The following is a 57,671-nucleotide window of genomic DNA, read 5'->3' on the forward strand; positions in this document are numbered from 1 at the left end:
TCATCGTCTTGCTTTGTTATTTCTTGTGAACACTTGCTATATTATTTAAGCATTCCAACTAACCTAAGTTAATTGGTGCGCTTCACCAAGTGCCCACATTTATTGACTGTTAATTGTTAAAGAACCAGAATCTTTTCTACCCTGCCAGACCGTCTTCCGATCCAGCTTTGCGTCGCAGCGTTGTGTGCGTCAGCAGCAGAGAAACGAGATTATGAAGCACTTATTTGCCGCTGTCAACACCCTGTTTTTATTTCGTTTAGATTAAATCTTTTTAGAATCAATCTCGACTACTTCAGGATATTTCCAGGCCTTGGCTTTCCGCGTCATTTCTTTCGCTCAAACCAGGAATTGCTTCACTTTCTACACCCGCTCTTCAGCGGGAGGCGAACTATAGCAAATCCCCCACCTGTTTTGCAAGAGAAATTTTCTTTATCTGCCGAATTTTCAAAAAATGAATTACGCTTATATATGAGATGAGCAAACTGAAGTAAGCCAATGAATTATTCACTCTTTGATGACGCTGGCAATATACAGCCCTGGACAGAAGCTATCTGCGAAGGTGCTGTGATACTCAGGCACTTTTCAGTGAATCACGAGGCAGCATTGCTGGATGGCATACAGCAAATATTAAGCAAGCACCCTTTCCGGCAAATGCGCACACCTAATGGTCACCGTATGTCAGTCGCGATGACTTGCTGCGGAGAGGTGGGCTGGGTATCTAATAGTGATGGCTATCGGTACAGCGCTTATGATCCGGAAAATGGAGAGCACTGGCCTGCCATGCCAGATAGTTTTTATTCACTTGCTGTACAAGCAGCACAAGAAGCTGGTTTTTCTGGCTTTACACCAGACAGCTGCCTGATCAATCAATATCAGGCGGGATCACGCCTTAGTCTCCATCAGGATAAAGACGAAAAGAAATTTGGCGCACCTATCGTGTCTTTCTCACTGGGCATACCGGCGACATTTCTTTTTGGTGGCATGCAACGCAGTGATGCTGTCCAGCGCTATCATCTGGCACATGGTGATGTTGTAGTCTGGGGCGGTCCGGCCAGATTGCGTTACCATGGCGTAGCACCCATCAAGGAAGCGGCGCATCCACTCCTGGGAACACAAAGAATCAATCTGACCTTCCGTGAGGCTATATAGTCAGGCTGCATAAACAGGGCAGCACTTTATCTCACCGTCCAATAACAAAACAAACAATCTCATATGCCATTTTCGCTAGATAATCTCTTAGTCATCGGAATTTCTTCCCGCGCCCTGTTTGATCTGGAAGCGGAAGAAACCATTTTTCAGGAACAAGGATTAGATACTTATCGCCAGCACCAACTCAAAGAAGAAAACAGCATACTAAAGCCAGGGGCCGGTTTTGCTCTGGTAAAAGCTCTATTGAAACTCAATGAACTGACACCTGGCCACAGACTGGTGGAAGTGGTCATCATGTCGCGCAATTCGTCCGAGACTTCTTTGCGGATATTTAATTCCATCGCCCACTATGGCCTGGACATCACACGCGCAGCCTTATCAGGTGGTTCACCACTGGCCCCCTACTTACTGGCTTTTAATGTCAGCCTGTTTTTATCCCTGCATGAAGATGATGTGCAAGCGGCTATCAATTCAGGCGTAGCGTCGGCGATGTTATATCGACTACCGGAAAATGCTGCTGACCCTGAGCAAATCCGTATTGCCTTTGATGGCGATGCCGTCATTTTTTCAGATGAATCTGAACGCATCTATCAGGAACAAGGCGTGGAAGCCTTTGAGCAGCATGAAAGAGAAAATGCCTTGAAGCCTTTGCCGGAAGGGCCTTTCGCCAGGTTGCTGCTGGCCTTATCGTACCTACAGAATAATTTCAAGACACCAGATGGCCGCGCCTTCCCACTACGCACTGCCCTTGTGACAGCGCGTGCCTCCCCTGCACATGAAAGAGTTATACGCACATTGCGCGCCTGGAATATCGCGATTGATGAAACCTTCTTCATGGGAGGCGTCAATAAATCTGCCGTATTGGCCGCCTTCAAGCCGCATATGTTCTTTGATGACCAGCATGGTCATTGCCTGCATGCGTCGAACGTTGTGCCAACTGGCCGGGTACCGGTCAAACAAGAAAAGTAAATCGCCTCAAAAAAACAAAAAAGCCAGCCTAATTTACCAGGCTGGCTTTTTTATATCTGAAGACAGATTAACGCTGTGCTAGCACATCTACCACACACAAAGCTGTCATATTGACGATGCGGCGTACTGTCGCAGATGGCGTCAATATGTGCACAGGCTTGGCACAACCCAGCAAGATCGGGCCTATCGCTACGTTATTACCGGCGGTTGTTTTCAACAGGTTGTAGGCAATATTTGCTGCATCGATATTTGGCATGACGAGCAAATTGGCGTCACTCTTCAAAGTCGAATCAGGCATCATTTTTTTGCGATAGCTGGTATCGAGTGCAGTATCACCATGCATTTCGCCATCTACTTCAAGATCAGGCGCATCACGCTGGATAATCGCCAATGCAGTGCGCATTTTTTGTGCAGATTCGCTATTGCTGGAACCAAAATTTGAATGCGACAGCAAGGCCGCTTTAGGCAACAGGCCAAAGCGACGCATTTCTTCTGCCGCCAGAATCGTGATCTCCGCAATTTGTTCTGCTGTCGGGTTTTCATTGACATGCGTATCAACCAGCACCAACTGACGGTCTGGCAAAACCAGGCCATTCATGGCAGCATAGACATTCACGCCTTCACGCTTGCCCAATACCTGATTGATGTAATTCAAATGCAAGCCTGTCGTACCAAAGGTACCGCAGATCATGCCATCTGCATCGCCCTTATGGATCATCATGGCACCGATCAATGAATGACGGCGTCGCATTTCCAGCTTGGCATATTGCTCAGTTACGCCTTTGCGGGCAGTCATCTGCAAATAGGTCTGCCAGTAGTCGCGATAACGGTCATCCTGCTCAGGGTTGATGACTTCAAAATCCACGCCAGCCTTGAGGCGCAGACCAAATTTTTCTATGCGCTGATCAAGGATATGCGGACGGCCCACCAAAATAGGCGCTGCCAGTTTCTCATCAACGATAACCTGCACTGCGCGCAAGACTTTTTCTTCTTCACCTTCGGCATAGACGATACGTTTGCGGTCAGCAGGTGCTTTTTTGGCGATCTGGAACAATGGCTTCATGAAAGTGCCGCTGTGGTAGACGAATTGCTGCAACTTCTCTACATAAGCCTGCATATCCTGGATAGGACGCACAGCCACGCCGCATTCTTCTGCTGCACGGGCAACAGCGGGGGCAATCTTGATCATCAAACGGGGATCAAACGGCTTGGGTATCAGGTATTCCGGGCCAAAGGACAGGTTGCTGATGCCATATGCAGAAGCGACGACATCTGATTGCTCAGCCTGAGCCAGCTCAGCAATCGCATGCACGACCGCGATTTCCATTTCACGCGTGATGGTGGTCGCACCACAATCCAGGGCGCCACGGAAAATATACGGGAAGCACAGAACATTATTCACCTGATTCGGGAAATCAGAGCGCCCGGTCGCCATGATGGCATCATCACGTACAGCCTTGACTTCATCAGGCAGGATTTCTGGCGTAGGGTTAGCCAAAGCCAGGATCAAAGGATTCGGCGCCATCAGCTTGACCATGTCCTGCTTCAACACACCGGCAGCGGACAAGCCAAGGAAGATATCTGCATCAGGGATCACGTCACGCAAGCTACGTGCCGATGTCTCTTGCGCAAAACGTTCTTTGTCCGGGTCCATCAACTCGACACGGCCTTTATAAACCACGCCAGCCAGATCAGTAACGAATATATTTTCCAGCGGGAAGCCCAGATCAACGATCAAATCCAGACAGGCCAGCGCTGCTGCACCGGCACCAGAGACCACCAGCTTGGTATTTTTGATGGTTTTACCAACAACCTTCAAGCCATTCAGAATAGCCGCGCCAACAATGATCGCTGTGCCGTGCTGGTCATCATGGAAGACTGGTATCTTCATGCGTTCACGCAGTTTGCGCTCTATGTAAAAGCATTCCGGCGCTTTGATATCTTCGAGATTAATGCCACCAAATGTAGGCTCAAGTGAAGCAATGATGTCGACCAGTTTGTCAGGGTCAGATTCATTGATTTCGATATCGAATACATCAATACCGGCAAATTTCTTGAATAGTACGCCCTTTCCTTCCATGACAGGCTTGGATGCCAGCGGGCCGATATTACCCAGGCCCAGCACTGCAGTACCGTTAGTAATGACACCCACCAGGTTACCACGTGCGGTGTATTTGAATGCAGCAGTTGGATCTGCGACGATTTCTTCACAAGGCGCAGCAACACCTGGGGAATACGCTAAAGCCAGATCACGTTGATTCGTCAGTTGCTTGGTAGCAGTGACACTGATTTTGCCAGGAGTCGGAAATTCATGATATTCCAGCGCTGCCTGACGCAATTGTTGACGTATTTGCTCTTTTTGATCTGACGAATCCATGTGCTTGACCTTCTTTCTATTTTTTTGCTTACGGAAATCTTACTAGTAGAGATTCTAGCAGAGGGAACCCTCTAACTTTATACGTATTTGTACGACTCTTATGCTTTTCAAGCATAACCAAATGCAATTTATTCTGTTAAGCAAAAATACATAGCCCTTAACTATCGAATCGATAAAATCAATTATCTTTTCAAATCAATTATTAAAATCTATGATCTATCTCACGTTGATAGCAAATGCAAACGACATCCGCAAATAACCAAGGAGAGCATTATGAGCACCCAGGCAAACCCATCCGTCACCATCCAAAACCTTGAATCCGCTTTTGCTGGCGAATCCATGGCCCATATCAAATATCGCTATTTCGCCAAACTGGCCCGTGAGGCGGGTGCGATAGAAATTGCAGAAGCATTTGAAGCAACCGCTGATCAAGAAGTCATGCATGCCTTTGGTCATCTGGATTTGCTGTATCCCAAAAGCCAGCTGACGCCGCAACGTGCTTTGGAAATTGCCATTGAAGGTGAGACTTATGAATACACAGAAATGTACCCAAAATTCCGTCATCTCGCTGTGGAAGAAGGCAATCAGGCTGCCGTCGCTGAATACGATGAGCAAATCGCAGAATCTAAGGAACACGCTGAAAACTTTAAGCGGACTTTAGAAATCGCTGCCAAGCGTTTTGCTGCACTGGCCAAGGTAGAAGAGCGCCACGCCAATCACTACCGCGCTGTGCTGGAAGCCAATCAGGCCTGAGCCCCAAAAACACTCCATCAAACACAGAGGACATTATGAAAACTTACCAATGCATCGTATGCGGCTTTATCTATGAAGAATCCAAAGGCTTGCCAGAAGAAGGCATCGCCGCCGGCACACGTTGGGATGATATTCCAGCCGACTGGGAATGCCCTGATTGCGGCGTTGCCAAAGCTGATTTTGACATGATAGAAATCTGAGGTAGTCATGAAACCCATCGCCATCATCGGTTCGGGCCTGGCTGGTTATACAGTCGCCAGAGAATTTCGCAAGCTCGATAAAACTACGCCCTTGCTGATCATCACTGGCGATGATGGCGGCTTTTATTCCAAGCCCATGCTGTCGAATGCTTTTGCCATGGGCAAGCAACCACAGCAATTGCAAAGCAAAACGGTAGATCAGATGGCAGCCGAGCTGACTGCCACTATCCTGACAAAGACCGTGGTGAACGGCATTAATACAAAGGCGCAGACCATACAAACCAAAGTGGGTGATTTTGATTATGCCCAACTGGTGCTGGCGCTTGGTGCGCAAGCCATACGCCTGCCTATCGCTGGCAATGCGGCTGACCAGGTTTTGTCGGTCAATAACCTGGCTGACTATGCCGTGTTTCGCGACAAGCTGGCGCAAGCTGGTGACAAGGCCAGGGTCACCATACTGGGCGCAGGTTTGATAGGCTGTGAATTCAGCGATGATTTGGCCAGCGCGGGACATGAAGTTACCTTGATAGACCCAAACGCACTGCCGCTCGCTGCACTGGCACCGACAGCTATTTCACAAGGCTTGCATGCCGCACTGAATGCAAAAGGTGTACAACTCAAACTGGGCACCACAGCCAGTCAGATTGATGTGCTGAATAATGCCCTACAGGTGACGCTGACCAATGGAGAGAGCTTTAACACTGATGTCGTCTTGTCGGCAGTTGGCTTGCGTGCCGACATACGTCTGGCGCAAGCGGCGCAATTGCAAACGGATCGCGGCATTATCATCAATGAATATGGCCAGACCAGTGTGCCCGAGATATTCGCGCTTGGAGATTGTGCGCAGTACAAGCAAGCGGATGGCAGCCAAAGTCTGATGCCCTACGTCGCCCCCATCATGACCGCAGCGCGGGCAATTGCGCTAAGCCTGACAGGTCAGTTGAGCAACATAGACATGAAACCAGCCGCCGTGCTTGTCAAAACACCCAGCTACCCGGTTGCACTGATCCCGCCTGCATTTGCGGCCAGCAAATCAGGCGCGTGGGAATCAGATCATGCAGATGGCGTTACCACCAGCCGCTATTTTGACGAGAGCAAAAAATTGCACGGCTTTGCAGTTGCCCCGCAAGATGCCAAATCGAGAAATGCACTGATTGCAGAATTAACAGAAGCACAAGCAAGACGGCTGAACTGAAGCGGCCAAGCGAATGGCACCGAAGGTGCCTGGGGATTATCTTGAATCCTGGGTCAGCTTAGGTACAATGCGCGCATGCTTTCCGAATTTGATCTCATCAAGCGCTACTTTGCGCAGCACAGTATTCAAGACAGCCGCATCGCCCTCGGCATAGGGGATGATTGCGCCCTGCTCAACCCCAGCCCCGGCATGCAGATGGCTATTTCCAGCGACATGCTGGTATCTGGCCGCCACTTTTTCCCGGACGCTGACCCGTACAAGCTAGGGCATAAATGCCTGGCAGTGAATTTGTCTGACCTGGCTGCCATGGGCGCTGCGCCACTGGGTTTTACTTTGGCACTGTCGCTGCCAGAAGCAAACCAGGACTGGCTGGCAGAGTTTTCACGCGGCTTGCTGGCACTGGCTGATGAACATCATTGCCACCTGATAGGCGGCGACACCACCAAGGGGCCGCTGAATATCTGCATTACGATTTTTGGTGAGCTGCCACCCGGCACCGCCCTGCGCCGCGATGCCGCCAAGGTTGGCGATGACATCTGGGTATCTGGCACACTGGGCGATGCCCGCCTGGCTTTGGCAGGCTACTGGAATGAAGTCACTCTCAGTGAGTCTGATCATCAATTGGCGGCAACACGCATGCACCAACCCAGCCCACGCATTGCACTGGGCATGGCCTTGCGTGGCATAGCGCATGCAGCGCTGGATATTTCTGATGGTCTGGCTGGTGATCTTGGCCACATACTGGAAAAATCAGCGGTAGGCGCCAGCCTGTTTATTGATCAATTGCCTGCTGGCCCGGTCTTGCAAACGCAGCCTCAGGAATTGCGCAGGCAATTTACCCTGAATGGTGGTGATGATTATGAGCTATGTTTTACGGCTCCCGCCAGCAACAGACAACACGTCATCGCCGCAGCAGCAAAATCGCACACTGCGGTCACACGCATAGGCCAGATAGAAGCAAATGCTGGCTTGCGTCTGGTTGATGAAGATGGCAAACCAGTAAAGCTGCAATATAAATCCTTCGATCACTTCGTAAATCCATGAGCACTTTAGAACACGGCCAGACAGCCATCGTCACCCACCCTGGCTGGCGCTTCATGCTGCGTCACCCGGCCCATATTCTGGCTCAGGGTTTTGGCAGCGGCTTGTCACCCATCATGCCCGGCACCTCAGGTACCCTGTTTGCGTGGCTGAGTTTTTATGTTTTATCCAGCCGCTGGCCAGAGGTCTTCACGACCATTAACTGGCTTGCCATCATTGTCATTGGCTTTGCTGTTGGAGTCTGGGCTTGCCATGTCACAGGAAAAAACATGGGGGTTGCGGATCATGGCAGCATGGTATGGGATGAAATCATTGCCTTCTGGCTCGTGTTGCTCTTCATCGTACCTGCAGATTGGCAAACCCAGTTGTGGGCGTTTATCGGCTTCCGCTTTTTTGACATGGTCAAGCCACCACCGATAGGTTATTTTGACCGCCGCTTCAAAGGGGGTTTTGGGGTCATGTGGGATGATATTGTGGCGGCTTTCTTTTGTCTGCTGAGTTTTGCACTATGGCGTAACTTCTAAAAATAATGGCTGCAAATTGCAGCCATTATTTTTTTACTGTTCCATATTGAAGAATACTTACTCGTCCTTAACCCCATCTATCCCCAGTTCCTGAATCTTGCGGGTGATGGTATTTCTGCCTATGCCCAGACGTATCGCAGCATCATTTTTGCGACCATGGGTATGGCGCAATGCGGCCTTGATGACGACGGATTCAAAGCAACGTCCCAGTTTGTCGATGACTTCAGACTGACCTTCTGCCAGCATCGCTGTTGCTTCTGCTTCCAGCAAAGAAACCCAGCTTTCACCGCTACGATATACTGGCTTTTCTGGATAGGCGCTGCCATTGATTTGTGAAGCTTGCGCCTGCAAATGTTCACCTCCCCTGCCATGCGTTTCATGAACACTGCCGCCAACGGGAGCCTGAGCAGGACTCGCCGCGCCCATGGCAATTGGCACCAGATCTTGCGGTAAATCAGGCACTTCCACCGTCTGGCCAGGCGCCATGACTGTGATCCAGTTGCATAGGTTTTCCAACTGGCGCACATTACCTGGAAAATCCAGGCTGGACAAAAATTGCAATGCCGGCTCCGACATGCGTTTGACATCTACACCCAATTGCTTGGCACTTTGGTTCAAGAAGTATTTGGTCAGCAAGGGGATATCTTCACGACGCTCGCGCAAGCTCGGCAGGCGCAGGCGGATCACGTTCAGGCGATGATACAAGTCTTCGCGGAACAAGCCATCTTTAACCCGGGTTTCCAGATTTTGGTGGGTTGCGGCGATCACGCGCACATTCGCCTTCATGGGCTGGTGGCCGCCAACGCGATAAAAATGGCCGTCTGACAAAACCCGCAACAAGCGAGTTTGTAAATCAAAAGGCATGTCACCAATTTCATCAAGGAACAGTGTGCCACCCTCGGCCTGCTCGAAGCGACCACGACGTGTGGTTTGCGCGCCAGTAAAGGCGCCGCGCTCGTGACCAAATAATTCAGACTCCAGCAAATCCTTGGGGATCGCTGCAGTATTCAAAGCAATGAAAGGTTGAGAAGAACGCGGGCTATGCTTGTGCAATGCACGTGCCACCAATTCTTTACCGCTGCCCGATTCGCCAGTAATGAGCACCGTCACATTCGATTGTGACAACCGGCCTATGGCGCGAAACACATCTTGCATGGCAGGTGCCTGACCAAGTATCTCAGGCGTTTCAGACATGCTTTGCTCTACGCTGGATTCGCGCAGGCTCTCATCCATGGCGCGGCGTATCAGCTCTACGGCCTTGTCCAGGTCAAACGGCTTGGCAAGGTATTCAAACGCACCGCCCTGAAAAGCCGCAACTGCTGATTCCAGATCAGAAAACGCCGTCATGATAATTACAGGCAAGCCAGGATATTTGGCTTTGACGGTTTGCAAGAGTTCAAGGCCGGATGCGCCGTGCATGCGTATGTCAGACACCAGCACTTGTGGCGTATCGCTTTGCAAGGCATTCATTGCATCTCTTGCATTGGTGAAGCTGCGGGTTGCCAGATTTTCTCTCGCCAGTGCTTTTTCCAGCACCCAGCGAATTGAATCGTCGTCGTCCACTATCCAGATTGGTTTCATATTGTCGTTTTGCAGTCTGTGTTAAGCATATCGATAGAAGGAGCACTTTTGGTGCCGCCGCTTTGCCACACCCTTATTTAAGGTAGTGGTATCAGTATCCGGAAATCCGTACATCCTGGCCGGCTCTCACATTCGATGACACCCAAATGTTGTTCAACGAAAGTTTGTGCCAGCGTCAATCCCAAACCGCTACCGCCTTCCTTGCCTGACACCAGGGGATAGAAAATACGGTTGCGAATCTCGGGTGGGATGCCCGGACCGTTATCGATGATATGCAAGTCTAATGCCAGCCTGTAACGAACCTTGGCCAAAGTGATCTGGCGCACCACGCGCGACTTGAAAGTCAGCACCGCATCACCCTGCCTGATACGCTCACTCAATGCCTGCGCGGCATTATGGGCAATGTTTAACACTGTCTGGATAAGCTGTTCTTTGTCACCACGAAATTCAGGTATCGATAAATCATAGTCACGACTGATCGTCAGCCCTTGCGGGAACTCAGCAACGATCAGGCTGCGCACACGTTCACACACTTCATGGATATTCACGTCGCCAACGATATGTGGCAAACGATGCGGTGCCAGCAAGCGATCTACCAGGGTCTGCAACCTGTCGGCCTCCTTGATGATGACCTGGGTATATTCACGCAATTCGCGCAGGTGGCGCTCGGGCAATTCCAGCTCCAGCAATTGCGCTGCACCACGTATGCCACCTAGTGGGTTCTTGATCTCATGCGCCAGATTGCGTATCAACTCCTTGTTCGCTTTGCTCTGGTCGAGCATGCGCTCTTCCCTGTCAAGCTTGAGTTGCTGTACGTTTTCACGCAGCTCTATCAGCACTGGCGTATCAGGATTATCGAGTGCAGTGACGATGCTGTGCACATGCAAGGGGTCACGCCCTGCCCGCTCCAAAGTCAGGTCCTGGCGCTTGTCAGCAAACTGGTGAGCTACTGCCTGATGAAAGACCGCAGTCAATTCCTGCCCATTAAGGAACAGGTCTGTCAGCTTTAAATGTGTCAGTGACTTGAAAGAAGAATCAAGCAAGTTTTCAGCAGCAGCATTGGCAAATAAAATGCTGCCTTCAGCATCCAGCACAATGACCGCGGATGTCAGCAGGTCAAGTCCGGCAAATGAGGTAAGTGGAGTTTTCAAAACTTGTCCATAAAAAAAGGCCGCACAGAGCGACCTTTACGCAAGCATCATGCCCGGAAGCACTTTTGCCGTTCACACTGGCAACTTATTTTGCATTGGCAATTTCACGTTTTAGTGCTTCTATGTTTTTTTCGGTGCGACTGATGTCTTCTTTCATCAAATTGGTGCGTTCCTGATATTTGGCGAAATTTCTTTCATCACCACGACGCTCAGGCTCACCATTATTGTATTCTTTCTTGATATTCGCCAGTTTTTGCTCTTCTGTCTTCAATTCGTCCTGCAAAATCTGTTTGCGGTCAGAATCCCTGGCTTTTTGCGTACTGTCATCTACCTTGGGGAAATCACTGGGGCTGCTGGCAGGCTTGCCTTGCGGTTTCTTGGCAGGGGCCGGCAATACAGGCGCTGGCAGAACAGTCAGGCCTTGCAAATCCACTTTCTTGCAGCCTTTGACAGCACCTGTGTTCTTGTATTCTTTTTTGCCATTATCATCGACGCATAGATATACCTCGGCCTGTGCATGGGCATACGCCTGCACGCCAATAAAAAGAAGTAATCCTGACAAGAGTCGGTTCATAGGAAGGCAATATTCATGGATAGACTGTAAGTGTATGTCATGCAGCCGTGCAACACAATTACGAACAAATTAGCATTTGTAACAAAAAAAGCGGGGTTACCCCCGCTTTTTTGCGTTTTTACCCTGATTGCAGAGGGTAATTACAGAGAATAGTACATGTCAAATTCAACAGGGTGAGTTGTCATGCGGAAGCGTTGTACTTCTTGCATTTTCAAATCAATGTAAGCATCAATCATGCTGTCGCTGAATACGCCACCGCGTGTCAGGAACTCGCGGTCTTTGTTCAATGCATCCAGTGCTTCTTCCAAAGATGCGCACACTGTTGGGATCAATGCATCTTCTTCTGGTGGCAAATGGTACAGATCTTTGCTGGCTGCTTCGCCAGGATGTATCTTGTTCTGCACGCCGTCCAGACCTGCCATCATCAGTGCAGAGAAGCACAGGTATGGGTTCGCCAGTGGATCAGGGAAACGTGTTTCGATACGGCGGCCCTTAGGATTGGCAACGTAAGGAATACGGATGGAAGCAGAACGGTTACGGGCAGAGTAAGCCAGTTTCACCGGAGCTTCATAACCTGGAACCAGACGCTTGTAAGAGTTGGTACCTGGGTTAGTGATCGCATTCAGTGCTTTAGCGTGCTTGATGATACCGCCGATGTAGTACAGGGCGAAATCAGACAAACCAGCATAGCCGTCGCCAGCAAACAGGTTTTTGCCATCTTTCCAGATGGATTGATGCACGTGCATGCCAGAACCGTTGTCGCCAACGATAGGTTTAGGCATGAAAGTCGCTGTCTTGCCATACGTGTGGGCAACATTCCAGACTACGTATTTCAGGTTTTGTGTCCAGTCAGCGCGCTCTACCAGAGTAGAGAACTTGGTACCGATCTCATTTTGACCAGCGCCAGCCACTTCATGGTGATGCACTTCAACCGGGATACCCAGGGATTCCAGGATCAGACACATTTCAGAACGCATGTCCTGGAAGCTGTCGACTGGAGGAACCGGGAAGTAACCGCCTTTAACCGTTGGACGGTGGCCAGTATTACCGCCTTCCAGTTTTTCGCCTGTCGTCCAGGAAGCTTCGTCAGAATCAATCTTAACGAAACAGCCAGACATATCTACTTTCCAGCGTACGCTGTCAAAAATGAAGAATTCTGGTTCTGGGCCAAAGTAAGCTGTATCACCAATGCCTGAGGATTTCAGATACGCCTCAGCACGTTTCGCGATGGAACGTGGGTCACGGTCATAACCTTTGCCATCAGATGGCTCGATCACGTCACATTGCATGAACAATGTGGTTTCTTCGAAGAATGGATCAATGTTGGCAGTAGATGGATCAGGCATCAACAACATGTCGGATGCTTCAATGCCTTTCCAGCCAGCGATGGACGAGCCGTCGAATGCGTGGCCAGATTCGAATTTATCGATGTCGAACTGGGAAATTGGAACAGTTACGTGCTGTTCTTTGCCTCGGGTATCAGCAAAGCGAAAATCAACGAATTTGACTTCGTTATCTTTCGCCATTTTCAAGACTTCTGCGGCTGTCATTGCCATGTGAAACTCCTCTGAGAGCTAAAAATAAATTCGGAAATTGCCGAGCACTGCGCCTGCCAGTTATGTGCAATTTTGACCAACAGACAAACCTTGCCTTATTGCTCTTACAACAGCATTTTCGCCTGGCGGCTAAACTCAGTGGGGATAATAGCAGAAACCGTGCCATCATCCAGATCAGTCATATATAAAATCGAAATTTGTTAAATGCTTGTTTTTGTGGCGTTTTCCTGACCAAAAGGGAAACTGCTTAACAAACAGATAAAATACAATTCGCACCAAAACAATGCATACAAAATTAAATGTTCATTTTTGGTGCATTATTGATTTAAAACTGCTGTTGCGCATTTTTTTGGTGCAATTTTTCAAATGATCAAAATCGTATTGAATGAAGCGCCGCCACCCCTTGAGCAATGTTTCATAAAAAGCAAATATGCTTGATCAAAATCAACTTTCCTTTGTATAAGCTCGTGTCGCATTCGCGCTCATTTAGACTGTCACCACCTTTGCCAGTCTGGCCGCATGCCAGTAACAAAGATCCAGCACAGAACTGCCGGCCGGCTGGCAATGTTTTTCAGCCGGTAGTGATTTTTCAGCCGGTAGTGATTTTTCAGCCTATATATTATGTTGCCCCACCCCTGCCCGCGAAAGCCTTTTTTGCTTGCCGCCGTGACCTTTGTCCTCACCATGCTGGCAAGCACCTCTGTCACCTTGAAACTGATCAAACTGCTGCAAGAAGCAGGTGAACAAAAAAAACGACTCAAAAAAATCATCTGTAAACAGCGGGCAAAGCGCAAACACATAGAAGAAGACTTGCGTATCGCTGCCATTGCCTTTGAAGCCCAGGAAGGCATGGTCATCACCGACCAGCACCGTACTATTTTGCGTGTCAACAATGCGTTCACTCACGTCACTGGCTATAGCCGCGAAGAAGCGCTGGGCAAGCAAACCAGTCTGCTCAAATCCGGGTTGCATGGCACCAGCTATTATGAAGACATGGGTAGGCAACTGGATGTCAATGCCTATTGGCAGGGTGAAATCTGGAACCGCAGAAAAAATGGCGAAGTCTATCCAGAATGGCTGACCATCACTGCCGTCAAAAACCAGAGCGGCCAGGTCATCAACTATGTCGCCACCATGCTCGACATCACCCAAAGAAAAGCAGCAGAAGCAAAACTGGAACACCTTGCCTACCACGACCCGCTGACAGGACTGGCCAACCGCAGACTATTGATAGACCGCCTGCAACACAGCCTGCTGGCAAAGAGCCGCAGCAATCTGTATGGCGCAGTACTGTTTCTTGATCTCGATAATTTCAAAACCATCAATGACAGCAGTGGCCACGGCAAAGGTGACATGCTCTTGCAGGTTGCCGCAAAACGCCTGACCCACAGCATACGCAAAGGCGACACCCTGGCACGATACGGTGGCGATGAATTTGTATTACTGCTCGAAGAACTCAGCGACAACATCCGCGAAACCGCCATAGAAGCACAAATGATCGCCACCAAAATCCTGGCAGACCTGCTCGCCCCGTATGATTTAGAACACACTGAATATCACAGCAGCGCCAGCATAGGCATCACCCTGTTTGACAGTCAAAGCACCTCAGCCGAAGAACTGCTCAAACAGGTAGAAGTCGCCATGTATGAGGCCAAGTCCAGCGGCGGCAATAGTTTCCGCTTCTTCGACAAGGACATGCTCGACATCGTCAACACCCGTGCAGCACTGGAAGCAGACATGCGCCTGGGTCTGCAGAAAGAACAATTTGTCCTGCATTACCAGCCGCAAGTCAGCAGCACAGGCCAGATCACCGGCGCAGAAGCCCTGGTGCGCTGGCAACACCCACAAAAGGGCTTGATACCACCATCCGACTTTATCCCGCTCGCAGAAGAATCAGGTCTCATCCTCAGCCTGGGCGCATGGATATTAAAAACTGCCTGCATCAAACTGGCCGATTGGAAAAAAACAGAAGACAAACAGCACATGAGCCTGGCAGTGAATGTCAGCGCCCGTCAGTTCAGGCAATATGATTTTGTTGCGCAGGTGCTGGATAATATCGCCCGCTTTGAGATTGACGCCAGCAAACTCAAACTCGAACTGACAGAAAGTCTGCTCATCGATAATATAGAAGAAACCATAGACAAGATGAATCAGCTTAAAGCCAGAGGCGTAGGTTTTTCACTCGATGACTTTGGCACCGGCTACTCATCCCTGTCTTATCTTAAGCGCCTGCCGCTGGACCAGCTCAAGATAGACCAGTCCTTCGTACGCGACATCCTCAATAACAATGATGCCGTCATCACCAGAACCATCATCGCACTCGGCCAGAGCCTGGGCCTGGCCGTGATTGCAGAAGGTGTGGAAACCGCAGCCCAGCGCGATTTCCTGCTACAGCAGGGCTGTCTTTCCTATCAAGGTTATCTGTACGGCAAACCCAGTGCCGATTTAATATAAACTAGCAGGCACATTAGCACTACCTTTTTTGCAATTGCTATTTTCAATCAAGGAATCATCATGTCAACAGATCAAACCCTGCAAGCAGCACGCCAGCGCGGCCACGAACAAGCCCTACCCTACGCCGGCGCAGTCAGCCCACAAGAAGCCTTTGCACTGCTGCAAAATGACAGCAGGATATTACTCGTCGATGTACGCACCAATGCAGAACGCGACTGGGTAGGTAGAGTCAACATCAGCGAAGCCCAACACCTGGCCGTGCAATGGAGCCTCTACCCAGGCGGCACACCCAACCCCGACTTTCTCGCACAACTGCAAGCCAGCGTGCCTGACAAAGCCAGCACCATCCTCTTCCTCTGCCGCTCCGGCGTACGCTCACGCCACGGCGCCAAACTAGCAACTGAAAACGGCTACACCAACTGCTACGACATCCTGCAAGGTTTTGAAGGCGACAAGGACGAACAAGGCCACAGAAAAACCGTAGGCGGCTGGTGCCAAAACAACCTGCCATGGCTGGGCGCCTGACTTAATCCATAGCAAGATTTACAAAAAACAAGAAAAAAGCTTCCATAATGAAGTTTGCTTTGCTAGAATAGCGGACTTCGCTGTTACGGCAAGTTTTAGCGAATGCAGGAGAGGTGGATGAGTGGTTTAAGTCACACGCCTGGAAAGCGTGCGTAGGTTTATCCCTACCGGGGGTTCGAATCCCCCCTTCTCCGCCAAGATAAATGAATAAGCCCTTGATTTTCAAGGGCTTTTTTATTTTTTAGCTATTTCAGTGTGCCATTTGGTGTACCAACGCCGCTTGGAAGCTATTGGAACGCATTGGCAATGTGTCCCTCTAAAAAGCTCAACGAAAGCAAACCTGTGCCGCCGCTGAATTCCGCGATGAATTACTAAACTTCCTGATGCAGGCTTGTGGCGATTCTTAAGCAACAGGCTCAAAGAGGTGTTGACTTGTTCGTTTGCTAGCTGAATTGACCCTGTCAGTTTGATCCACCTTCCACTTCCTGGCGAAGGCGGCCACCCGGTCATACGACCCCTCAAATCCCAGTTCTTTCAGATCCAGATGAAGCTGTTTTAAGCTGCGTCTCTGCTTGCGATTTTTACCCGCTTCGGTTTTAAGCCAGCTTGAAAGCTGCAATGCATATTTGTCGATGGCTCTGTTTGTTTGTCGCTCCGCATAGGCTGGCTCTGTGACTTCAGAGCGCAGATAGCGCCGGACAGTGTTGCGGGAGATGCCCAGTCGTCTGGCAATCTCCCGTAATGGAATCTGGTCACGAATGTGCCAGCGTCGAATAATACCTAGTAATGCCACGTCAATCACTCCTGTCCCCTACTCATCAAGATAAGTAGGATTGTGTGCTAAACGTGGGTCAATTTTAGATGCAATTTATCCAGCAAAGTGGGTCAATTTTCAGTGCAAATCAACAGGTTGGGGGCTTACGAACTGTCTGAGAAGGTATTGACAAGTTACTTGCGTCGAGTAGAAGCGCATATTGACACTCATGGTCGTGTTGCCACTGCCCACGGTTTCAGGTCGAGCTTTCAGGACTGGTGCAGTGAGAAAGGTCATTCCAGAGATTTAGCAGAACGCTCGTTGGCACACCAAGTAGAGAATAAGGTAGAGGCGGCTTATCATAGGATAGACTTGTTGGAGCAACGCCGTCCCTTAATGCAAACTTGGGCGGATTTTCTGAGTAGTGCAACTATTTTGGGTCGAGCGGATTGAGGATCCTTGTGTCGTTGTTAGATTCTGCAGTGGTCCGGCAAGACCAGATCTCACGCAACGCCCGCTCATGCAAGTAGGCGTTTTAGTTTGTGGGTTCGTTATTCTCATGTGTGTCTATTTCCGGTGCCTGATCAATTGGTATAGAGAAATACCGGCGACACTCATGGAACGAGACGTTGTGCAGACTTATTTGGCACCTTTCGATCAACAGATTTGCAATAATTCTGTCAGGAGTAGTCAAATCGCTCTACTTGCTTTCTACTATGCCACGTACAGCAATACCGCGCCAAAATGGCATATGCTCCCGCCAAGCACGAACAGGTGCCAAACCCCGTGTCCGTGACGCCATTTGTGATCTGTGGCATAAAACGCGATTCCTCCGGTGTAGAACGCACCGCCTGCTGCAAGCCACCGGAAGCCGTCTATCGTGAGCGCATTGATGAGCGGCTTAGCAGCGATCACGCCAACCCAGCCCATCACCACATAGATTAGCAACGACATTAGCCGTGCTCCTTTGGCGTACCACAATTCTTGCAGGACACCAATAACGGCAAGCCCCCACACCACGCCGAACAGCGACCATCCCCACGTCCCCCTTAGGCTGACCAGTGTGAATGGCGTATAGGTACCAGCAATTAGCAAGTAGATTGCGCAATGGTCGAGCCGACGCAATACGTCTTTGGCAGGCCCTTGGGTGCTGTGATACAGGGCAGATGTAAAATAAAGGGCAACTAGCGTGACAGCGTAGATGCTGAAACTAACAATCTTCCAATAGTCTCCACTGCGAACTGCTATCGTGATCAGCGATACACCGCCCACTGTCGCCAATGCAGCACCCACCGCGTGGGTAATGCCATTGAAGCGCTCTCCATAATACATGCGTATTCCCTTACAAATTTTCCACTATTGAAAGCTGCGGCCCAGACATTGTATTTGCGTGGGCGCGCTGTGCACTTCCTGACGAACGCCATCACCCGGTTACGCAACCTATCAAATCCCAATTCTTTCCGATCGAAGTGAAGTTGTTGCAAGCTACGCCGTTAATTGTCATTTCAATAAATTTTTATTTTAAGCCTGCTTAAAAGTTACAGTGCATATTTATCGATGGCACTTGTTGTCTGTCGCTCCGCATAGGCTGGTTCTATGATCTCAAAGCGCAGATACAAGCGGCGTAAAGCAAAAACAAGGACATTGTCCTTAAACATTTGTGTTTTGTTTGTTATCTTTACTTAAATCACACTTGGTCAACTACGATTGAACAATTTTTGCAATTCATCCATATCCGGTGGTTTGACTAGATGCGCATTAAATCCTGCAGCAAGCGATTTCCGTATGTCCTCATCCTGTCCATAGCCCGTCACGGCGATCAACAGCGAGGTCGCAGTCTCTGGTAGTTCACGCAGGCGGTTCGCTAATGCCATGCCATCCATATCAGGCAATCCGATATCCAGTAGACTTACTTGCGGTTTTAGGCGGCGTGCAATATCAAGGGCAGCACTAGCGTCATAAGCAACAACGACCTCATGACCAAATTCGCGTAATACTGTACAGAGCATATCGGCCGCATCTTGATTGTCGTCTACTACCAATATCCGCTGGGTTGGAACTTTCGGTATTGGTTCTCTACAGGCTACCGATTCTCGCATCACCTCATCAGCAGGCAGGCAAGGTAACCTGAGAGTGAATGTACTGCCCTGCCCAAGGCCTTCACTACACAGATGAACGCTACCGCCGTGGGCATTGGCTATCAATTTCACAAGTGCCAAGCCTAAGCCCAGACCACCTTGAGTGCGGTCTGGTGTGCGTTTAGCTTGAGTAAACAAGTCAAAAATGTAGGGGGCCAGATCAGGCTCTATGCCCATACCATCGTCACTGACCTCCAGTACCACTGAATCTTTTTCAACTGCGAGAATCACTTCAATGCTTCCTCCAGTCAATGTGTACTTGACTGCGTTGTTGAGAAGATTGGCGATCACTTGAACCAGTCGATTCGGGTCACCTTTCACCCACACAGGGCGAATAGGCAAGCGAAGGTTTAGCCGGTGTTGCTTTGCTTGCATAGCAGATTCAAGTTGCTCAACGGCTTCTGATGCTGCATTTCGCATATCAACCTGCTCACTCGCGAATGCTACCAGATTGCGTGTGAGCCTGGCCATGTCCAGCAAGTCGTCAATGAGATGTGACATATGCCTGACTTGACGCGCAATAGTCTGGCTGGTCTTCAGCACCATCGTTGCGTCTTGTGGTCGCAGGCTAAGCAATTGCGCAGCGGCCCCGATCGGAGCCAGTGGATTGCGCAACTCATGCGCCAACATAGCCAAAAACTCATCTTTGTGCTGGTATGCTTCACAAATTTGGTATTGCCGCTGCCTGCCCCGTAGCGCAGAACGCACTGCGCTCGTTAAGGTTGGAACGCGCATAGGACGCTCCAACAAAGTCAGATTACCCAAAACATCATAAGCGTGCTGTACCCAATCAGGATTGCTACCCGGCTTAGTTAGAACGAGAATAGGAAAATCAGACCAGTCAGGCTGATGGGCAATAAATGTATATAACGCGTCAAACCATTCACGGTTCAATGCCTCTTCCACTGTTACTAGCGCTCCAGCACCCTCCTCCAGTGCCTTTAGCAATGACGGCAGGCACGAACAATGCTCGCAAAGCACACCAGCGCTATGTAGCGCATTGGCGACGAGCGTAGCGTCCTTACCGTAGGGTGCGTAAATCAGGACACGATTTTTGATATGCAACTCGCTCATAGTTGAACCTCTGCGCCCTTAATAACAGGCAAATGCAGTGTCCGACTTAAAAAATCTCTGGCGTTTGCAAGTATGGTATCGATAGGTATCACTTCGACGATAAATTGTAGTGTCATAGCAAGTATTCTGGACTCGGCCAATCCAAATCAGGCGATGCCAATGGACAACGAACTTTATGGTATCAATGCTTTTGTCGGCCATAACCATCTGCTAACATTGTCAGGAAATATTGCTGGCACACTACATTATTCGTTACAAAAAAACAATAGTAATCGCCATCAATATAGGCTTTCGAAGCCGTTTTATGCCATCAATAGTTATTCTACCTTTATCTCTCATTTGTAAATAACTTAACTACAAAGCTAAATTGTCAGCGATAGACTAAATCAGGGATTAATAAGCAACCGTGCGTTGCCGCACAAAGAAGGAGATATCACCCATCAAGCTTGTCGGGATGATCGCGTCACTGAGATTCAAAAGAGGTAAAAGGTATATGTTGCTCAGCACTTTCAATCTCGAATTATTATGCACTTAGCCGTTTGTCAGCCTATATTCTTGTATCATTTCTTTCACTCGGTTATGAGTTAAAGAACAGTTTTAAATATTAGGAAATTTTCAATTTCTTGCGTCTTAGAATGCGCGATTTGTTTGACTCGCACTTCCCTCAAAACATCTTAGAGGAAGAGAGTTTAAACAGCTTACAAAGTACAAAAGCATTGTCTACTTGATATGTAGTAATATTAATCAAGCATTCTCGCATCCTTCTCAAGACACACTTTCTCCTCACCACGTTCAAACTATGAATATCGCTAAATTCATTAATCAAAATATGGAGCTGATCCTTGTTGAATGGGATGCATTCGCGGCGACCTTTGGTACTGTTGCGGATAAGATGTCTACTCAGGAACTACGGGATCACGCTAAACAAATACTACAGTTCGTGGCCGAAGATATTCAAACAGCAGAGACCCCGGAACAAAAGGAGGCAAAATCACAAGATCTCAGCTCACCTCCAGCCAATGATGAGAGTGCTTCATCAATTCATGGGAGATTGCGTTACGCGAGCGGATTTACTCTACGTCAATTAATTGCCGAGTACCGTGCATTGCGAGCAAGCGTACTTAAGCTATGGCAGCAAAGTTGTTCTGATGTTTGGGTAGAAAATGCGCAAGACATGATGCGGTTTAATGAAGCAATAGATCAATCACTTGCCGAGGCTGCTATAGCGTATTCGGACAAAGTGAATGAAACCCGGGATATTTTTTTGGCCATATTAGGTCATGACTTGCGTAGCCCCCTGGCAGTTACAGCATTGGCCGGCACATATCTATCCAGAGCGGGCGCATTTGACAATCAAATTCAGCAGATAGGATTTCGTGTCAAGCGTAGTGCTGCCACAATGAACGCGATGGTCAACGATCTATTGATATTGGCCCGCACTCAATTGGGTGATGGCATTCCAATCGAACGACTTGAATGTGATCTCAACGACATAGGCCGTTGGGCTATTGAAGACTCTACTGCTGTACATCCAAAATCTCTGTTCGAACTGAACACCAAAGGTGAGTTGAAAGGTGCTTTTGACCAGCAACGGCTTCAGCAAGTGTTAATAAATCTAATTAACAATGCCGCACAGTATGGTGCGCCGGATAGGCCGATCATCATCGATATAGTGGGAGAAAAAGATCGCATACTTCTTCAGGTCTGCAATGAAGGGCCTCCAATTCCAGAAGAGCTATTACCAACATTATTCAGCTCATTGGTGCAATTGCCAGAGCAGGATGGCAACGACAGGCCGCGTAGCAGTCTAGGCTTAGGCTTGTTTATAGCAAAAGAAATCGTTGTAGCACACGGCGGCGATATTAATGTAAGTTCTGATCAAGATGCGGGCACTGTATTTTCAGTTTATCTACCCCGACAATAATATAGGATATTTTTAATCTACCTAAAAATTAGCAATCCTGCTTTCCTGAGCCGCAAAGCGTATTAAATACCAAGATCTATTGGGACTGCCTTTGTGTGACAACGCACAGACCTACTTCAAGCCATTGGAGTAGCGTGCAGGTCATGCAAAACATCAACGTCCAGGCGCTACCTGTCACCGTGTCGCCGCAGGGTACACCTCTTTTTGTTGCCAAAGGACTTGCCAAAACCTACCAGATGGGCGAGATAACGGTCACTGCCCTGGTTGATGTTGATCTAACTATCTACAAGGGCGAGTTCATAGTGTTGTTGGGACCGTCAGGCAGCGGCAAATCGACTTTATTGAATATTCTGGGCGGCCTGGATCGCCCTAGTAGCGGCAGTGCCCTTTTTGCTGAACAAGATTTAACCGCAGCCAACGAGAAGGAACTCACCACCTACCGGCGTGAGCATGTAGGCTTTGTGTTTCAGTTCTATAACCTCATCCCCAGTCTGACGGTGCGGGAAAACGTGGAGCTGGTGACTGACATTGCCATTAATCCCATGCCTGCGCTGGAAGCGTTGACGCTGGTGGGGCTGGCAGACAGGGTAGATCACTTTCCATCGCAATTATCTGGCGGTGAGCAGCAGCGGGTGGCGATTGCCCGCGCCATCGTAAAGCGGCCAGACGTGTTGCTATGCGACGAACCCACAGGAGCACTGGACTATGTAACCGGCAAGCTGGTGCTGGAGGTCATTGCCAACATCAACCGAGGCATCGGTACTACGACAATCGTCATCACTCATAACGCCGCCATTGCAGGCATGGCGGATCGGGTGCTGTTTTTGGGTGAGGGGCGAATTCAGCGCATCGAAGTCAACACTAACAAGCTGCAACCGTCCCAACTGACCTGGTAATGCTCTGGCCCCTTGATTTAATAAAGGCCAGTAAGCGCAAAGATACGCAACAAAGCCAGCTTTATTTGCATTAGCTTCCACATAAGGGTGCGGGTTACTACAGTCCGCTGAGTCGAGATAAGACCACCATGAAAACGCTGAACAAGAAGCTACTGCGCGGCATAACTTTGATGTGGAGTCAGGCCTTGACAATTGCGCTAGTGGTCGCTAGTGCCGTCGCTGGTTTCATCACCAGCTTCAGTGCTTACGACGCGCTATCGTGGTCGCGCGATTTGTATTACGCCGATTCACGTTTTGCAGATGTGTTTGCCACACTCAAGCGAGCACCACTGACTCTGGAGCGACAATTGCAGGAAATTGTTGGTGCCGCGCATGTTGAAACATCCCAAGCCCAAGTCGTCCCAGTGAATATTCCCAATGTAGTGGACCCAATTGTCGGTCTGTTGTTGGGGATGGACCCACTGCTGCCGCAGCGGCTCAATAAGGTCAATCTTCGCCTGGGGCGTATGATTGCTACACGCCATACAGGCGCAATGGAAGCACTGGTATCGGAAGGTTTTGCCGTGGCGCGCAAGCTTGCGCCTGGTGACAGGGTCAACGCGCTCATCAATGGCAAACGAGAAGAACTGCTAATCGTAGGCATTGCTCTCTCGCCTGAGTATATTTTTGCGGGTTTGGGGGGCTCGCCCGACCAGCGCGGTTTTGGCGTCTTTTGGGTGGATAAGCGTGCTCTGGCGTCAGCCTACAATATGGAAGGTGCGTTCAACCAGGTTGCCGTGCGGCTTAGCCCTGGTGCCAGCGAGGGGGCTGTGATAGATCAGCTAGACCGCCTGCTGAAGCGTTACGGCGGGAACACCGCTCATGGCCGCGATTTGCAGATGTCGCACGCCATGCTCAGCTCTGAAATTACTCAGCAGCGGGTGATGGGTACAGTCTTGCCGACGATCTTTTTGGGTGTTGCTGCCTTTTTGCTTAACGTGGTGCTAGGTCGGCAAATTGCCACTCAGCGCGGACAGATCGCTGCACTCAAGGCACTGGGCTACGACAACCTTGCAATTGGCTGGCATTACTTAAAGCTGGTGTTGATTATCGTGGCCTTAGGGCTGGCATTGGGTCTGGCTCTGGGCACAGTGATGGGCAAGTTTTTTGTCGGCATGTATGAGGAAAGCTTTCGCTTCCCTGACATGCATTTTCGTTTGCGCCCCGATCTTGTGCTGGTGGCCGTCGGCGTGGCATTAACCGCAGCTGTGTTGGCCACGGTCAACGCGATTTATGCGGTCGTCATCCTGGCACCAGCAGAAGCTATGCGGGCCCCGTCCCCAGGCATCTTCAAACCTATGCTCATTGAGCGCTGGGGTTGGCAAAAATGGTTTTCGCCGGCGCTACGCATGGTCTTGCGTACGATGACGCGAAGACCACTGCGTACCAGCCTGACGGTGTTTGGTATTGCCATGTCGATGGCAATTGTGGTTACCGGCTCTTTTATGCGCGATTCGGTGGCGGTGTTGATGGAAACCCAGTTTCGGCAAGTGTTGCGCGGCGACGTGGTCGTGGCCCTGTTGGAAGCAACGCCTGCCAACGTATTATACGCAGCAGGCAAGTTGCCCTATGTCACTGCGGTGGAAGGGGCACGCAGCGTGTCGGTTCGGCTGGTACATGATAACCACAACTGGCACGGCATCATCATGGGCAAAGCGCCGCAACCTGAACTGCAACGCATCGTGAATCTGGAAAGGCAATTCTTCACTGCCCCACAGGACGGTCTGTTGCTGACCGATCGTCTCGCTACCAAGTTGCATCTTCACGTGGGCGATAGAGTACGAGTAGAGGTACAGGAAGGCGAACGCGCAGTGCTGGAATTGCCGGTAACTGGCACGGTACAAGAAATGCTGGGCATGAATGCCTACATCGAGCGAGCCAGCCTGAACAATCTATTGCGCGAAGGTGATCTGGTAAACAGCTTCACCCTGGCGGTTGAACCCGGCTTTGAACCCGAGCTGCTACAACGTCTACAAGGATTATCCCGTGTTGGCGTGGTCATCAGCAAATCAACCATGGCCAAGAACATAGAGGATGTGACCGTCGGCAACCTGCTGATGGTCAGTTCTGTGTTGACAGCCTTTGCTATCGTGATTGCCGTGGGGGTGGTGTATAACAACGCCCGCATCGCACTGGCCGAGCGCGCCTGGGAATTGGCCAGTCTGCGCGTTCTGGGCTTTACCCGCACCGAAGTGTCTGCCATTTTGCTGGGCGAGCTTGCAATTGAAATCACACTTGCCATGCCGCTGGGCATGTTGCTGGGATATCTGCTCGCGGCAGGCATCGTCAGCGGGATACAAACCGACGATTTTTACTTCCCATTTGTGATCACGCCCGCCACCTATGCCTTTGCTGCCATCTGCGTGGCACTGGCAGGCATGGTCAGCGCCTTTATCGTGCGCCAGCGTGTAGATGGGCTGGACATGGTCAGCGTGCTCAAGACGCGTGAATAAAATGCACATCAGCCAACACCATATCCCTCCAATGATTTCGTCTCAACAATAACCTGGAATTAATATGACTGATAGCCCGCCCCCAACAAGCGCACAAGAGCCGAGCGCGGTACCGCTGGCACCTCCTTCTCCGACGCAAGTCGCACCTGCGACTCTGCCAGTGACACCCGTTGCGCCGACGTCCGGCACGTCACCTGTTCCGCCCGCCACCGCCCCACCAGCACCAGCAACTAAGCCCAAGACCAAACTGAAACGCTATCTGATCATCGCGGGCGTGAACTTGGTAGTTATCGCGCTGCTGGTGTGGGCATTCAAACCCAAGCCGCTGAGCGTGGAAGTAGCCAAGGTGACCCAGGGCCGGTTTGAACGTGCCATACAGGAATATGGCAAAACTCGTGTGCGCAACCGCTACATTGTCTCTACTCCACTGGCAGGCCGCGTGGGGCGGGTACTACTAAATCAAGGCGACAGCGTCACACAAGGTGATACCGTGGCACTGTTGTGGCCAATGGCACCTGCCTTACTGGACGAGCGCGCCCGCGACGAGCAAAGTGCGCGCATTGCTAGTGTGGCAGCATCGCTGGCGCGCACCCAGGCCAACGTGGGGCATGCGAACGCGGCATTGGTTCAGGCCCAGGCAGACTTAAGGCGCAGTGAAGCCTTGGCGAGACAAGGTTTTGTATCACCCAATCAGAATGAAACCGGACGGCTCAATCTGAGCCTGCGCATCCACGAACTGGAAACTGCGCGACAGGAAGAAAATGCAGCAAGGCATGATCTGGAACAGTCTCGCGCTGCACTAAAACAGTTTGCGCAAGCGCCGTTGGGTGGTTCGCAGCCCAGCTTTGCTATCAAGGCACCAGTCAGCGGCAAAGTGTTGAAAATCTTGCAGCAAAGCGAAACAAGTGTAGCGGCAGGCGCAGGCTTGCTGGAACTAGGTGACCCGACCAAGCTGGAAGTGGTGGTTGATCTCCTGACCGAAGACGCCACTCAAGTGCGCCCAGGTACTGCCGTACAATTACTGAACTGGGGCGGTGCAGAAGTGCTCAGTAGCAAGGTGCGCTGGGTTGAGCCAGCCGCATTTACTAAAGTGTCGGCGCTGGGCGTAGAAGAACAGCGCGTCTATGTGGTCATCGACATAATAGCCCCGGCTGCGCAATGGCAGGCATTGGGCGACGCCTTCAAGGTCGACGTGCGGGTATTGGTGCAAGTGGTGGAAAATGCCATCATTGTACCGGTGAGCGCCCTGTTCCCCATAGGCTCTCGCTCTGGCGTATTTGTCGTTGAAAAGAACCACGCTGTCCTTAAAGAAGTCAGCGTAGAAGCACGCAATGGCGTCAGTGCCTGGGTGAAAGAGGGGCTACCCGTAGGCACCCAAGTGATTGTGTACCCAGATAGCAAGCTCAAGGACAAGGCAGCAGTCAAGGTGCGGTGAGTATTAGATCGAACACAGAATTAACTCTTGGTTTTGGAGGGAATAAAAAGGAATCTGGAATCTTTGCCAGAACCGATGAAAATCCATTAAGACAATATATGGCATTGCTTTAGGATGTTCAAATTCTGCATGTACCAACAACACCACCTGATGATAAAACAAAAAGATTGCTACTGAAATACGTTTGCAAAAGGAGGCGCGAAACATGAATCGACCTAAAAATACCTTGACTGCAAAAATCACTCGAAGTATTTCAGGCTCAGATTCAATCGCACTAAGATCAAGTTGCACTTCGAACTTGAATCCACCATGGCAACAAAGGCCGGCACTATCAGATTATTATTTTCACTTAATTGAATGTGCACGAAGCTGTTGTAACTCACTTTGCAAGTCATCTATGCGCTGCATCAGGGTGAGTGCCAGTATCATGCCATGACTATCCAATTCAAAGTCGTCACGCAGCCTGCGGGCACTGCTCACTGTAACAATGGAATGCATAGGAAATATCTTTGCCATCGCATTGTCGTCAATCGGAGTAATTAGACCATTTTCAATCAACTCATTGACTTCCCCTTCTGATAAGCCTGATACGTCACACAGGTAAGTGATGGAGCAGGCATTTTGATCATTGAGCAAAGTCCATTCTGCAATTTGAACGTTCATTTAGCCTCCAAGTTGAAGTGGGCACGGGGCTGGAAGGTGGATAGTCCAGAAAGCTGTTGGTAGATATCTTGTTCGGCCTTGCTAATTTCTTTTGGAACCTGAATTTGCGCAACTGCATACAGATCGCCGATTTGTCCGTCTACTTTTGGTAACCCGCGTTTTGACAAGCGCAGACGCTGTCCCGAAGATGTGCCTGACTTTACCTTGAGTTCTACATTGCCGCCAGGAGTCGGAATCTGCATGCTCGCGCCAAGTGCTGCTTCCCAAGGAGACAGTGGCAAGTCAAAATACAGGTCACTGCCACTGACCCTGAACAAAGGATGCGGAGAAATTGTCAGAACCGCATAGAGATCACCCGATTGACCGCCATTGAGGCCAGGGCCACCTTTGCCAGCAAGCCGCATGCGCTGACCTTCTTGCGCTCCTTTTGGGATGGTGATCCGAAAAGTATGAGGCTTGCGATGAGGCAAGCCATGTTGGTCATATTCTGGCATTTCGACAGATACATTGACTGGTCCCCCGTGAAAGATTGTTTCGAGTGGCACGGAAACGGAAACCGAATAATCCTCACCTCGCACTGGTGAATGTGCTCTTTTTTGCCCGCCTGACCTGAATGCACTGAAGAAATCGGAAATATCAACATCATCAAAACTTGAAGCACCTGCTCCGTATTGCGCTTGCCATTCAGGAGGTGGCGTGAAATTTTCACCGTTTTTATGGCTGCCTATTTTGTCGTAGTCTGCGCGTTTATCTGTGTTCTTCAAAGTAGCATAAGCTTCAGCAATTTCTTTGAATTTCTCCTCGCCTTTTGGGTCTTTTGATATATCGGGATGATACAGGTGAGCCAACTTGCGATAGGCTTTCTTGACATCATCTAATGTCGCCGTCCTGTCTACACCCAGAACTTCGTAATAATCTTTATATTTCATGGGAATCCCGTCTTTAATTTATCCAGCGCCAATTAATTACCTCGGGCAAATCTTCTCCATGTTCACATATAAAGCGTTTATGACGCTCCATCGTTGTCCAGTATCGTGCCTGGGCAATTGGTCTCTGATCGCTAAAGCGTGGTATATGCATAATCGCGTCAAGTGCCAACTGGTAGCGATCAAGATTATTCAATACGACCATATCAAACGGTGTTGTGGTAGTGCCCTCTTCCCGATAACCACGAACATGAAAATTGCTATGGTTATGTCGCCGGTAAGTCAGTTTATGTACCAATGCCGGGTAACCATGAAATGCAAATATGACTGGCTTGTCAGTCGAAAATAAGTTATCAAATTCGTTATCATCCAGACCATGGGGATGTTCAGACTGAGGCTGCAACACCATCAGATCAACGACATTGACTACACGGATACGAATTCCCGGTACATAGCTGCGCAATAAGCTAACTGCTGCAATGGTTTCTAGTGTAGGTACATCGCCTGCGCAAGCCATAACTACATCTGGGCTTCCGATATCATTGCTCGCCCACTGCCAAATACCCGCACCAACAGTACAATGTCGAATTGCTGCTGCCATATCCAGCCATTGCCATTCTGGCTGTTTACCAGCAACAATGACATTCACATAGTTGCGGCTGCGCAGGCAATGGTCGGTGACTGATAATAGACAATTGGCATCAGGAGGAAGATAAATACGAACCACCTCAGATTTTTTGTTGGCGACATGATCAATGAACCCTGGGTCCTGGTGTGAGAAGCCATTGTGATCCTGGCGCCAGACATGCGAAGTCAGCAAATAATTGAGTGACGCAATCGGTGCGCGCCACGGGATGTCATTGCAGACTTTAAGCCATTTTGCATGTTGATTCATCATTGAATCAACAATATGTATGAACGCTTCATAGCAAGAAAATAGGCCATGCCGCCCAGTGAGCAAGTAACCCTCCAGCCAGCCCTGACAAAGATGTTCGCTTAACACTTCCATGACCCGACCATTGACACTAAGGTGAAGGTCAATGTCCTTGATGTCTGCCATCCAGGCTTTGCCGGTCACCTTAAAGACGGCATCAAGGCGGTTCGACGCGGTCTCATCAGGACCAAAGAGGCGAAAATTCTTTGCATCAAGACTATTGAGCATCACCTGCCGCAAGAAATCTCCAAGTACGCGCGTTGCCTCAGCTTTAACCAAGCCGGGCATAGGAACAGCAACCGCATAATCATGCATGTGAGGCATTTGCAAAGCTTGTAATATGCGCCCACCATTGGCATGCGGATTAGCCCCCATACGTCGATGTCCGGTCGGAGCCAGGTCCGCCAACTCTTCCAATAATCTGCCATTTTCATCAAAAAGCTTATTAGCCTGATAGCTTTGCAGCCACGCTTCAAGTTGAGCCAGATGTTGTGGATTTTTGAAGTCAGCAATCGGCACCTGGTGTGCCCGCCACGTATTCTCGACCGCCAATTGATCAACGAATTTGGGTCCTGTCCAGCCTTTGGGACTACAAAATACGATCATCGGCCAACGGGGACGTTGCAATTCATCTTTCGCAATGGCATTGCGTGCAAGATGTTGAATGTCTCTGATTTTCTGCAACACAGCGTCAAGTGTCGCTGCCAAGGCTTGATGCATCAACGCTGGATCATCACCCTCGACAAAGTAAGGTTCATGACCATAGCCTCGCAGCAATTCACACAACTCTTCACGACTAATGCGCGCAAGAACTGTAGGATTAGCAATTTTATATCCATTCAAATGAAGAATGGGGAGCACCGCGCCATCCAGTGCGGGGTTGAGAAATTTATTCGAATGCCAGCTCGCCGCCAAAGCACCAGTTTCGGCTTCACCATCACCAATGACACATGCAACGATCAGGTCGGGATTATCAAATGCTGCGCCATAAGCGTGTACCAGGGAGTAGCCTAATTCACCGCCTTCATGAATAGAGCCTGGGATGTCTGGCGAGACATGACTAGGAATGCCGTTTGGCCACGAAAATTGACGGAACAATCGCAACATGCCGTTTTGATTCCGTTCTATGGCAGGATAGTGTTCTGTGTACGAACCTTCAAGATAGGTATGCGCAACGATACCTGGCCCACCGTGGCCGGGACCAATCACATAGATCATATTGAGGTCGTTCTCTTTGATCAGCCTGTTTAAATGTACATAGATAAAATTCAAACCGGGAGTTGTACCCCAATGCCCTAAAAGGCGAGGTTTAATGTGCTCCAGTTTCAATGGTTCTTTGAGAAGAGGATTCGCCTGAAGATAGATTTGCCCCACGGTGAGATAGTTTGCCGCCCGCCAGTAGCCATGCATTTTTTCTAGCAGCTCGGCAGAAAGAGGATGCGAAGTATAGGGATTAAATGTGTCCATGATCTACCCTTCTTCCAATGATAAAATTGCATTACCAACAACGGCCTGCGCTTCATGAAGAACCTGCTGCAGATGCGCTTCGCCAATAAAACTCTCTGCGTATATTTTGTAAGTGTCTTCTGTGCCAGAGGGGCGTGCAGCAAACCAGGCATTGGCAGTCACAACCTTGATCCCACCGATCGCATTGTTATTGCCAGGAGCACGAGTAAGTATCTGTTCTATCTTGTCACCACCAAGGTCGCCTACGCTGATCTGTTTTTCAGATAAAGCTGCGAGTTTTCGTTTTTGCTGACTTGTTGCCGGGGCATCTATGCGTTCAAAAAAGGGTTCGCCTAATTCGTTTGCCAGTTTGCGGTACAAAACACCAGGGTCATAGCCTGTTTTTGCTGTCATTTCTGCTGCCAGCAGGGCGGTGGAAATACCGTCTTTTTCTGTCGTCCACACCGAACCATCTATGCGCAGAAAACTCGCCCCTGCGCTTTCTTCTCCACAAAAACCAAGGGCACCACTTTGCAAGCCATCAACGAACCATTTAAACCCCACCGGCACTTCGTACAGGCCACGTTCCAGTTTTTTTGCCAGCCTGTCTATCAGTTGTGTACTGACGACTGTTTTGCCAATTCCAGCAGAACCAGCCCACTGTGGCCTGTGGGTAAAGAGGTAGTCAATGGCAACTGCGAGGTAATGGTTGGGTGGCAGCAAGCCCGCCGACCTGCTGACAATGCCGTGCCTGTCATGGTCGGTGTCGCAGGCGAAGGCAATATCAAACTTGTCTTGCATGCTGATCAGGCCCTGCATGGCATATTTTGAAGACGGGTCCATGCGGATCTGACCATCCCAGTCTAGCGGCATAAAAGCAAATCTGGGGTCGATCACGTTATTGACCACTGTCAGGTCTAACTGATAGCGGTCTGCGATGGCTGACCAATAATGGACGCCAGCACCGCCAAGCGGGTCTACACCGATGTGTATCTGTCCGTCACGAATGGCATTCATATTGACGACACTGCCAATTTCATCGACATAAAAATCCATGAAGTTGTAACGATGCGTGGTCTTTGCCTGCATGGCTTTGCTGCTGGTGATGCGGCGTACACCTGCCAGATTATTCTCCAGATATTGATTTGCTGCGTTTTCTATCCATTCGGTAATTTGCTGATTGGCCGGACCACCGTTAGTTGGATTGTATTTAAACCCGCCGTCACGCGGTGGATTGTGGGACGGAGTAAGAACGATGCCGTCTGCCAGGCCTGTGAGATGATCGCGCCGTTTGTTGTAACTCAATATAGCAAGGGAGATGGCCGGAGTAGGTGTGTATTCATCATTGCTCGCCAGCATGACCTCGACGCGATTGGCCGCCAGTACTTCCATGGCGCTGGCGCATGCCGGTTCGGATAAGGCATGCGTATCCATACCCAGAAAAAGTGGGCCATTGATGTCATTTAAGCTGCGAAAATCACAAATTGCCTGTGTGATTGCCAGCACGTGGGCTTCATTGAATGCACTGTCGTAAGCTGATCCACGATGCCCGGATGTACCAAACTTGACTCTTTGTTCCAGAACGGATGGATCCGGCTTTAAAGTGAAATAAGCTGTGACCAATTTTGAAATGTTGATCAGTGAAGACAATGGTGTCAGTTTGCCTGCCAGTGGATGAATAGATGTTGTCATGGTTTTTACCCGATAGATGAACGATGACGTAATGCCTGCGCCCTGGCTGCCGCGACGACATGGGAGACATCGAAACCAAAATGTGTTTCGACTACTTTGCCCGGGGCGGAAAGGCCAAACGACTGCATGGATATCATCGTGCCGTGCTGGCCGGTATAACGTTCCCAGCCAAATGCCGATGCTGCTTCAACCGATACCCGGGCCAGCACGTCTGGTGGCAATACGTGATCACGATAAGCTTCGCTCTGGCTTTCAAATAAATCCCAGGATGGCATGCTGACGACGCGGGCACGAATGCCTTCTGCGCTCAGTTGCTCGTAAGCGGCAATACAGAGTGCTACTTCGCTTCCCGTTCCCAGCAGCAGTACTTCTGGTCTTTCATCGACCGCATCGGCGATTATATAAGCACCCTTTGCGACTCCACTGGCGCCGGCGTATTTTTGTCGGTCTATCGTAGGCAATGCCTGCCGCGACAAGACCAGGCTGGAAGGGCGATCACTGATTTTCATGATCACCCGCCAGGCTTCCAGCACTTCATTCGCGTCCGCCGGGCGCAGTAAAACCATGCCGGGCATGGCACGAAATGACGCGAGCTGCTCTACAGGCTGGTGAGTAGGACCGTCTTCGCCCATGCTAATCGAGTCATGCGTCCAAAGATAAATGACCGGCATGCCCATCATTGCTGACAAGCGGATCGCCGCACGCGCATAGTCGGTAAATACAAAGAAACTGGCTGCAAAAGGCCGTAACCTGGATAATGCCATGCCATTGGCGATAGCACACATGGCATGTTCACGTATGCCGAAATGAAAATTTCGTCCTGCATAACTGGCAGATGCATTCCCCAGTTCAGCACTGAAGTAGGCATTGTCAATGGCGACAACGGCTTCAAAATCACCTGCCGCGTCAAAATTCAAATTTGTCTTGGTGGATGGTGCCAGATCGGCTGCGCCGCCAAGTAACCATGGCATGTGTGCCGCGATGGCATTCAAGACTTTGCCCGAGGCTTCTCGCGTGGAGAGCCCTTTTTCGTCTGGTGAAAAGTCAGGTAAGGCGAGATCCCAGCCGTCTGGCAATTCACCGGCCTGCATGCAATCAATTTGTTTTGCTAGTTGGGGATGCTGCTGGCAATAGTCGGCAAACAAGCTGTTCCACGAGGTATGGGCGTCTTTGCCACGTTGACCAAATTGCGCACTGAAGTGTGCCTGCACGCCGTCAGGTACGGCAAATTGCGCATCCGGGTCCATGTGATAAGACTGTTTGGCCAGCCTCGCTTCGTCAATGCCAAGCGGTTCGCCATGTGCTTCCCGGCTGTCTTGCTTGTGGGGTGCACCATAGCCTATATGGCTTTGTACGACGATCAGCGTTGGCCTGTCCTGGGTGTCAACAAAACGCTGTAAGGCACTGGTCTGTTGATCCAGGTTATTCGCATCAGCTACGCTGATGACTTGCCAGCCATAGGCGCGAAATCTTGCTACGACATCTTCTGTAAAGGTGATTGCAGTCGTACCTTCAATGCTGACGTGATTGCTGTCGTAAATCCAGCAAAGATTGGCCAATTCCAAATGGCCTGCCAGGGAGGCCGCTTCAGCACTAATACCTTCCATCATGTCGCCATCACCACAAAAGGCGTAAACATTGTACTCAAACAGGGCATAGCCAGGTCTGTTGTAGGTGGCGGCCAACCAGCGTTGGGCAATTGCCATGCCAACACTGTTTGCCAAACCTTGACCAAGTGGCCCTGTGGTAGCTTCTACCCCCGCAGTCCAGCCGTGTTCTGGATGGCCTGTGCAGCGGCTGCCAGCCTGACGAAAGCTTTGCAGATCTGCCATGCTGACGGCGAGATTGTCAGAAAAATCGTCGGCTTTCGACTTGACACCACATAAATAAAGCATGCTGTATAACAAAGCTGATGCATGACCGACAGACAACACAAAACGATCTCGATTGAGCCACCCAGGGTCATCGATATCAAATCGCAGATAACGTTGCCAAACACAATACGCAGTTGGAGCTGCACCCATCGGGGTGCCAGGGTGACCCGATTTTGCCTTTTCTACCATGTCAATGGAAAGCGTACGCAAGGTATTGATACAAAGCACATCGAGCGCGGCAAGCGAATCTTGCCTGGCTGTACCACTACTCTCTTTGAGAGTATGGTCGGCATTCATGAAAAGGAGCTAATTGTTAGCGCGGCGGTGTTTGTCGAATTTGCAGCCAGGTCAATTTGTTTACACTTATCCTCGATGACGGACATCATTTCATTCCATGAAGCTGTGAATGCGAGAACACCTTGGTCTTGCAAACGGGATGCAAGCGCTTCGACATCAACACCCTCACGCCTGAATTCTTCCACCACCTCGCTTGCATAGCCTCCATCCTTTGGCAATACTGTAGCCACCTTGCCATGGTCTGCAAATGCCAATAGTGTTTTCTCAGGAACGGTATTGATTGTATTTGCAGCCACTAAGGCTTCAACATACATCGTGTCCGATACATTTGTATCTTTAGTCCCGGTGCTGGCCCATAGCAACCGCTGGGGCATTGCACCATTAACCGCCAGGTTTTGCCAGCGCTCAGAGTTTAACAGCTCGCAATAGGCTTGATAACATTGCATAGCAATGGCTATACCAAGGCGGTTATGAAATTCAGGAGATATTTCCTCTTTCACGGCAACATCCCAGCGACTCACGAACAAAGAGGCAACTGAATGGACGTGTAAATGTAAACCCGCAAGCTGACGTCGTTCCATACCTCTTAAATAAGCATTTGCCGCTGCCAGATACTGTTCACGCGAAAACAATAAAGTAACGTTGATGGGAATGCCATCGAAGGTGGCTTGCTCAATCGTCAGCATCCCCGCTGGTGTGGCTGGGATTTTGATGTACAGGTTAGGTAATGCCGCTTGATTGTGTAAGTGCGTAGCGGCTCTTAGCATATTGAGCGTGTCATGTGCTAATAGCGGCGACACTTCGAGCGACACCCAGCCATCAACGCCATCACTTGCTTCAAATATAGGGCCAAGCAAATGCGCTGCCTGCGTCAAATCCTCTAGAGCCAACGTAAAAAATAGTTCTTGGCAAGTCAAGCCCTCTTTAGTGAGTTGGACAATGGCTGAGTCATAGCTAGTCCCTGATCCTATGGCATGTTGGAAAATGGTAGGATTTGAAGTCAAACCACTCACATTCAAATCGACGATGTAGCTTTGCAATGTGCCACTTGTGAGTAGATCACGATGAATATTATCCAGCCACACACTTTGACCCAGGTCGCGCAATTGGCTGGTATGAGCATTCATATTGGTTCCATTTAATATTTCTAACTAGAGAATGGCCACGACTTAACAGCAATTGGGCTGTCAAAGTTGACAAATGCGTTGTACTTATAGTCCATCAAGTCCCCCAGGCAATCAACACTGATGTCTGCAGGTGGATACATAGCCAATGTGTCTGCATCTAAAGCAAAATGACCTTGGCGGACGAATACGGTTGTAAGTCGGTTTTGCATAAGTTTCTTCATTGCGGTAAGCACCCGCAATTTATCGTCTATCATCACATAGTGCTGCCCAGGGTATTGATGAACGATGGCCGCAATCATTTTTTCTTTGTGAATATAAACCAGTACCCGTCCATCCACCGCGTCCCATAAACCAGAACGGAGAATCTTCCGTGGCTGATAAGCTATGTCTCCATCAGAAACGATAACAGTGCTTCCTATCGTTTCAAGCTGCGCGATCAACTCCAGAGCATGAGGGTACAAGCGGTCTGCAAATAAATAATCCATCAGGAAACTTGATATCCGCAGTAATGCTTGATTGTTTGCACTATGCTTATGGCCAAACTCATTTTCTATCGAAAAGGCTTGATCAGACCGGAAGCGTTGCAATGCACCAAAGTAGTCTGCATACCCTAATTCGACGCGCAGTTGCTCAACGATGTCCCAATAATGCGCGGCACTTTCAGAACCAAAATCTGTATAAAGAAGCTGGCCTAATTCATATAAAATTTGGTCGTTGTTGAGTAAAGTGTTGTCAGCGTCAATCAAAAATACCAGGCTTTTCCTGACAGGCATTTCTTCAAGCTCAAGATCTTTTTCAGGTGACATTATTGAGGGCTCTCTATGGGAGATGCATTATGTTTTTCCACATGCCCACCAAATTCATTGCGCATTGCAGATAACATTCTATTGGCAAAGTCCCCCCTTCCTCGAGAAGCGAAGCGCTCAAACAATGCAGCACTCATCACGCTAATGGGAACTGCCTCTTCAATCCCAGCAAGGATAGTCCAGCGGCCCTCGCCGGAATCAGCCACATGCCCTGCGTAAGCTTGTAGATGAGGGTCTTGGAGCAAGGCTGATGCGGTCAAATCAAGCAGCCAGGAGCTAATAACACTACCACGACGCCATACCTCAGTAATTTGAGGTAAGTCCATATCGTACTGATAAAATTCTGGATTGCGTAGCGGGGTACTCTCAGCATCGATATCTACTTTAAACTCTAGCTTGCCTATATTGGCGCTATGAAGAATGTTTAATCCTTCAGCGTAGGCGGCCATGATTGCGTACTCAATACCGTTGTGTATCATCTTGACGAAATGACCTGCGCCATAACCACCACAGTGTAAAAATCCTTGTTCAGCATCATTAACTTCAAGCGCATTGAGCACACGTCCTGGTGTACGGGTAGCGAGTGCAACGCCAGGTGAAAGCGACAGAAATATTGGACGCATATAAGCAACGGTGTTGGCTTCGCCACCTATCATCAGACAATAGCCACGCTCCTGACCTGCTATGCCACCACTCGTTCCGACATCAAGGTAGTGTATCCCTTGCTCCTGCATTTCAGAACTACGTCGTATATCGTCGCGATAGTAAGAATTTCCGCCATCAATAACAATGTCGCCCCTTGCAAGCAAGGGCAATAAACTTGCCAATACACCGTCGACGATTGCTGCTGGCACCATTAGCCAAATGGCTCGGGGTGTTGACAACTGCAGCACCAAATTTTGCAAGGAAATGGCCACACTTGCACCATCCGCTTCAACTTCAGACATTGCCTGCTCTAAAGAGTCATGGACAACGCAGTCATGCCCACTTGCAAGCAGACGCCTAACCATGCCTGAGCCCATCCTGCCTAAACCTATCATGCCCATTTGCATAGTCGTTTACCTGCTTTAAGTGAGAGTACGGACAAGTTATAGATTAAGCCAAAATAAGCAAGCCATCTGTTCGATGGCACACAGACAGCACAGAATAAATTCAGCATGATACGTTTAAAATTCGAATAAGCACTTGAATGAGTACTTGTACGGTAGCTTTATGAATGTACAGAAATTCACCGCAAATAATCTTGAAGTAAATCGATATACAAAGAAGTAAAAAAGAGGCATAAAAAACGCTCTTTCGCATTTTTTTGATAACCAGGTTTGACAATAAAATGAGTAAAAAATCGATTACTTCAAAATCAAAGAAGCGTATCCACATTCAACCTAAAATCATCCCGCATGTGCAACCGAAGATGACAGATATTGAAGACGATGTGGATAAAGCTTTAGACGAAGCTTTGAAAGAAACATTTCCCGCCAGTGACCCCATTGCCGTGGATGCTGACATGCCTCTGCACGGATTTAACGAAGCAGACAAAAATAGCAAATAGTGGCGACAAGTGTAGTAAGTACCACTTCCCTGGACCGCGTTGCAAGCTCGAAGACAATTACGACTCTCTCCTTTATTAATTCGCATCCTCTTTGCAAATCAGTCTTTACACCTACCCAGAAAGAAATTTCATGTCAACTAATCTTGTCCTCGTATGGATAGATCATGTCCAGGCTCACATCATTCATTTCAATGCGGATACTGCAGAGACTGACATTATCCATACTCACTCTACTCATCCTCATCTGCATCCCAAGGCAGGAAATGTGGGAGCAGGCCGGGCACCTGAGGATACGCAATATTTTGATGATATCGCCGCCAAGCTAAAAGACTCGCTGGAAATTCTGATTGTTGGGCCTGGGTCTGAAAAACTGGAACTGATGAAGTATCTCCTGAAACACCATGATGCAATTGCACAGAAGGTTGTAAGTGTAGAGACAGTAGGTCATCCAAGTGATGCGCAACTCTTGGCTTATGCACGAATTTATTTTCTCAAAGAAATTAAACCGGCAACAATTTAGGCCCTGAAGATGCAATCAATCATTAAACCTATCAATAGCATCGAATGTATTAGCGTCATATCACACTAAAACTGGGAGGTGAATTTGTTACCACAAGTGAAGCAGTCTGCGACAGTAAAAATACACGAAGTGAAATTGCGTCGCAAAATGAAGGCAGAGTCAGCTGTGAAAATAATAATAAGAAATTGCCTAAGACAAGTTCAAGAAAACAAGCTAGCAATGCAACTTCGCGACAATCCTGAGCACATTCGACAAATGCATATAAGTCTACGTCGTTTATCGTCCGCATTGGAGTTGTTTAACGAGATTGCACCGCTTTCCACAACGCTGCAGACTGATCTGGACAACTTATCATTAAAATTGGGATTGGCCCGGGATTGGCGAGTACTGTCAGATTCGTCAATAACCGAAATCGAAGCAATCGCTCCGGCAGAATTAAAAATGTCCACCCTGGGAAAAACTGCATTAAATATCACCAACAAAGAGGAGAAGAATGCCTACGATGCGGTGAGTAAAAATGGTTTTTCACAGATGATGTCTGCCTTATCAAATTGGCTTGAGCAAGAAAAATCTGCTGAGCCTGACAATTCTCATAAGAACAAGAAATGGAATAAAAAAATCCCGCATGTAGCAAAGAAAATTTTAATGCGTCAACAACGGCATTTACTTAAGATTGGCAATCACCTTCTTAAGAAAGATAAGGATGCAAATCCTTCTGAAAATCACAAATTTCGGATAGCAGTGAAGCGATCCCGCTATTCATGCATATTCTTTCGGGATTTGTTTCCTAAAAAGGATATGGATAGATACTTAGCTTTATTAAGTGCCTTGCAGGACAATTTGGGCGTCAGTAATGATGCTGCAGTCGCTGAAATACTACTGCTTGATTTGATTCAAGATAAGCCAGATCATCTGGCAAGTTGTAACTTTTCGCGTGGGTATGTGCTTTCGCAATCCATACCTCAACAGCGCAAGTTACGTCCACTTTGGAAGTTATATAAACACATAAATCTACCGGACCTTAAGTGAACATCAAATTTTCTTCTTAAAGTGAGAATAGTGTGAGTAAAGGATTCAAGCTTAGTTATCGTGACTGGATAATCAGTCCATTCGCCATTCCCTTATCCGATGGACGATGGTCGGCTAGCTGTGAAATTGGATGCTTCGACGCACATGGCCTGGACACTTTTCAAAGCGCATTGCCAGTATGTGTGCGTGATAACAGGCACGATGCGATCAATGCTGCTTGTGAAGATGCAAAGCATCACATAGATGGAATTATCGCCGACCCACGTGGGTGATTAGGTTCACTGCATTAACAACAGAATCTCCAAAAAAAGAGCTTATGTTGTTAATGCAGTTGAACAGGTAAGTTAGGCTGCACAGCTTGAGTTCAATTTAAGCAGATTACTTCGCTTCTTTGACTTCTTCAAAATCGGCATCAACGGTGCCGTCCTGCTTTTCATGATGCATGTCTGAAGACGCTTGCTTGTCTTGTTGCGCCTGTTGCTCGTTAGATTGATTATTCATTTTAGGGCTCAACTCTTGAGCAATACTGGATAAGGCGAGCTGTTTGGCATCTATGTCCGACTTGTCATTGCCGAGCATGGCGGCTTCCAAGTCTTTGATCGCTGTATTAAATTTTTCCTTATCAAGCGTACTCAACTTTTCACCATGTTCACGCATCAATTTACTCACTGTGTGGACTAATGTGTCAGCCTGATTACGTGATTCCGCCAAATCTTTCAATTTCTTGTCTTCTTCAGCATTTAGTTCAGCATCCTTTACCATAGTCTGAATCTCTGTCTCAGTGAGGCCTGAGTTGGCCTTAATTGTTATCTTATTCTCTTTTCCGGTGGCCTTGTCCTTGGCACCGACATGCAGTATGCCGTTGGCATCAATGTCAAAACTGACTTCTATCTGGGGTGTACCGCGTGACGAGGGTGGAATTCCTTCCAAATTGAATTCCCCTAAAGTCTTGTTGCCAGCGGCAATTTCTCTCTCTCCCTGATACACCTTGATCGTTACCGCAGCTTGATTGTCATCAGCAGTCGAAAATACCTGACTGAACTTGGTTGGAATCGTCGTATTTTTAGGTATCATCTTGGTCATGACACCGCCCATTGTTTCTATACCCAGAGACAACGGTGTAACGTCCAGCAAGAGTAAATCTTTTTGGTCGCCTGATAACACTGCACCCTGAATCGCTGCACCGACAGCAACAGCTTCATCTGGATTAACATCCTTGCGAGCATCTTTCCCAAAGAATTCTTTCACTTTCTCCTGGACTTTTGGCATGCGCGTCATACCACCAACAAGAATAATGTCATCGATGTCAGTCACTTTGACGCCAGCATCCTGAATTGCAATACGGCATGGTTCTATTGTCGCGCTGATCAATTCTTCAACCAGAGCTTCTAGCTTTGCTCTTGTGATCTTCTGTGAGAGGTGGATAGGTGCGCCATTGGCCATAGCGATATATGGCTCGTTAATTTCAGTTTGCTGCGCAGACGATAACTCAATCTTTGCACGTTCTGCAGAAGCCTTGATACGCTGTAGCGCAATAGGGTCTTTTTTAAGATCAAGTCCATGTACCTTCTTAAATTCTTCGATGATATAGTCAATAATGCGCTGATCGAAGTCTTCGCCCCCAAGAAATGTATCGCCATTAGTGGACAGAACTTCAAACTGACGTTCACCTGCCAACTCAGCGATTTCGATGATAGATACATCGAAAGTACCACCGCCCAAGTCATATACGGCAATCTTGCGATCGCCTTTTTCGTTCTTGTCCATACCAAATGCGAGAGCCGCAGCGGTAGGTTCGTTAATAATCCGCTTTACTTCCAGCCCAGCGATGCGTCCAGCATCCTTAGTAGCTTGTCGTTGGGCATCATTGAAATAGGCGGGTACAGTAATTACTGCTTCAGTTACCTCTGTGCCCAGATAATCTTCTGCTGTTTTTTTCATCTTGCGCAAGATTTCAGCAGAAATCTGCGGAGGAGCCAGCTTTTTGTCGCGCACGGCTATCCATGCGTCACCGTTATCTGCTTTAAGGATGTTAAAAGGCATAAGAGCGATATCTTTCTGCACTTCTTTTTCATCAAACTTTCGGCCTATCAACCTCTTGACTGCATACAAGGTATTTTTAGGGTTGGTCACTGCTTGCCGTTTGGCGGGTGCGCCCACCAGGATTTCTCCATCTGCCTGATAGGCGATGATAGATGGCGTCGTGCGCGCACCTTCAGAATTCTCAATGACTTTTGGCTTGCCATTTTCCATCACTGCAACACAAGAATTGGTGGTACCCAGATCAATGCCGATAATTTTAGTCATGATAATTCCTTTGTTGGATAGGCTTCAGGTTGCTGCTACGGCATCTGCTAAAACCGAATGCACATGTGCCAGGTCATCAGCATTGCCATGTACCATGAGAATGTACTTATCAACTTTTAATGCCATCTCATATTTAATTATCTGTTTGTCTGATACACCTATCTGACTGAGTGCAGCACCTATTGCAGACAATCCACCAACAACCATTGCCCCTTCAAGGGCTGCAACCAAAGCCGTGACCACGGGACCAGCCATAGCCAGCAACCCAAAGCCGGGCAGGAAGAAAACAGCAGGCGCCATTAGCAGCCCCCAAATCCCGCCCCAAAAAGCGCCATTTCCGCCCCAGGATCTAATACGATCGCCGGTTGTGTAGAAGCCGATTGGTTGTTCTTCACTGTGATAGCCCTTACCAATTAAGGACAATTTTTTTACATCGAAGCCAGATTTACTGAGCGAACGAATGGCGTCTTCCGCTTCTAAGTGCGTGTTATAAATGTAGGCGGGTGAATTTTTAATGTCCATTATTTTTCCTAAAGGATTTGAAGAAATGCGAGAGCATTGAGAATTTAAACGGCACCTACAAAGACGAGTGAAGATGCTGGTATTGCTTGAGGATCAATAAGACAGCGTCATGTTATCGACTACTTTTTTTACACCAGGTGTACCCCATGCAGCATGCCTTGCAGATTCACGCTCAGCCCAGTTGCCTACTTTTCCGGACAAGGTCACATTAGCGTTATCCACTACGACGTTTATTTTTTTTGCGTCATCCATGGCGCTGCGTTTCAATGCGGCTTCAATTTCTGATTTGACGACACCAGGGGACACTTTACTTTTAATCTGGATATCGTCGCTCACGCCTCTGACACCCATTAAGTAACGAACGGCAACGACTGCTGCTACCTTTTGAAATTCCCAATCAACTTCTCCTGAGAGAGTGATCCAGCCATTTTCAACCATGATCTTGACTGATCCATACGGTAAAATCGACATCCAGCCCAACACGTTTTGTGCCGTAGCGGCAATGTCACGATCATGCCTATGGCTAGTGCCAGGCAAATCAATTTCGATCTCAACAGCGAGCGCTCTAACACCAGTGACACGTTGTGTAGCGCGTTCGACTTCCAGTTTTTCTGAATAGCTATCGACATGTCCAGCGAGAGTCACGATGCCATCCTTTACCTCCACACCAATTCTTGCTGCATTAATAGACGGCTCCCATTGCAACTCAGCATTAACGTCTTCTTTCAGTTTTGCATCGGTTTTCATTTTTGTCTCTTTTCACAGTTAGGGAAAATTTAGCCTACAAGCATTTCGTTGCTTGGTCTGTTCGATGTCAAACATATAGCAGTCTTTTTTATATTTTTTACGCGCAATTCCAAAAGAAATCACTTATGGAACAAGCACTGCTGCACCTTCGAACCGACCGGCACGAAGGTCATCAAGCGCTGAATTTGCCTGGCTAAGGGGATAGCTGTTGGTGTGGGTAACGATTCCAATCTGAGGTGCTAGTCGGAAAAAATCGGCTCCATCTTGCCGCGTCAGGTTTGCTACCGACACAAGTTGCCGCTCTTCCCACAATAAGCTATAGGGCAAGCTGGGAATATCACTCATGTGAATCCCAGCGCATACAACACGCCCACCCTTTCGAACCGCCTTTAACGCAATAGGTACTAGATCACCGTCGGGTGCAAAAATAATCGCTGCATCGAGGTGGTCTGTGGGCAATTCGTCAGATCCTCCCGCCCAGGTGACGCCAAGATGAAGCGCAAAAGCTTGGGTGGCAATATCACTGGGGCGGGTGAAAGCATATACAGAGCGTCCCTGCCATTTCGCTACCTGTGCCACGATATGTGCAGATGCGCCGAATCCATACAGTCCCAACTTTCTGCCGGGTCCAGCGATACCTAAGGAACGCCACCCAATAAGGCCAGCACACAGCAAAGGCGCAAGGTCAACATCGCTGCCCACTTCCCCTAGTCGTATGGCAAAGTGGGCATCAACAATCGTGTGCGTCGCAAAACCACCGTCGCGAGTGTATCCGGTGAATATCGGTCGATCACAGAGATTTTCATGGTTGTCGACGCAATATGGGCAAACACCGCAGGTATGGCCAAGCCAAGGGACGCCGATACGCTCGCCCAACGTGAATCCCTCAACCCCCAATCCTATTTTATCTATTCTCCCTACAATTTCATGTCCAGGGATTATCGGTACCTGCGGAGTCGGCAATTCGCCATCAACCACATGCAAGTCTGTGCGACAGACGCCGCATGCACCAATTTTCACGCGAATTTCGCCTGGCCCTGGTTCACGATCAGGTAAATTCGTCCATTCAAGCGGAGTACCAATCTTGTTCAATACCATTGCTTGCATAATAAATTCACCTATGACCTTGGTAACGCTTGTAATTGCGAAAAGACTGTTGGAAGCAGATCAGGAATATCCTCAGCTAATAGCTTTGGACCGAAAGCACTAGCAGCAGCACCGTGCAGCCAAACTGCTGCTGCGGCGGCCAGGAAGGGGTCCATACCTTGTGCCAGTAGGCCCAGTATGATGCCGCCAAGTACGTCTCCTGCACCTGCAGTAGCCAAGGTGGGTGGTGCGTTGGCATTGATAATGGCCCTTCCATCTGGTGCCGCGATTACTGTATCGCTGCCTTTGAGAACGATGATGGCGCCGCATGCTCGTGCCGCAGCACGGGTCCGGGTCAGCTTGTCGCCGCTGACATCGAAGAGGCGGGTAAATTCGCCTTCATGGGGCGTCAACACACAGGGTCCAATGATGGACCGAGACAACACTGATAGATCATCCCGGAAAGTCGACAATGCGTCAGCGTCGAGTACAGTGGGTCGCCCCGTCTTCAAGATTTCCTGCACCTGCACACGAGTTGCCGGACCACACCCTGTGCCAGGGCCAATCAGAAATCCAGTATATCTACTATCAGAAAGTAGCAATTGCAGATCTTCGGCAATCACGAGGGGACTTACCATGATACTGGTCAGGGAAGCCGCGTATATGGGCAATGCCAACTCAGGCACGGCTATGGTAGTCAGTCCTGCGCCGGAGCGTGCCGCAGCGCGTGCTGCCATACGCGCAGCACCAGTCGCTGGATACCCACCGATCAACAATGCGTGTCCACGCGTATATTTGTTGTCATTTTCTGCGAGCTTAGGAAGAGCACTTGCCCATAATCTTGGATCGTTTTCAAAAGTATCGGGATTGACCTCACCGAATACGGACACCGGCGTGCCAATGTCGGCCACTACCACTTCGCCGCAGAGCGATCGTCCTGGCAACAGCAGGTGACCGGGCTTCTTGCGAAAGCAAGTTACCGTGAGTACACACTTTACAGCACCGAGACTTAAACCCGAGTCACCCATTAAGCCACTAGGTACGTCAACCGCGACGATTGGCAACTTGCTAGCTGCTGCTGCGGCTAACGTGGTAGCAGCAACACCTTCGAGCGGACGACTTAACCCTGCCCCGAAAATTGCATCGACAACCAATTCCGCACCATCAAGTGCCTCTGGAGCCATGCATTCTACGGCCCCCCGCCACAGCGCTGCGTGATGGGCAGCGGGGCCTCGAAGTTGATCGCGCGGAACCAATAATGCAATACGTACAGGCCAGTTGACTTCAGCTAGTCGTCTGGCTACTACAAAGCCGTCACCACCATTGCTACCAGGGCCACATAGAACGATGACAGGACATCTTGCCCAGCGTTGCAGGATTGCTTGTGCGACGGGGCGACCTGCATTTTCCATCAGATCAATATCGCTGATGCCGTTCGCAGTAGTCAAGCGATCCGCTTCAGCCATTTGAATTGCCGTAAGCAAAGCCGTGGAAGTATTCAAGACAATTGACATTGGATTACCCTAGGAATCGATAAATTCGAGCACAACACGGGCGGGTACATCACCATGCGCAAGTCGTTCGAATACCTTATTGATCGCCGACAGTGGTTGCAATTCAATATCCGCTTTGACCTTACCATCCACTGCAAAAGCTAATGCTTCTGCCATGTCCAGGCGATTGCCGACGAAAGAACCACGAATCGTGATGCAATTGGCGACGACATCGAACAATGGCGTCGGGAATTCCCCGGGCGGCAACCCTACCAATACACAGGTGCCCCACTTGCGGGTCATACCTACACCCTGTTTGAACGCTGCAAGCGAAGGTGCGGTAATCAATACTCCATGCGCCCCGCCACTAGTGGCTTTCTTCACTGCTTCAATTGCATCCTCAGCCCTGGCATTGACAACTGCATCCGCGCCGAGACGTTTTGCATGCGCGAGTTTACTGTCATCAATATCGACTGCACATACATGCAAGCCCATCGCCTTTGCGTACTGAACAGCTAAATGTCCCAAGCCACCAACGCCGGAAATGACAATCCAATCGCCGGGTTTAGCTTGCGTTTCTTTGATTCCCTTGTACGAGGTAATGCCTGCACAAATAAGCGGTGCAGCATCTCGTGATGCCAGGTGTGATGGAATGTGTGCAACATAATTTGGATCAGCAATAATGAATTCGGCGAATCCGCCATTCTTCGTATAACCACCAAACTGGGCATCGGCACACACTGGCTCCCGGGCAGCCAGGCAGTATTCGCAATGTCCGCAAGCCGAGTAGAGCCAGGGTACGCCTACCCGGTCGCCTTCTTTTACAGCAGTTACTCCTTTACCTAGGGCAGTAACAACGCCTATGCCTTCGTGCCCTGGAATGAATGGTAATGCAGGCTTAAGCGGCCAATCACCATTGGCAGCATGTAAATCCGTGTGACAAACACCGCAAGCTTCGGTTTTTATGAGAATCTGGCCGGGACCAGGTTGGGGAATGTCCCATTCTCTGATAGCTAATGGCTTACCGAAATTTTCGACAACTGCCGCTTGCATTTTTTGTGTCATGAATATCTCCTTTTGAGCTTACGTAAGTTCACGCAACCTGCGATGTGGTAAGGCAACGACCCCGATATGGGTTTTGCCCCTGATTGCCAGACTACTGAAAGTGGACGAAATCAGTCCGAGGATCCGCTCTGATAGCTAATCTGGTTTTTGGTATCAGACAATCTACCGTCTTGAGATTTCATTGTTAAGGTTCCCTTCAAACGATGAGAATGGTCGCCCGCTTCGTTTATTGTCGAAGTCAAAGGAGGCTCGAGTGCCATGCGACACCTGCGTGCAAGTGGCTTTGTCAAAACTGAGACGTTGTTGATGTACATGATTGAATTTTTTCGCCAGTCAGTTGGGGGCAGCGTGCTCTGTAATACGGACCAACTTCTTATTCACGAATTCTTGTATTCCCATGTTGCCCAATTCGCGTCCGTAACCGGAGTATTTGATCCCGCCAAACGGAAGTTCAGCATCTGCCCAATCGAGATTATTAATAAACATCATGCCGGTATCGACCTGGCTTGCAATACGTTTGCCACGCGCGATGTCTATGGTGAATACTGACCCGCCCAAGCCAAAGTCGGAATCGTTTGCCAACGCAATGGCGGCTGCTTCGTCTTTGACACGGTAGAAGCAAACCACTGGTCCAAAGAATTCATCGCGGAAAGCTGGATTTTCTGGCTTGATGTCAGTGAGGATTGTGATCTCCATAAAGGAGCCAGCGCGGTTAAGACGCTTACCTCCCATCACTAGCTTGGCACCATGTTTCACGGCACCGTCAACCTGCTTGATTAATTGAAGTAATGCTTCTTCTGTCGATAAAGGCCCATGCGTGGTTGATTCGTCCATCGGATCACCTGGTATTAATGCAGACAATGCAGACGAGAATTTCTCAAGAAATTCGTCAGCTATAGAGTCGACCACAATAAAACGCTTCGCGGCACAACAAGTTTGACCACCGTTATACATTTTTCCCCAGACCGCCCATGGAATAGTTGTTTCGAGGTCAGCGTCTTCAAGCACGATAAACGCATCACTACCCCCTAATTCCATCGAAGTCTTTTTGAGGTTTTGCCCAGCTCGGGCAGCAACGGCCCGTCCCGCCGCAACACTCCCGGTCAATGCCACACCTCTGATACGTGGATCGTCGATCACGGCCTCTGACTGTTCATGTGTAATCAGTAAATTCGTATAAGTTCCCACAGGAGCACCAGCATCAATCCAGAGCTTTTCAAAGGCAATCGCACATTGTGGTACACAGCCTGCATGCTTCACTACCACGACATTACCAGCCATTAATTGCGGTCCGGCGACACGCGCAAGTTGGTAATACGGGAAATTCCATGGCTCAACGCAAAAGAGCACACCAAATGGGCTGCTTTCCATGTGTGCCTCGCCGACTTTCGGGCTCAACGTCATTGGCTTGAGAAAGTTTTCGGCATGATCTGCGTAATAGGTCAGGATATCAGCGCTGAAAATAACTTCACCGCGCGCTTCGTTGATGCGCTTGCCCATCTCCAGCGTTGCCAGCTTGGCGAAATCATCCACATTCGCAGCCATAAGCTTGGCTGCCCTATTTACGATAGCGGCGCGGTCTTTGTAGCTAGTATGTCTCCATGCTTGAAAACATGATTCAGCAGTAGCGAGTGATTTTTCAAGTTGAGATTTATTGAAATGCTCAAATGTTTTAATGATCTTACCGTCGTTCGGGTTGATGCTTTGATAGGCCATGATGTGAACTCTTTCTGAGTAATTGCAAAGGCTTCGCTCTCTGCAATATTGCTGAGAATGATCGTTTGCAAGGTAAATCTAATCGTCCGATAGTGGACTTCTATGCAATGGCCTTCGGTACGGTGGCACGCATATTAAAAATATCGCGATGTAAGGACTATCACGACATTTGGCAGCGACGATTAGAGAAAGAATTTGAAGCCGTCACGTGCTTGTAAGAACATCCTTGTTACCGATTTGTCGGCAATAAATACTGGAAAAATGGAGTGAATATTCAGACTACCAGTGAAGGAACAGTAGCCTTATCAGGTTGAGGTGGCGACGCATAAAAGAACAAAGTAACTAGGAAAATAGTGCTTGTGCTGCTTGGGATTACGGTTACTATGTTTCGGTCTTTTTTACGTTAGAACGGTGGCCTCTTCGCCTAGATTGGTTGCCGAGTAACCACAGTTATTTAAAGAAAAATAGATGGAATCATCCAACGCACCCATCAAATCATCGAGCTTGTATGGTTTGGTCAAATACCGAAAAAATCCGGCCTTGATGCCTTTTTCTATCTGATGCGGAAACGCATCTGACGATAATGCAATGACGGGAATATGCGCAATTTCTGGATCTGCAAGCAAAATTTCTAATGCTTCGAAGCCGCTAATACCGGGCAAGTTAATATCCATCAAGATAACGTCCGGTTGATTAGTGCGGGCTATGGTAATACCAAGATTGCCATCCCTAGCTGTTAGCAACTTCCAGTCAAGGCGTCTCGCCAGCAAGTTACCTACCAAAGCTAAATTTGCCGGATGGTCTTCGATATAAAGCACTTTACGATAGTCAGGTAGGATTTTTTGCGTGGAAAAAATAGTTTCTTGACTGCAAATACGTGTATTAGACAAATCAGGAGCCTCTTTACAATAAGTTGGAGATCATAGAAAAATCTATACACACCCAAAATAGTCCAAGTTGGAAAACTCTTGGTTAAACAAAAGTTTCATCTTTAGTAAGTGCACAGGTGAGATTAAACCTTATGTGAGCTCTGGTCTGTGCGACATCACACTTATGCGCATTTCATTTCATTGCGCAACAGTAATGGGACATATGAGTGCAAACGACAAATCGTTTGATTTACATCAAGGTGCTAGACCAAAGATATCTCTGTAAATCATAGAGAACGGATTTACTCAGACTGAATAGGTCGATGATGATTCCAAGCAAGTGATTTGATTGAGAAGATTTGGAAACAATTTCCCATTGAAATAGTGACGTGAGATCGAATTAATCAGCAGAATGAATTATTTACTGGCTCACGAACTCATAATCAATGTTTGTCAATCGCCCCTTAAAGTATGGTGCCGGTCCCGCCGGCAATTCCCACTCCACCTCACCCAGCAGCGGGATAGACATACCGAAACGCTGTTCATACGTACCTAAACGGCAAAGCCATGGTGCCGACTCGGTTGCCGTTCGCGAACGGGATTTAGACCATACTTCCGCGATCAAGCCATCTGCCCCGAATCTAAAATCTAGCGAGACAGTCGTTGTGCCATCACTGAGAGTCGCCCTTGCGGAGGTTTCATCGATGCTTTGCCATAGCACACCCTGGCTAGGCAGCAGTGCTGTTGGATACCAAACCGCCTCAGCCAGATAACGCATCAGCTCGCCGCTTGCCAACGCCGCAGTATCACGTAAGTCTGCCACTGTTATAAGACCGAGTAGGGCAGCACGCAAAGATCCGGCACCAAGAACATAGGCATCCCGAACCCAGACATAGATGCCCGGAGCCATCCTGATGCGCGCATCCCATTCAAATCCTGGCGGATGCGTTGTCACGAACTGGGTAGCCTGGAACGGTTGCCAGTTGTCCTTCTTCTCGTTTTGCCGAAACGTCCCTTGCTGTGTAAACCGAACAATGGCGATCATTGCCTGCCCCTCGCGCAATGCGGTCTCAAAGTAGTGTTTCACTGGTAACGGTAGATCTTCGATTTCGACTGGATCATAGAATTTTCTGGAAAAGGGACGACAGGCAGCTTGCATTTTTTCGGACAGGGCGAAGCTCCTGCGCTTCCAGCGCAAGCGACCCGGCACCAAAACGGCAGCCGCAACCAAAACCGCCAACAATATCATGTAGGCCAGAATGATCATCGGCTCATCCCTTTAATAGTTGTGCGTCAACACCTCGACGTGGCGCAGGTCCGACTGGTGGTGCAAAACCAGCCCGAGCCCACATCTGCACGGTGCCGTCCGGATGAGATACATTGAGTAAACTGCGAATATCTGCATAGGGTTTGGTCTGTTCTGGATATTCCTGCAAGGCTTGCGAAAGTGGCTGCAAAGCGATTCCTGCGGCAGTGGCAGCAAGTTGCACGCGAACATAGGCGCGACCCGCATTAACCTGGGTCACGCGGTCATTGCCATCAGTAACCATCCAAAAAAACCCTGGTGTTGAGTCGAGCTTTGTATTGAAATCTTTGATCTGGCTGGTGGTGGCGTAGTCGGATGGTGCGGGCGGCTTACCGCGGTTGAATAGCCCAAGCTTGCTCATCACGACAGGGAATCGGTCCAGCACGAACAAGCCATCTCGGTGTTGTACAATTTCCGCACCTCCGACACGCAGCACCTTGTACGTTTCCATGACTACCCTCGCCGTACTCAGTTCGATACGCCATGCTTCGGCAGCAATGGAACGATGACGATGTAGCGCATCAGGCTGATCCAGGCCAACAAATCCAATACGCAAGGAATTCGGTTTAACACTCTCCGACATCGCTTGCCATGCCTCCGACGGCACGCGACTGGCAGAGTCATAGACACTACGATTGGTTCGCCGATTCAGTATTTGAGTAAATAGGGGGTCCCTGAATACAGAGGGATCAGGCGCTAGCCGTATACGTGCGACCGGCCGTTGATCAAGTGTGGACGAGCCGAACACACCTTCTGGAAACAGTGAAATATCGGCTCTCAGACCCCGCTCACGCGCAGCCAGATCCAACAGCTCAAGAAAGGTACCATGGCTCATCATAATTTGCCGCGAGAATGGGTCAGTCTCTGGCAATAGGCGGGTCAGGTCGCAACGCAATACTATTTCATTCGGTGTACGCAAATCTACAATCCATGATTGCAAATTGTGGGAGTGCGGTGCCAAGATCGCATAGCCGATTATCCAGCGTCTGAGGTCAGCTTCTTGGCCTGGGCCGCGCCACGACTCAATGGCAACGGCAGGCATGTGTTGAGCGCATCCTGCGGAGGCCATTGCAGCAGAGACGATAAAGCCGCCACCGGCTACCTGAACGAACGTACGACGATCCATGTCCTGCTCCTCTTGCGTACATGCGTTTAAGCTTCCATAATCAATCATCATGCGCGTTGCTTAAGGCTGACTCTGTGCGCTGACACACTTACTGTTTGTGGTTACTAGCCAGCACAAATCCGACAATCTGGACGTATCATAGAGGCATAAGGCAACTGAATTTTTTCCTTATATTGAAAGAGTTTTTGGAGCAACGAAGCATCTTGTGAAGATATGCCTTACTGATGCTAGCGATTTTTCAACTCAAAGCGGCCAGCGTCTTTAAAAAACTTCCCATGCATAGTAGAAATTTTTCTTCCAGCCATCATTTTGCGATTCATTTCGGTAATGACCATTTGATTCACACCATGAGTAAACTGAACCAGGAAAGCAACTTCCCTTACAAGAAGTTCAAAATAAACGTTAGGATCTAATCAAGATTAGAGTGCGATGTTGAAGTATTTCCGTTCACAGCCAGTCCTGCAGGTAAATTGCATATCAGATCGCTGATAGTTTCCGACTACAGTATTGCTCGGAGTAAACTTAGGGGTTCAAGCCAAATTGCTGCTGACGGAATTCGACAGTAAATTTTATTCGCCTGGCACATCGCCACCAGAGCGATTCCAGCGATGCGACATATGTGAGGATTTGGTCAAGCGGTTTAGCGAAAAGTCTCTGGAATCTAAGGCAGGCAAGCGAGCCCATATTTCACAAATTAAAATTCTTCATCAATATTATATTCATCTATCAAAGACAGGTCAGGTCTCAAATGCTGAAGGTGGTTGTGTCATCCATCGCGTTGCCTTGCACTACACCTCAAATCGACTTGGCCGCACCCACTACTATTGATGAAATGAGTTCTACTTCCTGCTTCAATGCCGTAGCTTTGCGATTGATCAATATGCCAGCCTGCTTATCTCTGTAAAGCTGTAACTTTGAATTACCACTGACAGGCGCTGACATGGCAACACCTGAGCTTGCTGCAACCACCGGACTTAGCTCTGCCGCTTCAAGCGAGCGACTTCTGGCAATCGGCCCCAACGAGTTGCCATCAGCCAAGCCACGCAAGGTCTGGGCAATTGCCTGGACAGTATTAAGTGAACCTATGCTCTTGCTGTTAATCGCTTGTGGCAGCATTTATCTGTTACTGGGAGACTTGCGTGAAGCGCTGGTGCTGCTGGCTTTTGTTTTTGTCATCATCGCAATAACTTTTTATCAGGAGCACAAAACTGAGCGTGCGCTGGAGGCCTTGCGTGACTTATCCAGCCCGCGGGCGCTGGTGATCAGGGATGGCCAACAAATACGGATAGCAGGCCGTGAAGTGGTTCCTGGCGATATGCTTGTACTGGCCGAAGGCGACAGGATAGCCGCAGATGCTGTCTTGTTGTCTTGCTTGAATATGACTGTCGATGAATCCCTGCTGACCGGCGAATCTGTTCCTGTCAATAAAGCCGCCCAGGAAGTTTTACCAGCACTAATGGGACAAGCTGGAGGTGAAGATACGCCTTTTGTCTTTTCTGGTAGCCTGGTAGTGCAAGGCAAAGGGTTGGCGCAAGTGCTGGCAACAGGTGGCCAGACTGCCTTAGGCAAGATAGGCGCAGCCTTATCGTCGGTCGAAATAGAGCCCACACGGGTGCAAGTTGAAACCCGCAAGGTAGTCAAATATGTCGCCCTCTCCAGCCTGGGCATGGCTGTATTATTGGCAATCTGGTATGGATTAAGTCGTCATCTTTGGCTGGATGGGGTACTGATAGGTCTTACTTTTGCAATGGCCTTGATACCTGAAGAATTACCAGTCGTATTAACCCTCTTCCTTGGTATAGGCGCATGGCGCATGGCAAAGCAGCAGGTATTGACGCGCAGAGTACCAGCCATAGAGACTCTTGGAGCAATGACAGTTTTATGCACGGACAAAACCGGCACGCTGACGCAAAATAAAATGGAGGTAGTACTATTATTCTCAGGGAATAAAGTCATTGACTGCCAGCAGCCGACATCTGATTTGCCAGAAGAATTTCATGAAGTGCTTGAGTTCGCCATTCTGGCCAGCCACCGTGAGCCGTTTGACCCTATGGAAGTGGCTATCCAGAACGCCGGTAACAACATGCTCGGCAAAACCGAGCATTTGCACGCGGGCTGGGGACTGGTCGAAGAATATCCACTGTCAAAGGAATTGCTGGCCATGTCTAGAGTATGGGCATCGGAAGACAGGGAGCAGTATGTCATTGCCACCAAAGGAGCGCCCGAGGCTATCGCCGACCTTTGCCATTTGCCAACCGATGAAGTAGAAGCATTGCTGGAACAAGTCAACTTGATGGCTGAAAAAGGGCTACGTGTACTCGGTGTTGCCAAAGCAAAATTCAAGGCCGCCCATGCGCCCATTATCATCGAGAACATAGCGGACGCTGAACTGCCGGACATCCAGCATGATTTTGATTTTGAACTGGTCGGTCTGATAGCAATGGCAGACCCGATACGTCCCGGAGTGCCAGAAGCTATCCATGAATGTCAGACTGCCGGGATACGGGTAGTGATGATTACTGGTGACTATCCTGCAACCGCAAAAAATATTGCAGCACAGTGTGGCTTGCCAGTTGCCGGGGGCATCATCACCGGGGCAGAACTCAACGACATGGATGAGACGCAATTGCAGCAACGCATTGCCGACGTAGCCATATTTTGCCGTGTCGCCCCGGAGCAAAAACTGCGTCTGGTAAATGCCTTCAAAGCCGCCGGAGAAGTCGTTGCCATGACGGGTGACGGGGTGAATGATGCCCCTGCGCTGAAAGCTGCAAACATAGGTATTGCCATGGGCAAGCGTGGCACTGACGTGGCGCGTGAGTCTGCTGCATTGGTATTACTGGATGATGAGTTTTCGTCTATCGTCGCAGCCGTCAAATCAGGTCGCAGGATCTTTGATAACCTAAGAAAAACCATTTGTTTTATCGTTGCCGTTCACATCCCTGTCATTGGCATGTCGGTTATTCCCGTCATGATGGGTTGGCCTGTCATGCTAATGCCTGTGCATATTTTGTTTTTACAACTCATTATCGACCCTACCTGTTCACTGGTATTTGAAGCAGAGGTGGAAGAAAAAGATGCCATGCATAGGCTACCACGCGCCACCAATGCAAGCATCTTTAACCGCAAAACCTTACTCAAGGGTTTGCTGCAAGGTTCAGCTTTGCTCTTAACCATACTGGCAATTTACTACCTGGCCCTGCAACAACCGATGGAAGTGAATCAAGCCAGGACTATGGCATTCACGGCCATGGTGATAGGCAATATAGGTCTTATTTTCATCAACCGTAGTTTGTCAGCCAATATTTTGCATAGTTTGCGCCTACCCAACCCAGTGTTGTGGTGGGTGGTAACATTTGCTGTCGCAGTGTTGTCTTTGGCGCTGTTTTTACCTGAATTAGTCAAGCTGTTTTATTTTGCCAGATTACCGTTCGCTCAATTGGCAATCAGCTTGCTTGCCGCGCTGCTTTGCATCACTCTGATGGCGACCTTCAGAGTATTTATGAAATGATTTCTAATCTTTCACTCACAGCTTAATCTCAGGAATGATGTTTGGGTACTTGAAAGTAACGGTAAGACAAGTGATCAGAAAATGCAAAACAATAATGTGGACGCTTGCAATACCAATTATGAAGACGATATTCTGTTCGAAATTTCGAACGGCCAATTAGATTTTTATACTTTTTTATGATCCTGGCTAAGGATTTTACTAATTTTTTAAAGATGTACTGATACGCTTGATTTCTAAAAAATAACCTTCTGGTTCCGTCCAACATAATTGGTCTAGCTAGTCGTAATCTTTAGTGAGGTGTACTGTCAATAAAGGACGCCGTTGTTTCAAGTTGCATGTGATTGTTTATTGAAATTCTCATCAAAACAAGGAGCTATCGCGTATCCATGGTTATGGGTTTGGTCACCACAGGTTCACTTTCCCTGGAGTGGCAGCGTTGCGCAAAGCATAGAGCCGAATACGACCTGGTTCTACAATATGATTCCGCCTGTCTCAGGGGATGCGGGAATAGAGGCGCAGGTATTTTAGCTAGCGTCGTATGGTACTCAACTTGGTCAGAACACTGACGTGCTATTGGACATCGTGAAAGAGACAGAAAACCTGTCTCCCAAAGCACTTGAATCGCTAAAAGACTTACAAACCTTGAAAAACTAAAGTGAGCCAAGATTTTTGATATCACGGCAAACTTTGTTTCAGTTACAAGGCTGCTATTTAATCACTTAGAGTCACTTAAAAATTCACCTCATTGCTTGGGGTGGAGTAGCTGCTGTGCATCCATTGCAGCGATACGTCCCTCATCAGTAGGCACCACCCAAACTTCTATGCTGCTGTTCGGGGTATGGATTGCCATGATGTGGTCCCCACGTGCTGCGCTATTTTTGTTTGTATCGACTCGCACGCCAAGATAGGCCAGCCCTTCTGCCACTTGCTGCCTTAATACAGCATCGTGCTCGCCTATACCGCCCGTAAACACCAGCACATCCAGGCCATTCAAACAGGCGCTTAGAGCACCGCATTCGCGTATGACGCGGTAGGTGAATAAATCGATGGCGAAGTTGGCTTGCGGGTCGCTGCTCGCGCGCAGGGTGCGCATGTCAGCAGAAATGCCGGAAACCCCCAGTAAACCGGATTCTTTATACAGAGTCGTTTCAAGTCGTTTTTCATCCCAGCCCTGCTGCATCAAATGCAGCAAGACACCGGGATCGAGTGCACCGCAGCGGGTGCCCATCATCAGGCCGTCGAGTGCAGAAAAGCCCATGGAGGTGGCGATGCTTTTGCCGTTTTTCATGCCGCAGGCGCTGGCACCATTACCGAGGTGCAGCATGATGACGCGCCCGGCAGCGGGATCAAATGCACGTGCCGATTGCTGGGCCAGGTGGCTGGCGACATAGCGGTAAGACAGTCCGTGAAAACCGTAACGGCGTATGCCAGTGGCACGCAGAGATTGCGGTAAAGCCAGCGTGGTTTCGCATGCTGGCATATCGGCATGGAAGCCAGTATCAAAACAGGCTATTTGCGGTATGCCGGGATAGGCACGACGGAAAGCGACGACTCCTTCCAGGTTATGCGGCTGATGCAAGGGTGCTAGCGTATCGAGGGTATGCAGGTAAGCAAGGGCGTCATCATCAATAATAATGGAAGATGAAAAGCGCTCGCCACCGTGGACTATGCGGTGGGCAACACTAGCTATTTGCATGTCTGCGCTATGACTCAGCAATAAACCATGCAGGGCTACTAATGCAGCAGCAAACTGATCACCATCTGCCGCATTGATTGCAGCTTCGTCCAACATCAATTCCTGCACTTCAGTGCCAGCACGGAATTGTATGACGGGCTTGCCACCGGGTTGCAGTCCCTCAATCACGCCAGTCAGATTGCTGCGTGTGACTCCCGCATCAGTATACGGGTACAGCGCAAACTTGATGCTGGACGAACCTGAATTCACGGAGAGGATGACCGGGTTTTTCATGGCACATTCTTCCGGTATTCATGGGCCAGCAATTTAACCAGTGCGGCTGAAGCAACCCTGGAAGATGGCCCATCGGCACGGCTAGTCAATGCAATAGGCACTTTGGCACCCAGGACGACACCACAAGTTGCAGCGCCTGCCAAATATTCAAATTGCTTGCCCAGCATATTGCCAGATTCCAGATCCGGCACCATGAGAATATCAACATCTCCAGAAACGGCAGAGACGATGCCCTTGATCTGCGCTGCACGGGCAGATATGGCATTGTCAAATGCCAGCGGGCCATCAACAATTGCGCCAGTGATTTGTTTGCGTTCCGCCATTTTGCA

General features: G+C 49.1%; 44 protein-coding genes, 1 tRNA gene and 1 pseudogene (1 of these 46 running past the window's edge). 18 read left to right on the top strand and 28 right to left on the bottom strand.

Annotation, left to right across the window (positions count from 1 at the left end):
- The first annotated feature begins 495 nt into the window (after positions 1-495).
- Positions 496-1,149, top strand: coding sequence for a DNA oxidative demethylase AlkB (alkB, locus tag ACO0LL_RS18480; protein ID WP_422952297.1), 654 nt, complete (start codon positions 496-498; stop codon positions 1,147-1,149).
- A 63-nt stretch (positions 1,150-1,212) separates the two neighbouring features.
- Positions 1,213-2,118: a 5'-nucleotidase gene (locus ACO0LL_RS18485; RefSeq protein WP_422952298.1), complete on the top strand. Its 906-nt coding sequence runs from the start codon at positions 1,213-1,215 to the stop codon at positions 2,116-2,118.
- Between the two features lie 67 nt (positions 2,119-2,185).
- Here the strand turns inward: ACO0LL_RS18485 and ACO0LL_RS18490 are convergent, their stop codons facing one another.
- Positions 2,186-4,495: an NADP-dependent malic enzyme gene (locus tag ACO0LL_RS18490; protein ID WP_422952299.1), complete on the bottom strand. Its 2,310-nt coding sequence runs from the start codon at positions 4,493-4,495 to the stop codon at positions 2,186-2,188.
- Between the two features lie 273 nt (positions 4,496-4,768).
- Here ACO0LL_RS18490 and ACO0LL_RS18495 point away from each other — a divergent pair, with 273 nt between their 5' ends.
- From ACO0LL_RS18495 to ACO0LL_RS18515, 5 genes are all read left to right on the top strand, one after another.
- Positions 4,769-5,248, top strand: coding sequence for a rubrerythrin family protein (locus ACO0LL_RS18495; protein WP_422952300.1), 480 nt, complete (start codon positions 4,769-4,771; stop codon positions 5,246-5,248).
- Positions 5,249-5,283: 35 nt separating this feature from the next.
- Positions 5,284-5,448 (top strand): rubredoxin, encoded by a 165-nt coding sequence (locus ACO0LL_RS18500; RefSeq protein ID WP_110258335.1) that lies wholly within the window; start codon positions 5,284-5,286, stop codon positions 5,446-5,448.
- Positions 5,449-5,455: 7 nt separating this feature from the next.
- On the top strand, positions 5,456-6,643 hold the full coding sequence (locus tag ACO0LL_RS18505) for an FAD-dependent oxidoreductase (RefSeq protein WP_422952301.1): 1,188 nt from the start codon (positions 5,456-5,458) through the stop codon (positions 6,641-6,643).
- 75 nt (positions 6,644-6,718) lie between these two features.
- Positions 6,719-7,687, top strand: coding sequence for a thiamine-phosphate kinase (gene thiL, locus ACO0LL_RS18510; RefSeq protein ID WP_422952302.1), 969 nt, complete (start codon positions 6,719-6,721; stop codon positions 7,685-7,687).
- On the top strand, positions 7,684-8,208 hold the full coding sequence (locus tag ACO0LL_RS18515; protein WP_422952303.1) for a phosphatidylglycerophosphatase A: 525 nt from the start codon (positions 7,684-7,686) through the stop codon (positions 8,206-8,208). The genes thiL and ACO0LL_RS18515 overlap by 4 nt, the downstream gene beginning before the upstream one ends.
- A 57-nt stretch (positions 8,209-8,265) precedes the next feature.
- Here ACO0LL_RS18515 and ntrC read toward each other — a convergent pair whose 3' ends face one another.
- From ntrC to glnA, 4 genes are all read right to left on the bottom strand, one after another.
- Positions 8,266-9,789, bottom strand: coding sequence for a nitrogen regulation protein NR(I) (gene ntrC, locus ACO0LL_RS18520; RefSeq protein ID WP_422952304.1), 1,524 nt, complete (start codon positions 9,787-9,789; stop codon positions 8,266-8,268).
- A 77-nt stretch (positions 9,790-9,866) separates the two neighbouring features.
- Entirely contained in the window at positions 9,867-10,940 is a 1,074-nt protein-coding gene (glnL, locus tag ACO0LL_RS18525; protein WP_162058484.1) for a nitrogen regulation protein NR(II), read from the bottom strand.
- A gap of 85 nt (positions 10,941-11,025) precedes the next feature.
- Entirely contained in the window at positions 11,026-11,514 is a 489-nt protein-coding gene (locus ACO0LL_RS18530) for a DUF4124 domain-containing protein (RefSeq protein ID WP_422952305.1), read from the bottom strand.
- A gap of 140 nt (positions 11,515-11,654) precedes the next feature.
- Positions 11,655-13,070 (bottom strand): type I glutamate--ammonia ligase, encoded by a 1,416-nt coding sequence (gene glnA, locus ACO0LL_RS18535; RefSeq protein ID WP_422952306.1) that lies wholly within the window; start codon positions 13,068-13,070, stop codon positions 11,655-11,657.
- Positions 13,071-13,736: 666 nt separating this feature from the next.
- Here glnA and ACO0LL_RS18540 point away from each other — a divergent pair.
- The 3 genes from ACO0LL_RS18540 (at position 13,737) to ACO0LL_RS18550 (ending at position 16,246) form a co-directional block, all read left to right on the top strand.
- Positions 13,737-15,524: a putative bifunctional diguanylate cyclase/phosphodiesterase gene (locus ACO0LL_RS18540; protein WP_422952307.1), complete on the top strand. Its 1,788-nt coding sequence runs from the start codon at positions 13,737-13,739 to the stop codon at positions 15,522-15,524.
- Positions 15,525-15,584: 60 nt separating this feature from the next.
- Entirely contained in the window at positions 15,585-16,049 is a 465-nt protein-coding gene (locus ACO0LL_RS18545; RefSeq protein WP_422952308.1) for a rhodanese-like domain-containing protein, read from the top strand.
- Between the two features lie 107 nt (positions 16,050-16,156).
- Positions 16,157-16,246 (top strand) — tRNA-Ser (locus ACO0LL_RS18550).
- Positions 16,247-16,482: 236 nt separating this feature from the next.
- Here ACO0LL_RS18550 and ACO0LL_RS18555 read toward each other — a convergent pair.
- From ACO0LL_RS18555 to ACO0LL_RS18565, 3 genes and pseudogenes are all read right to left on the bottom strand, one after another.
- A pseudogene (locus tag ACO0LL_RS18555) lies at positions 16,483-16,851 on the bottom strand (helix-turn-helix domain-containing protein); the annotation flags it as partial.
- A 666-nt stretch (positions 16,852-17,517) separates the two neighbouring features.
- Positions 17,518-18,135 (bottom strand): PAQR family membrane homeostasis protein TrhA, encoded by a 618-nt coding sequence (trhA, locus tag ACO0LL_RS18560; protein ID WP_422952309.1) that lies wholly within the window; start codon positions 18,133-18,135, stop codon positions 17,518-17,520.
- Between the two features lie 365 nt (positions 18,136-18,500).
- Positions 18,501-20,015, bottom strand: coding sequence for a hybrid sensor histidine kinase/response regulator (locus ACO0LL_RS18565; protein WP_422952310.1), 1,515 nt, complete (start codon positions 20,013-20,015; stop codon positions 18,501-18,503).
- A 799-nt stretch (positions 20,016-20,814) separates the two neighbouring features.
- Here ACO0LL_RS18565 and ACO0LL_RS18570 point away from each other — a divergent pair.
- The 4 genes from ACO0LL_RS18570 (at position 20,815) to ACO0LL_RS18585 (ending at position 26,762) form a co-directional block, all read left to right on the top strand.
- Positions 20,815-21,939, top strand: a complete 1,125-nt coding sequence (locus ACO0LL_RS18570) for a sensor histidine kinase (protein WP_422952311.1) — start codon at positions 20,815-20,817, stop codon at positions 21,937-21,939.
- 143 nt (positions 21,940-22,082) lie between these two features.
- Complete coding sequence (locus ACO0LL_RS18575; protein WP_422952408.1) at positions 22,083-22,835, top strand: ABC transporter ATP-binding protein; 753 nt, start codon at positions 22,083-22,085, stop codon at positions 22,833-22,835.
- Between the two features lie 128 nt (positions 22,836-22,963).
- On the top strand, positions 22,964-25,327 hold the full coding sequence (locus ACO0LL_RS18580; protein WP_422952312.1) for an ABC transporter permease: 2,364 nt from the start codon (positions 22,964-22,966) through the stop codon (positions 25,325-25,327).
- A 64-nt stretch (positions 25,328-25,391) separates the two neighbouring features.
- The gene (locus tag ACO0LL_RS18585) at positions 25,392-26,762 is read left to right on the top strand and encodes an efflux RND transporter periplasmic adaptor subunit (RefSeq protein WP_422952313.1); all 1,371 of its coding nucleotides are present in this window, start codon (positions 25,392-25,394) and stop codon (positions 26,760-26,762) included.
- Positions 26,763-27,107: 345 nt separating this feature from the next.
- Here the strand turns inward: ACO0LL_RS18585 and ACO0LL_RS18590 are convergent, their stop codons facing one another.
- Genes ACO0LL_RS18590 through gnd form a run of 8 tightly spaced genes read right to left on the bottom strand, consistent with a single transcriptional unit; the run spans position 27,108 to position 37,579 of the window.
- Positions 27,108-27,425: a chaperone modulator CbpM gene (locus ACO0LL_RS18590; RefSeq protein WP_422952314.1), complete on the bottom strand. Its 318-nt coding sequence runs from the start codon at positions 27,423-27,425 to the stop codon at positions 27,108-27,110.
- The gene (locus ACO0LL_RS18595) at positions 27,422-28,354 is read right to left on the bottom strand and encodes a DnaJ C-terminal domain-containing protein (RefSeq protein WP_422952315.1); all 933 of its coding nucleotides are present in this window, start codon (positions 28,352-28,354) and stop codon (positions 27,422-27,424) included. Before ACO0LL_RS18595 ends, ACO0LL_RS18590 begins: the two co-directional genes overlap by 4 nt.
- A gap of 13 nt (positions 28,355-28,367) precedes the next feature.
- Positions 28,368-30,752: a phosphoketolase family protein gene (locus ACO0LL_RS18600; protein WP_422952316.1), complete on the bottom strand. Its 2,385-nt coding sequence runs from the start codon at positions 30,750-30,752 to the stop codon at positions 28,368-28,370.
- A gap of 3 nt (positions 30,753-30,755) precedes the next feature.
- Positions 30,756-32,423 (bottom strand): phosphoglucomutase (alpha-D-glucose-1,6-bisphosphate-dependent), encoded by a 1,668-nt coding sequence (gene pgm / locus ACO0LL_RS18605; RefSeq protein WP_422952317.1) that lies wholly within the window; start codon positions 32,421-32,423, stop codon positions 30,756-30,758.
- A gap of 5 nt (positions 32,424-32,428) precedes the next feature.
- On the bottom strand, positions 32,429-34,594 hold the full coding sequence (gene tkt, locus ACO0LL_RS18610) for a transketolase (RefSeq protein ID WP_422952318.1): 2,166 nt from the start codon (positions 34,592-34,594) through the stop codon (positions 32,429-32,431).
- Entirely contained in the window at positions 34,591-35,721 is a 1,131-nt protein-coding gene (tal, locus tag ACO0LL_RS18615; protein ID WP_422952319.1) for a transaldolase, read from the bottom strand. Before tal ends, tkt begins: the two co-directional genes overlap by 4 nt.
- 20 nt (positions 35,722-35,741) lie before the next feature.
- Positions 35,742-36,527, bottom strand: coding sequence for an HAD family hydrolase (locus ACO0LL_RS18620; RefSeq protein ID WP_422952320.1), 786 nt, complete (start codon positions 36,525-36,527; stop codon positions 35,742-35,744).
- Positions 36,527-37,579, bottom strand: a complete 1,053-nt coding sequence (gene gnd, locus ACO0LL_RS18625) for a phosphogluconate dehydrogenase (NAD(+)-dependent, decarboxylating) (RefSeq protein WP_422952321.1) — start codon at positions 37,577-37,579, stop codon at positions 36,527-36,529. The genes ACO0LL_RS18620 and gnd overlap by 1 nt, the downstream gene beginning before the upstream one ends.
- A 278-nt stretch (positions 37,580-37,857) precedes the next feature.
- Here gnd and ACO0LL_RS18630 point away from each other — a divergent pair, with 278 nt between their 5' ends.
- From ACO0LL_RS18630 to ACO0LL_RS18640, 3 genes are all read left to right on the top strand, one after another.
- The gene (locus tag ACO0LL_RS18630; RefSeq protein ID WP_422952322.1) at positions 37,858-38,076 is read left to right on the top strand and encodes a hypothetical protein; all 219 of its coding nucleotides are present in this window, start codon (positions 37,858-37,860) and stop codon (positions 38,074-38,076) included.
- A gap of 130 nt (positions 38,077-38,206) precedes the next feature.
- Complete coding sequence (locus ACO0LL_RS18635) at positions 38,207-38,596, top strand: translational machinery protein (RefSeq protein ID WP_422952323.1); 390 nt, start codon at positions 38,207-38,209, stop codon at positions 38,594-38,596.
- A gap of 84 nt (positions 38,597-38,680) precedes the next feature.
- Positions 38,681-39,625, top strand: a complete 945-nt coding sequence (locus ACO0LL_RS18640) for a CHAD domain-containing protein (RefSeq protein WP_422952324.1) — start codon at positions 38,681-38,683, stop codon at positions 39,623-39,625.
- A 378-nt stretch (positions 39,626-40,003) separates the two neighbouring features.
- Here the strand turns inward: ACO0LL_RS18640 and dnaK are convergent, their stop codons facing one another.
- The 10 genes from dnaK to ACO0LL_RS18690 all read right to left on the bottom strand — a co-directional run bounded on the left by dnaK (position 40,004) and on the right by ACO0LL_RS18690 (position 51,862).
- On the bottom strand, positions 40,004-41,932 hold the full coding sequence (gene dnaK / locus ACO0LL_RS18645; RefSeq protein ID WP_422952325.1) for a molecular chaperone DnaK: 1,929 nt from the start codon (positions 41,930-41,932) through the stop codon (positions 40,004-40,006).
- A 24-nt stretch (positions 41,933-41,956) separates the two neighbouring features.
- Complete coding sequence (locus ACO0LL_RS18650; RefSeq protein ID WP_422952326.1) at positions 41,957-42,454, bottom strand: general stress protein; 498 nt, start codon at positions 42,452-42,454, stop codon at positions 41,957-41,959.
- A 93-nt stretch (positions 42,455-42,547) separates the two neighbouring features.
- On the bottom strand, positions 42,548-43,201 hold the full coding sequence (locus ACO0LL_RS18655; protein WP_422952327.1) for a BON domain-containing protein: 654 nt from the start codon (positions 43,199-43,201) through the stop codon (positions 42,548-42,550).
- A gap of 123 nt (positions 43,202-43,324) precedes the next feature.
- Positions 43,325-44,308, bottom strand: a complete 984-nt coding sequence (locus tag ACO0LL_RS18660) for a zinc-dependent alcohol dehydrogenase family protein (protein WP_422952328.1) — start codon at positions 44,306-44,308, stop codon at positions 43,325-43,327.
- 11 nt (positions 44,309-44,319) lie between these two features.
- A complete protein-coding gene (locus tag ACO0LL_RS18665; protein ID WP_422952329.1) occupies positions 44,320-45,801 on the bottom strand; it encodes an NAD(P)H-hydrate dehydratase in 1,482 nt (493 codons plus the stop codon).
- A 9-nt stretch (positions 45,802-45,810) separates the two neighbouring features.
- On the bottom strand, positions 45,811-46,845 hold the full coding sequence (locus ACO0LL_RS18670) for a zinc-dependent alcohol dehydrogenase (RefSeq protein WP_422952330.1): 1,035 nt from the start codon (positions 46,843-46,845) through the stop codon (positions 45,811-45,813).
- A gap of 333 nt (positions 46,846-47,178) precedes the next feature.
- On the bottom strand, positions 47,179-48,561 hold the full coding sequence (locus ACO0LL_RS18675; RefSeq protein WP_422952331.1) for an NAD-dependent succinate-semialdehyde dehydrogenase: 1,383 nt from the start codon (positions 48,559-48,561) through the stop codon (positions 47,179-47,181).
- Between the two features lie 398 nt (positions 48,562-48,959).
- Positions 48,960-49,451: a response regulator gene (locus ACO0LL_RS18680; RefSeq protein ID WP_422952332.1), complete on the bottom strand. Its 492-nt coding sequence runs from the start codon at positions 49,449-49,451 to the stop codon at positions 48,960-48,962.
- Positions 49,452-49,851: 400 nt separating this feature from the next.
- On the bottom strand, positions 49,852-50,697 hold the full coding sequence (locus tag ACO0LL_RS18685) for a DUF6920 family protein (RefSeq protein ID WP_422952333.1): 846 nt from the start codon (positions 50,695-50,697) through the stop codon (positions 49,852-49,854).
- Positions 50,698-50,701: 4 nt separating this feature from the next.
- Positions 50,702-51,862 (bottom strand): Acg family FMN-binding oxidoreductase, encoded by a 1,161-nt coding sequence (locus tag ACO0LL_RS18690; protein WP_422952334.1) that lies wholly within the window; start codon positions 51,860-51,862, stop codon positions 50,702-50,704.
- Positions 51,863-52,802: 940 nt separating this feature from the next.
- Here ACO0LL_RS18690 and ACO0LL_RS18695 point away from each other — a divergent pair.
- Positions 52,803-55,373: a cation-translocating P-type ATPase gene (locus ACO0LL_RS18695; protein ID WP_422952335.1), complete on the top strand. Its 2,571-nt coding sequence runs from the start codon at positions 52,803-52,805 to the stop codon at positions 55,371-55,373.
- Between the two features lie 742 nt (positions 55,374-56,115).
- Here ACO0LL_RS18695 and ACO0LL_RS18700 read toward each other — a convergent pair.
- Both ACO0LL_RS18700 and ACO0LL_RS18705 read right to left on the bottom strand, forming a co-directional pair.
- A complete protein-coding gene (locus tag ACO0LL_RS18700) occupies positions 56,116-57,342 on the bottom strand; it encodes an acetate/propionate family kinase (RefSeq protein ID WP_422952336.1) in 1,227 nt (408 codons plus the stop codon).
- Positions 57,339-57,671, bottom strand: the end of a protein-coding gene (locus ACO0LL_RS18705) for a bifunctional enoyl-CoA hydratase/phosphate acetyltransferase (protein WP_422952337.1). The gene runs 1,089 nt beyond the window's last position; 333 of the gene's 1,422 nt are visible here — the last part of the coding sequence; its start codon lies off the right edge, out of view; the stop codon is at positions 57,339-57,341. The genes ACO0LL_RS18700 and ACO0LL_RS18705 overlap by 4 nt, the downstream gene beginning before the upstream one ends.

This window comes from Undibacterium sp. TC4M20W, assembly GCF_049340245.1.
Lineage (GTDB): Bacteria > Pseudomonadota > Gammaproteobacteria > Burkholderiales > Burkholderiaceae_D > Undibacterium.

Coding starts and splice junctions, on each gene's coding strand:
- alkB (WP_422952297.1), top strand. CDS start 496: ATGAATTATTCACTCTTTGATGACGCTGGCAATATACAGCCCTGGACA.
- ACO0LL_RS18485 (WP_422952298.1), top strand. CDS start 1,213: ATGCCATTTTCGCTAGATAATCTCTTAGTCATCGGAATTTCTTCCCGC.
- ACO0LL_RS18490 (WP_422952299.1), bottom strand. CDS start 4,495: ATGGATTCGTCAGATCAAAAAGAGCAAATACGTCAACAATTGCGTCAG.
- ACO0LL_RS18495 (WP_422952300.1), top strand. CDS start 4,769: ATGAGCACCCAGGCAAACCCATCCGTCACCATCCAAAACCTTGAATCC.
- ACO0LL_RS18500 (WP_110258335.1), top strand. CDS start 5,284: ATGAAAACTTACCAATGCATCGTATGCGGCTTTATCTATGAAGAATCC.
- ACO0LL_RS18505 (WP_422952301.1), top strand. CDS start 5,456: ATGAAACCCATCGCCATCATCGGTTCGGGCCTGGCTGGTTATACAGTC.
- thiL (WP_422952302.1), top strand. CDS start 6,719: ATGCTTTCCGAATTTGATCTCATCAAGCGCTACTTTGCGCAGCACAGT.
- ACO0LL_RS18515 (WP_422952303.1), top strand. CDS start 7,684: ATGAGCACTTTAGAACACGGCCAGACAGCCATCGTCACCCACCCTGGC.
- ntrC (WP_422952304.1), bottom strand. CDS start 9,789: ATGAAACCAATCTGGATAGTGGACGACGACGATTCAATTCGCTGGGTG.
- ACO0LL_RS18530 (WP_422952305.1), bottom strand. CDS start 11,514: ATGAACCGACTCTTGTCAGGATTACTTCTTTTTATTGGCGTGCAGGCG.
- glnA (WP_422952306.1), bottom strand. CDS start 13,070: ATGGCAATGACAGCCGCAGAAGTCTTGAAAATGGCGAAAGATAACGAA.
- ACO0LL_RS18545 (WP_422952308.1), top strand. CDS start 15,585: ATGTCAACAGATCAAACCCTGCAAGCAGCACGCCAGCGCGGCCACGAA.
- trhA (WP_422952309.1), bottom strand. CDS start 18,135: ATGTATTATGGAGAGCGCTTCAATGGCATTACCCACGCGGTGGGTGCT.
- ACO0LL_RS18565 (WP_422952310.1), bottom strand. CDS start 20,015: ATGAGCGAGTTGCATATCAAAAATCGTGTCCTGATTTACGCACCCTAC.
- ACO0LL_RS18570 (WP_422952311.1), top strand. CDS start 20,815: ATGAATATCGCTAAATTCATTAATCAAAATATGGAGCTGATCCTTGTT.
- ACO0LL_RS18575 (WP_422952408.1), top strand. CDS start 22,083: ATGCAAAACATCAACGTCCAGGCGCTACCTGTCACCGTGTCGCCGCAG.
- ACO0LL_RS18580 (WP_422952312.1), top strand. CDS start 22,964: ATGAAAACGCTGAACAAGAAGCTACTGCGCGGCATAACTTTGATGTGG.
- ACO0LL_RS18585 (WP_422952313.1), top strand. CDS start 25,392: ATGACTGATAGCCCGCCCCCAACAAGCGCACAAGAGCCGAGCGCGGTA.
- ACO0LL_RS18590 (WP_422952314.1), bottom strand. CDS start 27,425: ATGAACGTTCAAATTGCAGAATGGACTTTGCTCAATGATCAAAATGCC.
- ACO0LL_RS18595 (WP_422952315.1), bottom strand. CDS start 28,354: ATGAAATATAAAGATTATTACGAAGTTCTGGGTGTAGACAGGACGGCG.
- ACO0LL_RS18600 (WP_422952316.1), bottom strand. CDS start 30,752: ATGGACACATTTAATCCCTATACTTCGCATCCTCTTTCTGCCGAGCTG.
- pgm (WP_422952317.1), bottom strand. CDS start 32,423: ATGACAACATCTATTCATCCACTGGCAGGCAAACTGACACCATTGTCT.
- tkt (WP_422952318.1), bottom strand. CDS start 34,594: ATGAATGCCGACCATACTCTCAAAGAGAGTAGTGGTACAGCCAGGCAA.
- tal (WP_422952319.1), bottom strand. CDS start 35,721: ATGAATGCTCATACCAGCCAATTGCGCGACCTGGGTCAAAGTGTGTGG.
- ACO0LL_RS18620 (WP_422952320.1), bottom strand. CDS start 36,527: ATGTCACCTGAAAAAGATCTTGAGCTTGAAGAAATGCCTGTCAGGAAA.
- gnd (WP_422952321.1), bottom strand. CDS start 37,579: ATGCAAATGGGCATGATAGGTTTAGGCAGGATGGGCTCAGGCATGGTT.
- ACO0LL_RS18630 (WP_422952322.1), top strand. CDS start 37,858: ATGAGTAAAAAATCGATTACTTCAAAATCAAAGAAGCGTATCCACATT.
- ACO0LL_RS18635 (WP_422952323.1), top strand. CDS start 38,207: ATGTCAACTAATCTTGTCCTCGTATGGATAGATCATGTCCAGGCTCAC.
- dnaK (WP_422952325.1), bottom strand. CDS start 41,932: ATGACTAAAATTATCGGCATTGATCTGGGTACCACCAATTCTTGTGTT.
- ACO0LL_RS18650 (WP_422952326.1), bottom strand. CDS start 42,454: ATGGACATTAAAAATTCACCCGCCTACATTTATAACACGCACTTAGAA.
- ACO0LL_RS18655 (WP_422952327.1), bottom strand. CDS start 43,201: ATGAAAACCGATGCAAAACTGAAAGAAGACGTTAATGCTGAGTTGCAA.
- ACO0LL_RS18660 (WP_422952328.1), bottom strand. CDS start 44,308: ATGCAAGCAATGGTATTGAACAAGATTGGTACTCCGCTTGAATGGACG.
- ACO0LL_RS18665 (WP_422952329.1), bottom strand. CDS start 45,801: ATGTCAATTGTCTTGAATACTTCCACGGCTTTGCTTACGGCAATTCAA.
- ACO0LL_RS18670 (WP_422952330.1), bottom strand. CDS start 46,845: ATGACACAAAAAATGCAAGCGGCAGTTGTCGAAAATTTCGGTAAGCCA.
- ACO0LL_RS18675 (WP_422952331.1), bottom strand. CDS start 48,561: ATGGCCTATCAAAGCATCAACCCGAACGACGGTAAGATCATTAAAACA.
- ACO0LL_RS18685 (WP_422952333.1), bottom strand. CDS start 50,697: ATGATCATTCTGGCCTACATGATATTGTTGGCGGTTTTGGTTGCGGCT.
- ACO0LL_RS18690 (WP_422952334.1), bottom strand. CDS start 51,862: ATGGATCGTCGTACGTTCGTTCAGGTAGCCGGTGGCGGCTTTATCGTC.
- ACO0LL_RS18695 (WP_422952335.1), top strand. CDS start 52,803: ATGGCAACACCTGAGCTTGCTGCAACCACCGGACTTAGCTCTGCCGCT.
- ACO0LL_RS18700 (WP_422952336.1), bottom strand. CDS start 57,342: ATGAAAAACCCGGTCATCCTCTCCGTGAATTCAGGTTCGTCCAGCATC.